The organism is Microcoleus sp. PH2017_28_MFU_U_A, assembly GCF_020738035.1.
Lineage (GTDB): Bacteria > Cyanobacteriota > Cyanobacteriia > Cyanobacteriales > Microcoleaceae > Microcoleus.
On sequence record NZ_JAEQCX010000058.1, the window covers coordinates 1 to 57,671 of the forward strand.

General features: G+C 44.9%; 48 protein-coding genes (1 of these 48 running past the window's edge). 17 read left to right on the forward strand and 31 right to left on the reverse strand.

Going from position 1 to position 57,671, the window contains the following annotated elements:
- Positions 1-424 precede the first annotated feature (424 nt).
- The 10 genes from cas2 to cas3 form a co-directional block, all read right to left on the reverse strand.
- The gene (gene cas2 / locus JGK14_RS14505) at positions 425-700 is read right to left on the reverse strand and encodes a CRISPR-associated endonuclease Cas2 (protein ID WP_293197652.1); all 276 of its coding nucleotides are present in this window, start codon (positions 698-700) and stop codon (positions 425-427) included.
- Between the two features lie 2 nt (positions 701-702).
- Complete coding sequence (cas1d, locus tag JGK14_RS14510) at positions 703-1,704, reverse strand: type I-D CRISPR-associated endonuclease Cas1d (RefSeq protein WP_325315203.1); 1,002 nt, start codon at positions 1,702-1,704, stop codon at positions 703-705.
- A gap of 22 nt (positions 1,705-1,726) precedes the next feature.
- Positions 1,727-2,320 (reverse strand): CRISPR-associated protein Cas4, encoded by a 594-nt coding sequence (cas4, locus tag JGK14_RS14515; RefSeq protein ID WP_293323775.1) that lies wholly within the window; start codon positions 2,318-2,320, stop codon positions 1,727-1,729.
- Positions 2,321-2,662: 342 nt separating this feature from the next.
- On the reverse strand, positions 2,663-3,496 hold the full coding sequence (gene cas6 / locus JGK14_RS14520; protein ID WP_293224907.1) for a CRISPR-associated endoribonuclease Cas6: 834 nt from the start codon (positions 3,494-3,496) through the stop codon (positions 2,663-2,665).
- A gap of 88 nt (positions 3,497-3,584) precedes the next feature.
- Positions 3,585-4,322 (reverse strand): type I-D CRISPR-associated protein Cas5/Csc1, encoded by a 738-nt coding sequence (gene cas5d / locus JGK14_RS14525; protein WP_293224905.1) that lies wholly within the window; start codon positions 4,320-4,322, stop codon positions 3,585-3,587.
- Positions 4,323-4,327: 5 nt separating this feature from the next.
- Entirely contained in the window at positions 4,328-5,383 is a 1,056-nt protein-coding gene (gene cas7d, locus JGK14_RS14530; RefSeq protein WP_293182291.1) for a type I-D CRISPR-associated protein Cas7/Csc2, read from the reverse strand.
- Between the two features lie 53 nt (positions 5,384-5,436).
- Positions 5,437-8,823: a type I-D CRISPR-associated protein Cas10d/Csc3 gene (gene cas10d / locus JGK14_RS14535; RefSeq protein WP_293224903.1), complete on the reverse strand. Its 3,387-nt coding sequence runs from the start codon at positions 8,821-8,823 to the stop codon at positions 5,437-5,439.
- Positions 8,824-8,863: 40 nt separating this feature from the next.
- Positions 8,864-9,136 (reverse strand): hypothetical protein, encoded by a 273-nt coding sequence (locus JGK14_RS14540; RefSeq protein ID WP_293224901.1) that lies wholly within the window; start codon positions 9,134-9,136, stop codon positions 8,864-8,866.
- A 74-nt stretch (positions 9,137-9,210) separates the two neighbouring features.
- A complete protein-coding gene (locus tag JGK14_RS14545) occupies positions 9,211-9,447 on the reverse strand; it encodes a hypothetical protein (protein WP_293224899.1) in 237 nt (78 codons plus the stop codon).
- Complete coding sequence (cas3, locus tag JGK14_RS14550) at positions 9,435-11,615, reverse strand: type I-D CRISPR-associated helicase Cas3' (protein WP_325315204.1); 2,181 nt, start codon at positions 11,613-11,615, stop codon at positions 9,435-9,437. The genes JGK14_RS14545 and cas3 overlap by 13 nt, the downstream gene beginning before the upstream one ends.
- A 97-nt stretch (positions 11,616-11,712) precedes the next feature.
- Here cas3 and JGK14_RS14555 point away from each other — a divergent pair, with 97 nt between their 5' ends.
- Positions 11,713-12,579, forward strand: a complete 867-nt coding sequence (locus tag JGK14_RS14555) for a WYL domain-containing protein (protein ID WP_325315205.1) — start codon at positions 11,713-11,715, stop codon at positions 12,577-12,579.
- Positions 12,580-12,904: 325 nt separating this feature from the next.
- Here the strand turns inward: JGK14_RS14555 and JGK14_RS14560 are convergent, their stop codons facing one another.
- Entirely contained in the window at positions 12,905-13,114 is a 210-nt protein-coding gene (locus tag JGK14_RS14560; RefSeq protein ID WP_293182340.1) for a hypothetical protein, read from the reverse strand.
- 260 nt (positions 13,115-13,374) lie between these two features.
- On the opposite strand from JGK14_RS14560, the gene grxC reads away from it, so the two are divergent.
- Positions 13,375-13,689, forward strand: a complete 315-nt coding sequence (gene grxC / locus JGK14_RS14565) for a glutaredoxin 3 (protein WP_293182299.1) — start codon at positions 13,375-13,377, stop codon at positions 13,687-13,689.
- A gap of 148 nt (positions 13,690-13,837) precedes the next feature.
- Here the strand turns inward: grxC and menD are convergent, their stop codons facing one another.
- On the reverse strand, positions 13,838-15,907 hold the full coding sequence (gene menD / locus JGK14_RS14570; protein WP_325315206.1) for a 2-succinyl-5-enolpyruvyl-6-hydroxy-3-cyclohexene-1-carboxylic-acid synthase: 2,070 nt from the start codon (positions 15,905-15,907) through the stop codon (positions 13,838-13,840).
- A 279-nt stretch (positions 15,908-16,186) separates the two neighbouring features.
- Positions 16,187-17,617 (reverse strand): isochorismate synthase, encoded by a 1,431-nt coding sequence (locus JGK14_RS14575; RefSeq protein WP_293182303.1) that lies wholly within the window; start codon positions 17,615-17,617, stop codon positions 16,187-16,189.
- Positions 17,618-17,805: 188 nt separating this feature from the next.
- Between JGK14_RS14575 and JGK14_RS14580 the strand changes: the two genes are divergently transcribed.
- The 6 genes from JGK14_RS14580 (at position 17,806) to JGK14_RS14605 (ending at position 22,843) form a co-directional block, all read left to right on the forward strand.
- The gene (locus JGK14_RS14580) at positions 17,806-17,952 is read left to right on the forward strand and encodes a hypothetical protein (protein ID WP_293182305.1); all 147 of its coding nucleotides are present in this window, start codon (positions 17,806-17,808) and stop codon (positions 17,950-17,952) included.
- Positions 17,953-17,998: 46 nt separating this feature from the next.
- Positions 17,999-18,895, forward strand: a complete 897-nt coding sequence (gene menA, locus JGK14_RS14585; protein WP_293197660.1) for a 2-carboxy-1,4-naphthoquinone phytyltransferase — start codon at positions 17,999-18,001, stop codon at positions 18,893-18,895.
- Between the two features lie 147 nt (positions 18,896-19,042).
- Positions 19,043-19,288, forward strand: coding sequence for a hypothetical protein (locus JGK14_RS14590; RefSeq protein WP_293205470.1), 246 nt, complete (start codon positions 19,043-19,045; stop codon positions 19,286-19,288).
- Positions 19,289-19,313: 25 nt separating this feature from the next.
- Positions 19,314-20,114: a 2-succinyl-6-hydroxy-2,4-cyclohexadiene-1-carboxylate synthase gene (menH, locus tag JGK14_RS14595; RefSeq protein WP_293231746.1), complete on the forward strand. Its 801-nt coding sequence runs from the start codon at positions 19,314-19,316 to the stop codon at positions 20,112-20,114.
- Between the two features lie 201 nt (positions 20,115-20,315).
- Positions 20,316-21,326, forward strand: a complete 1,011-nt coding sequence (locus tag JGK14_RS14600; protein ID WP_325315207.1) for an o-succinylbenzoate synthase — start codon at positions 20,316-20,318, stop codon at positions 21,324-21,326.
- Positions 21,305-22,843, forward strand: a complete 1,539-nt coding sequence (locus tag JGK14_RS14605; RefSeq protein ID WP_325315208.1) for a 2-succinylbenzoate--CoA ligase — start codon at positions 21,305-21,307, stop codon at positions 22,841-22,843. The genes JGK14_RS14600 and JGK14_RS14605 overlap by 22 nt, the downstream gene beginning before the upstream one ends.
- A 148-nt stretch (positions 22,844-22,991) precedes the next feature.
- Here the strand turns inward: JGK14_RS14605 and JGK14_RS14610 are convergent, their stop codons facing one another.
- Positions 22,992-23,963, reverse strand: a complete 972-nt coding sequence (locus tag JGK14_RS14610; RefSeq protein ID WP_293182315.1) for a putative 2-dehydropantoate 2-reductase — start codon at positions 23,961-23,963, stop codon at positions 22,992-22,994.
- Between JGK14_RS14610 and JGK14_RS14615 the strand changes: the two genes are divergently transcribed.
- Complete coding sequence (locus JGK14_RS14615) at positions 23,950-24,147, forward strand: hypothetical protein (RefSeq protein ID WP_325315209.1); 198 nt, start codon at positions 23,950-23,952, stop codon at positions 24,145-24,147. The two genes, JGK14_RS14610 and JGK14_RS14615, sit on opposite strands and share 14 nt — an antisense overlap.
- 127 nt (positions 24,148-24,274) lie before the next feature.
- Here JGK14_RS14615 and JGK14_RS14620 read toward each other — a convergent pair whose 3' ends face one another.
- From JGK14_RS14620 to JGK14_RS14630, 3 genes are all read right to left on the reverse strand, one after another.
- Positions 24,275-24,688 (reverse strand): acyl-CoA thioesterase, encoded by a 414-nt coding sequence (locus tag JGK14_RS14620; protein ID WP_293193227.1) that lies wholly within the window; start codon positions 24,686-24,688, stop codon positions 24,275-24,277.
- A gap of 297 nt (positions 24,689-24,985) precedes the next feature.
- A complete protein-coding gene (locus JGK14_RS14625; protein ID WP_293182342.1) occupies positions 24,986-25,432 on the reverse strand; it encodes a tellurite resistance TerB family protein in 447 nt (148 codons plus the stop codon).
- A gap of 287 nt (positions 25,433-25,719) precedes the next feature.
- A complete protein-coding gene (locus JGK14_RS14630) occupies positions 25,720-27,024 on the reverse strand; it encodes an ATP-binding protein (RefSeq protein WP_325315210.1) in 1,305 nt (434 codons plus the stop codon).
- A 126-nt stretch (positions 27,025-27,150) separates the two neighbouring features.
- Here JGK14_RS14630 and JGK14_RS14635 point away from each other — a divergent pair, with 126 nt between their 5' ends.
- Positions 27,151-27,483 (forward strand): TMEM14 family protein, encoded by a 333-nt coding sequence (locus tag JGK14_RS14635; protein WP_293182321.1) that lies wholly within the window; start codon positions 27,151-27,153, stop codon positions 27,481-27,483.
- 155 nt (positions 27,484-27,638) lie between these two features.
- On the opposite strand, the gene JGK14_RS14640 is transcribed toward JGK14_RS14635, so the two are convergent.
- A complete protein-coding gene (locus tag JGK14_RS14640; RefSeq protein ID WP_325315211.1) occupies positions 27,639-27,803 on the reverse strand; it encodes a hypothetical protein in 165 nt (54 codons plus the stop codon).
- A 319-nt stretch (positions 27,804-28,122) separates the two neighbouring features.
- The gene (locus tag JGK14_RS14645) at positions 28,123-29,148 is read right to left on the reverse strand and encodes a hypothetical protein (RefSeq protein WP_293281796.1); all 1,026 of its coding nucleotides are present in this window, start codon (positions 29,146-29,148) and stop codon (positions 28,123-28,125) included.
- 190 nt (positions 29,149-29,338) lie between these two features.
- Here JGK14_RS14645 and JGK14_RS14650 point away from each other — a divergent pair, with 190 nt between their 5' ends.
- Positions 29,339-30,754 carry a hypothetical protein gene (locus JGK14_RS14650; protein ID WP_325315212.1) on the forward strand — a complete coding sequence of 472 codons (1,416 nt, stop codon included), beginning with the start codon at positions 29,339-29,341 and terminating at the stop codon, positions 30,752-30,754.
- 289 nt (positions 30,755-31,043) lie between these two features.
- Here JGK14_RS14650 and JGK14_RS14655 read toward each other — a convergent pair whose 3' ends face one another.
- Positions 31,044-33,563 carry a serine/threonine-protein kinase gene (locus tag JGK14_RS14655; protein WP_293182329.1) on the reverse strand — a complete coding sequence of 840 codons (2,520 nt, stop codon included), beginning with the start codon at positions 33,561-33,563 and terminating at the stop codon, positions 31,044-31,046.
- A gap of 194 nt (positions 33,564-33,757) precedes the next feature.
- Here JGK14_RS14655 and JGK14_RS14660 point away from each other — a divergent pair, with 194 nt between their 5' ends.
- Together JGK14_RS14660 and JGK14_RS14665 are read left to right on the forward strand one after the other, a co-directional pair.
- Positions 33,758-33,907 carry a hypothetical protein gene (locus JGK14_RS14660; protein ID WP_293317581.1) on the forward strand — a complete coding sequence of 50 codons (150 nt, stop codon included), beginning with the start codon at positions 33,758-33,760 and terminating at the stop codon, positions 33,905-33,907.
- 424 nt (positions 33,908-34,331) lie between these two features.
- Entirely contained in the window at positions 34,332-35,573 is a 1,242-nt protein-coding gene (locus tag JGK14_RS14665) for a glycosyltransferase (RefSeq protein ID WP_293217442.1), read from the forward strand.
- Between the two features lie 429 nt (positions 35,574-36,002).
- On the opposite strand, the gene JGK14_RS14670 is transcribed toward JGK14_RS14665, so the two are convergent.
- The 6 genes from JGK14_RS14670 to JGK14_RS14695 all read right to left on the reverse strand — a co-directional run bounded on the left by JGK14_RS14670 (position 36,003) and on the right by JGK14_RS14695 (position 50,025).
- On the reverse strand, positions 36,003-38,276 hold the full coding sequence (locus JGK14_RS14670; RefSeq protein WP_325315213.1) for an FdhF/YdeP family oxidoreductase: 2,274 nt from the start codon (positions 38,274-38,276) through the stop codon (positions 36,003-36,005).
- A 553-nt stretch (positions 38,277-38,829) separates the two neighbouring features.
- Complete coding sequence (locus tag JGK14_RS14675; protein ID WP_325315214.1) at positions 38,830-44,028, reverse strand: nSTAND1 domain-containing NTPase; 5,199 nt, start codon at positions 44,026-44,028, stop codon at positions 38,830-38,832.
- Between the two features lie 636 nt (positions 44,029-44,664).
- On the reverse strand, positions 44,665-45,042 hold the full coding sequence (locus JGK14_RS14680; protein ID WP_293175861.1) for a hypothetical protein: 378 nt from the start codon (positions 45,040-45,042) through the stop codon (positions 44,665-44,667).
- 509 nt (positions 45,043-45,551) lie between these two features.
- Positions 45,552-46,244 carry a response regulator transcription factor gene (locus JGK14_RS14685; protein ID WP_293155027.1) on the reverse strand — a complete coding sequence of 231 codons (693 nt, stop codon included), beginning with the start codon at positions 46,242-46,244 and terminating at the stop codon, positions 45,552-45,554.
- A 437-nt stretch (positions 46,245-46,681) separates the two neighbouring features.
- A complete protein-coding gene (gene map / locus JGK14_RS14690; RefSeq protein WP_293175863.1) occupies positions 46,682-47,509 on the reverse strand; it encodes a type I methionyl aminopeptidase in 828 nt (275 codons plus the stop codon).
- Between the two features lie 413 nt (positions 47,510-47,922).
- Positions 47,923-50,025: an FAD-dependent oxidoreductase gene (locus tag JGK14_RS14695; RefSeq protein WP_293229077.1), complete on the reverse strand. Its 2,103-nt coding sequence runs from the start codon at positions 50,023-50,025 to the stop codon at positions 47,923-47,925.
- Between the two features lie 133 nt (positions 50,026-50,158).
- Here JGK14_RS14695 and JGK14_RS14700 point away from each other — a divergent pair, with 133 nt between their 5' ends.
- Positions 50,159-50,671, forward strand: coding sequence for a hypothetical protein (locus tag JGK14_RS14700; protein ID WP_293175867.1), 513 nt, complete (start codon positions 50,159-50,161; stop codon positions 50,669-50,671).
- 334 nt (positions 50,672-51,005) lie between these two features.
- Complete coding sequence (locus tag JGK14_RS14705) at positions 51,006-51,767, forward strand: HpcH/HpaI aldolase family protein (protein WP_293175869.1); 762 nt, start codon at positions 51,006-51,008, stop codon at positions 51,765-51,767.
- On the opposite strand, the gene JGK14_RS14710 is transcribed toward JGK14_RS14705, so the two are convergent.
- Positions 51,764-51,910 carry a hypothetical protein gene (locus JGK14_RS14710; RefSeq protein ID WP_293202728.1) on the reverse strand — a complete coding sequence of 49 codons (147 nt, stop codon included), beginning with the start codon at positions 51,908-51,910 and terminating at the stop codon, positions 51,764-51,766. The genes JGK14_RS14705 and JGK14_RS14710 overlap by 4 nt on opposite strands.
- A 110-nt stretch (positions 51,911-52,020) precedes the next feature.
- On the opposite strand from JGK14_RS14710, the gene JGK14_RS14715 reads away from it, so the two are divergent.
- Positions 52,021-52,689 (forward strand): 2OG-Fe dioxygenase family protein, encoded by a 669-nt coding sequence (locus tag JGK14_RS14715; RefSeq protein WP_293195945.1) that lies wholly within the window; start codon positions 52,021-52,023, stop codon positions 52,687-52,689.
- Between the two features lie 397 nt (positions 52,690-53,086).
- On the opposite strand, the gene JGK14_RS14720 is transcribed toward JGK14_RS14715, so the two are convergent.
- The 4 genes from JGK14_RS14720 to JGK14_RS14735 all read right to left on the reverse strand — a co-directional run bounded on the left by JGK14_RS14720 (position 53,087) and on the right by JGK14_RS14735 (position 57,319).
- The gene (locus JGK14_RS14720) at positions 53,087-53,500 is read right to left on the reverse strand and encodes a nuclear transport factor 2 family protein (RefSeq protein WP_293175875.1); all 414 of its coding nucleotides are present in this window, start codon (positions 53,498-53,500) and stop codon (positions 53,087-53,089) included.
- A 122-nt stretch (positions 53,501-53,622) separates the two neighbouring features.
- Entirely contained in the window at positions 53,623-55,116 is a 1,494-nt protein-coding gene (locus JGK14_RS14725) for a hypothetical protein (protein WP_325315215.1), read from the reverse strand.
- Between the two features lie 146 nt (positions 55,117-55,262).
- Positions 55,263-56,102, reverse strand: a complete 840-nt coding sequence (locus JGK14_RS14730) for a Uma2 family endonuclease (protein WP_325315216.1) — start codon at positions 56,100-56,102, stop codon at positions 55,263-55,265.
- 221 nt (positions 56,103-56,323) lie between these two features.
- Complete coding sequence (locus tag JGK14_RS14735; protein ID WP_293175880.1) at positions 56,324-57,319, reverse strand: AEC family transporter; 996 nt, start codon at positions 57,317-57,319, stop codon at positions 56,324-56,326.
- Between the two features lie 98 nt (positions 57,320-57,417).
- On the opposite strand from JGK14_RS14735, the gene JGK14_RS14740 reads away from it, so the two are divergent.
- Positions 57,418-57,671, forward strand: the 5' portion of a protein-coding gene (locus tag JGK14_RS14740) for a hypothetical protein (protein WP_293175882.1). 61 nt of this gene lie beyond the right edge of the window; only the first 254 of its 315 coding nucleotides appear in the window; its start codon is at positions 57,418-57,420; its stop codon lies off the right edge, out of view.

Here is a 57,671-nt window from a genome sequence, read left to right on the forward strand (position 1 = left end):
GATAGGGTTTTAGGTATTTTCCGGCAAAGCGCTGCAAGAATCTTTAGAAGCTTTGAGGAGTGGTTTCAATCCCTGATAGGGTTTTAGGTATTTTCCGGCTTGCTTTTCTTCCAAAGTATCGAGCCAAATATCTTTGTTTCAATCCCTGATAGGGTTTTAGGTATTTTCCGGCCGCCCGCTCCAGAAGCCTTGGTGTATTTGGTTTTCAAGGTGCAGTTCCGTGAATCTAAAACAAAAGTACCATTTCAGCCCTAGGCTTGTCAATCCCCAATTTTTCATACTCACTCCAAAAACGTTATCCTGTAAAGCTTTCAGATTTTCCGTGAATCGTTTTTTGAGACTAGGGGCATCAAACTCTTGCTGCACATCAGTTTCAGCCGAGAAATTTGATACCCCTATTTTAACACCTACCCGTTCACGGAAACTAGGCAAAAAATATTGTTCGATCGGCAGGAACGACCCCACCAATACGTTCAATCTTACCTTGACAGCAGGCGCACAGCGGAAAAAACAAAATACTGTCTTCGTTTGGTTTGATGACTTTGTTCAGGCGCGATCGTAATTTAGCGTATTGCGTCTCAGTCAGATCGGCACACTCAAACACACTATACTGCATCCACTGTCCGTAGGATTTCAGCATTTTGTGAATCTTTGTCCGGCGCTTGTCTTCCGAAATATCGTAAGAAATCAGAATGTGCATATCTAGTACAAAACTAAAGGTGGATATTTGTCAATCTCGCCCATCAAATACTTCGCCAACAGCCGCCCCTGAATCTCAAAAGCCTCTCGATAAGTGCACTTACGTTTCAAAACTGGATGCTTAAACTCAGACTGCTTCTTCTTTTCATACAACCTCAAAAACTCTTTCCGTCCCGTTTCCGACAGTCGCATCACATTACTCAGCGGTTCCACCGTAAAATCATTCGGTGTCAGAATCCGGCGGTTAATCGCGTTCAGAATTACACTATCCGCCACCAACGGGCGGAACTCTTCCATCAAATCAAACGCTAAACCGACGCGGCCGTAGCGCTGCGTATGAAGGTATCCTAAATAAGGGTCAAATCCCACAATATTAATCGCGCTTTGGACATCGTGACGTAGCAGCGTATAAGCAAAATTCATCAAAGAATTCACCGCATCAGTAGCAGGGCGGTGTCGCGGTTTAAACACAAAGCCTTCCGCCCGAATTAATTGGTTGAAAACTCCAAAATACGCCGCACTCCCAGCACCTTCATGGCCGCGCAAAGAATTAATGTTGTCAGTTTTGTCAAGTTTGGCGATCGCATTTGAAATCTGCATAATTGCCGAACTTAAATTTAGTTCCGAATGTTCCCGCTGAGTTTGAGATAAACTGGTGCGATAGTTCTTCAATTTTCCCCGAATAAAACCCTGGACAACATGAATAGCTTGCGGAGTTTCCCCCGCCGCTTTCCACTGAGCATTCCGAACGAAAATGTTTTTACTTAATTCCGGTTCCAGCTTACCCAAATAGTGACCAGTATCGGTGATAAAAGTCAGAGGAATTTTCCGCTGAAGCAATTCTGCAACCGCAGCCGGGGAAATAGTCGCCCGTCCCACAATCACCACTCCATCTAAATGAATCAAAGGCACATCCTGTAATATTTGATTCTTTGCCTTGACATTCAGCCGTTCATCTGTTTTGCCGATAAACACATCATCTTGATTGATATAAAGTGTTCCCATGATAGACTCCCAAAAATGAGGTTTAATTAGCTTCTTGATAGCGCAGGACTTTTTCAGCAGCTTGCGGCAAACATTGCTGATAAAGGCTGCAACCCTGACAGCGTTTGCTATAATGCGCTGGAGGAATTTTGCCAGTTTGCAGTAAAATTTGGATAGCGTTGATAGTGGCGATCGTCTCCCGTCTCAATCCCTCAGAAATCTCCACTAACTGCCGCTGATGCGACTGCGCGTAATAGACATATCCAGTCGCAATACTTTTCCCCGTCATCTCCTCCAAACAAAGGGCTTGGGCGCAAACTTGCAACTCATCGTTATCCCATTCGCCCTTGCGCCCCCGCTTGTACTCAACGGGATACAACTCACCATCGGTTGATTCAATCAAGTCGGATTTCCCAATCAGCATATACCTTTCAGACTTCAGCCAAATCGCCCGCACCTGCCAAGTCTCATCGCGGTTGATTTGACTGAGAGTGTGAACGCGATCGTGCAAACTCGTCCCTTCGATGGTATACTGGTTATCCGTGAATTCCCCCGCGCAAGACATTCGCCAGCAGCGGTGGGGACAGTAAGAGTATTGGTTCAAAAGTGCGATCGAAATGTAATCAAAATCGTTCATAATTTTGATAGTTTGTAGGAGATTAGTAATTGAAATTAGCAACAGGCAAGATGCCTGTTCCACAAGAGTTTAGTGTTATTGTGGGGTGGGCATCTTGCCCGCCCTCAAAATTGGGAATTAGCAACAGGCAAGATGCCTGTTCCACAAGAGTTTAGTGTTATTGTGGGGTGGGCATCTTGCCCGCCCTGGACATCCATAATTAGCAACAGGCAAGATGCCTGTTCCACAAGAGTTTAGTATTATTGTGGGGTGGGCACTGTTCCACAAGAGTTTAGTATTATTGTGGGGTGGGCATCTTGCCCGCCCTGGACATCCGGCATCTTGCCCGCCCTCAAAATCGGTTCAACTCTTATTAACAACAATCCGTCGAGTCATCCCCATCCCCATCGGAGTTTTCCTCCCAACCCCGCAGTAAAGAGCAAAATCCGCCAAAGCATTAATTTGCTTAATCACCAAAGGCTCCACATCACCCAAAATCCGATAACTAACCTCCCCAACCATGCCCACAAAATTGCTTTCATAGTTAGTCAATCTTTCAGTTTTGATATTGACAAAAGTTGAAAAAAGTGCATCCAATGGCAAATTAGGAATCTCAATCCCGCTGTACTTATTCCAGCGACTCAGTAGACTATTAAAAACGCAATCTCTAGTAGGAATCACCGAATCGAACTTCCCCTGTCGAAAGGTAGTAGGCGTCGCAAAACTGAAGGCAATTAAGCGATTAGTTTCCGAAGCTTGTTCGTAAAGTTGAGAGTAAGTACAAGCATTCGCCCAAGGTTGATCTACTTGAGGTGTTCCGAGAATCTTCGTAATCATCAAATCCGCCGGGCCAAGATGCCACGGACGGGATGGATTGAGATTCAGCCAAAGGTGAGTTAATTTGCCAAATAAAGTGTCATCCAGCAGACTAATTCGCCACCAACAGAGAGAGTGTTCTGGAATTGGTTCTGTGTGTTCCCATTGGAGGGAATGGTGTTTTTTGAAAGGGCATTTTTTAGTTTGCAAAGGGCTGAGGGTGAAGGATTTGTCGGCTGTGGCATCGTGAAGGCGATCGCCGAGTTGTTTGTCAACGGAGCTCACGAGGGTGAGAAACAGGGCGTGCAGGTGTCTTCCCGTGAGGTATCCGGGGGGAATTGGGGCGATGGGGAGTATGTTGAGGATGAGACTGTGCGGCATATTTGGATAGTAAAATTAATGTGTGATAGGTTCGTAGTGAGGACTTCAGTCCTCAGCAGGACTAAAGTCCTTACTACGAACCTAAGAGTTAGTTAGCCCGAAAGCGGTATTCCATACAAGCTGGAATTTGGATATTTTCAAGCTTGTAATATTTCTCGCCTATTTTGATTTCTTCAAGCTTGTAATATTGCCCACGAATTTTGATATTTTGAATCAAACTTACTGGGGGCATATTCACCACATCGTAGCTCATCACTTGATGCGAAAACATCACATCTAAGGGATTAAGCAAATAGGGAAAAATGAAGTCACCATTTTTGCGCTCGAATTTTGTAATTTCATCAGTCTTTAATTCAGCTTTACTCATCCATTTTCCCAAACGAATCCATTTAGCTAGTTTCAGAGGCTTCTCTGAAATGATGAAAAACTCAAATTTGCTTTCCGGCGCAATCTCTTTGGTTCTGCCAAAACTGGGAATATTTTTCTGGGTTTTCTCCATCTCAACGTGATAGTTGTTGTTGGCGTATTTCCAAGTGTTGAGAGTAGAGGAGTGAAAGATCGATCGCGCCGGAGTAACATAAATTCCCTGCTGGTTGAGCGCCGTTAAATGCGGCTCGTATTTAGGAACTTGTTCGGGACAGAAATATCGATAGGAATCTTCTTCAGAAACGGTGGTGGCATAGACTTCGCTATCCACCAAACCGAGGGCGTAACAAAGCGCGTAATTGTGAATTACAGGCTCTGTTTCGTAAAGTCTCCCTATCTCGCGAGTTGCAAAATAAAGGCTATCATGCAACTCGATTTGACAGCGGTAAATTAAAGTCATGGTTTTTACTCCGCTGCTGTTGTAGCTCCTGCTTTACCCTTGATATGCTTCTTCGCGTAAGCTTTAGCCTCATCATCAGCTTTCTTTAAAATTGCTTTAAGCGTTGTCTCATTACTCGTCAAAGCCTTAACTTCTTTAAGAATAGGATCAAATTTTTCACCGATAAAAGCAGTTTTTACAATGGGTTCGTCATCCAAAAGAGATTGAATTGCTGTCTCAGCGTTATCCATCACATCATCTTCATCTAACGGGTCAAGAGATTGCAGCACTTCATCAGGAAACAGGTCATAAATTGCCTGAGTCCAACGGAGGTTACTGGTGATTTCGCCATCAGCAAAAACAACACCAATTAATTCATTACGCATCGTGCCTGTACGAGTGGTTTGTGCACCGTAACGACTGGTACGCAGGATGTTATTCAAAACATATAGAAAGCCTGCCTCAGTTGCATCTTTGAGAGTGATAATGCTAGGAAAGAAAACCTGTGGTCGAATATGATCTTGTTGATTAATTCGGGCTGTAGTTGTACCAATTTCTCCATCTAACTTACCCTTATCTTTGCCTTTTGGTAATTCTTTCATCTCTCCCTTCGCTGCCATTGTGCCATTTTCATAAGGAGCATTCAGCGTAAATGTTTCATGAGAATCATCAAAGGGTGTGATTGAGTATGCAGTATCAACCACCACCTTAGATTTTTCCGATCCAGAATCACCAATAGCAAAGCCATAGATAATGCAGTCGGGGTTATCCATTGCGAATCGGACGTTATACTCGCATTCTTGTGCGGTCATAAATCCATAATTACGAAGCAATTCCCGACCAACTAAGCGTTCAGGTGTAGATTGTTTGCGTTTGAACATCGTCAGACGGCTGATCGGAGCGCTATTTTCGCGTTTTCTTCCTGCTCTCACTCTCGCCTTATTAAGTTCTTGGTCTGTTTGAAATAAGGGATAGGATTCAGTGACACGAATAGTCAAAAAATGGATATATTTTCCCATTGGCTTGTAGGGAATTTCATTTTGGAAGCATTTGGTTTGGTCAAGATTCTTTAGAAAAGTCATTGTTTGTCTCCAGTTAGGTTTTGTAAATTAAGTTTGGTCAATTGAAAAGCTAGTTAGTCATCATTGTCAGAATCAGAATCTTCAAGATCATTCTCACTCGCTTGCTCTTTCCTTGCGCGATATTTCTTATCGCCTTCAAGGCGATAAAGGAACTCGCAAGTATCTCGAATGAGGTTGAGTTGACGACCAGCTAAACGAGCGCGATCGCCTGCAAAAGACTTTTCAAATACTTCAACAACAAAGTAATTGGCAAAGTCCATAATTGCCTCGCGTTCCTCATCCCGTTTAGCAATCACCCAACGTCCCTCAGCGGTAGAGTTATGCACTCGCTCCATCAGTTTAAAGATTTTAGCAGCTACAGTTTGGACTAGATTAAATCCTTCCTCCTTATATGCTTTGAGAATTACATCTGCTGCTTCATCAATTGGCTTGAGAATTGCATTTGATTTGGTCGGTTTTCCGGGAGTCGATTTAGCCCGGTAGAACTTGCGATAAAGTTCTGTAAGTTTTTTGGGATGATTCAAGGGTGATTCTGCTTCCACAATTAAGTCCTCCGATTCAGGTTTATAGGTAACGTAGGGGTCAAAACAAGGGTAAAATGAGTGAGCATAAAGTTTGATTTTACTCAAACTCGGTGCATCTAATTTTTGCTTACGAACCCAATTCTTTAAGTAAGCAAAAACATAAAGCAGGCTAGTTTCAAAATCCTTGGCGAGTTCGCTCAGTTTACCCCAGTTGGCATCATAGCCAGATTTTCCCTGCTTAGCATTCACATCTAAATGAATTGCATAAGCAGCAGTTAAAGCATTTAAAGGTGCAGGGTATTTTTTACCGTTTTCCTCCCATCCTTCTAAGATATAGTCGAGACGGAAGCGATCGCGCTTCGTCAACACCCTAAAAGCTTGGGGTACACTGTCAAGAAATACGCTTTCTTCAAATTCTGCACCGTCATTAAATGGTGGAATTGGCGACTCGGAAACTACGGTTTTGACATCCAGAATCATGGGAAATGCAAAAGCTAACCAAGTTGGCATTACCCAGGATTCGGTATCAGTTGCATCTCGGCCGGGCGGAAGCGCCATGAAGTAAAATGTTAGGGGTTGGTCTTCGGGATAGGAAAGTTTGAAGGTGCGGTCTTTTCCTGGTTCGATGTTTTCATCTATGAGGAAAGCATCAATGCTTTGGTAGCGATCGCGTCCAAAATCGGCTTGCAAATCCTTGCTGATAAAATGATTGCGAATGCTGGTATCAAAGCGGGTTTGGGCAATGCTAGTGTAGGCTTTTTGCAGAAACTTATTTGTCTCTGGGGTGAAGTAATATGTGGGATAAAAATAGAGATAGCGATATTTGCCATCTTCAAATTTTTTGCCCACAGCTTGAGTTTGATTCATTAAAATTTGCCTCAGCATCATTTCCAAACCTGCAATACTAGAAATATTGCGTTTGGCGTTAGAACCTCCCAACATTTGTTTGTTAGTGTAAACTTGAGGGGTGAACAAAACGGCTGATTCCATTTGTTCTGTTACCGTGTAAGCTGAATGGGAAATCGAACAGATTAACTGTCTTCCTCTACCCTGTTTTTTAGCGAGTTGATAGCGTTCCAACTCATCTAAAAATACGTTACTGGATGCTGTGTCCAATGGTGTATTTCCGGGTAACATGACAACCCGCGTTACCCACAAACGCAAATCGTCCCAACCGTCGGGCAATTTGTACTGTGAAAGAATGGGTTTAATCATTTGGGAAATGTGGGCGATCGCCTGTTCGTAAACTTCCCGCACATCCTCAATTCCTGGGTGATGTTCTAGGTACTTTGCTGCTAAATAGTACCATTCGTAAGGAACGCCGCCTGTATTGCCTTTTAGTTTAAGTTCTTTCAGGCGTTCATTAATCCGTTGAATTTCTCTCAGGGCTGGCAGATATTCAGATAGGTTCCAAAACTTAGCAATTTCATCGACAATATCTAGATGAGTTAGGGCGGGTAGTTTTTTGTCTTTCTTGCGTGCCGCTTCGATGGTATTAACCTGTTCTCCCCAAATCTTGCGACTCACTAAGTCCCCAAGTTCAGCAATCTGATCGATCCGAATATCGTCGTCAAACTTGAAGTTATAATCAGCAGACAAAACATCCTGACGCTGAAATTTTATCAGATTATCGCTGCGACTTTTGGCAACAGAGTTTTTTCCTATTTTGAGAATGCGTAAAGTAGCATCAACAGCAACTAGCATCAACTCTGACGCATCAAAAAATAGGTTATAGTAATCGGCATATTTCATGCCTTTACCATCTCTGCCAAAACCAGTTTGTCGCCGTTGCAATTGTCCGGCGCAGAGTTGTTTGATCTTGCTAACTACCCGTTCGGGCAAGTCTGCAATTGAAATAGCAGGAGCATCCGATCGCGCTAGATAAATTACACCTGTTGGTAGGTACAGCAATGGTTCGTAGTAGGTGCAATCGTCGGTATTTAGTGCCGTATGCACTTCCATTAAAGCGTTATTGACGACGTTGGTAAGTACGCCTCTGTTTTCAGCGATACTGTGATAAGTGAATTTTAATTGCCCGTCGCTGAGGCTGTGGATTAACTCGTTGAGCCTGGTATTTTCTGCATCTTGGGGATGTTTGATAATAGATGCTAGGGAATCTGCTAAACAAGTCAAGTCTGAGAGACTACGGAGTGTGCGATCGCGCAACACTGGATTTAACCCAAATTCGGAAAAGTTCCAGTTAGTATCCCAACGCCGCTGAGCGTTGTAAGCAAGGCAGAGCAAATCGTCAATGTATTCTCGATAAGCATCTGGATCGTCGGGATTGATGAAGCGATCTAGTCCTAACTGTCGAACTTTTTCATCAATAATTTGACGGTGCTTTTCTAGCGGTAACTTGCGACAATCGTTGGGGACATCGGGGAATTTTTCAAAGTCGTGGAGAATAAATCCAGCAATTACTAACCGCCGTTCTTTTTCTCCTACAGATCGCCGCACGGTGGTATCGAGTTTTTCTAACCGCTGTTCAATTAAATTAGCAGGAAATAATCCATTTAGCAGGTGAGTATTTAGGGACTGATCGCCTGCGTTATCGCGCCTGACGTTCTCTTTTCCTTGTTTGCGATCGAGTTCGTCAAAAAATTTGCCGCCTTTGGCTGTGACGCCGATCGCAACTCGCAGCAGATTTGGCAAGACATATTCTGCGAAATCTCCCATGACGCGATCGCCTGGATTTTGACTCTGAATGGCTTCTCGCAAGAGTTTGAGGGTTAGTAAGTCGCGAGTTTGAGGTTCGATCGTGCGATCGGACGTTTCAAAGTTTGCCCCTAATTCTTCATCTTGCAGCCAGTCATCATCTGCATCATCCGATCGCTCTGAGTTCAAATTGACTGGGATATCAAAATTTAATGAGAGTTGTTGGTACTCTTGATCTGGTTTTTGACGTTTTTTAGCCATTTTATGCCTCTAGGGAGTCTATGTTGATACCGAAAACAGATTATTCATTGCAAATAGCATCTCCATCTTGAGAAAAAGGATTTACTAGACACTCCAATTCAAAAATTTTGTCTGCTCGATCGCGATTAATTCTTCTGAGAGCACTATTTTCAGCCTCAAGTGACTGAATTTTAGTTTGTTGATTATAGACAATAGTTACAAGTTGTTGACATTTCTGCAAAATTGAGGTATTGAGCCGGAATTGGTTCAGGTCTTCTGTTAAAGCACAAAGCAAATGGCGTAGTTGGTCAGCGTCAAGATTTTGCTGGGGCATGGGCGGTTGTCCTCGTGGATCACAACACTGTCAGTGTAACACTGCTTAAAGAGTAAGCGAGAACCATTTCTTTTTTACCACCTCCTACCAACCTCAACTTTAAATGTGGCAAGAAAGTAATTTTTGACATTTTCACCTTTATCTGCTATGGTTGCCTCCTGGGAAACTAAAACTGCTTGCAAATGTTTAAGCAAATCCAAGCCCCTATTAGGGATTGAAACCTCGCCTACTCCTTTGTTTGATGCTTTCCCAGCATTGACTTCTGTACAATGTAAACTCCCTATCAGGGCTTGATATTCTACGCAATCCATATTTCATCCCCCTTGCTCTTGAGCCAGTGGGCCAGCGTGTCCACCAACAGCGCCGACTGCCCAAAAGCTATAGAATAAGGTGCAGTCGTATCGTGGATACTGTATCGATCGCAAATCGGATAAATCTGAAAGTGCACCGGCAGTCGCAGGCGCGATCGCACTTCAGCCACCGGATAACGCAGGACATAACAAACCAATGCTTGCTTCTTCAAACGCTTGTTGATTTCCCCGATCCAATAATTCTCAGGTTGCAAAACCTCAATCCCCGTTAAAACCTGAACCTTCCAAGCAGCAGCATTTTCCTCCAATTTTCCCGAATAAGTAAATTTCCAATTCAGTCTTTCCTCCCGATAACTACGCAACTTCAAAAAAGCCAGACAATGTTTAAATCGACCTTTGGCAATTGGTTGCCCAATGCGTTCAGATGTCTCCTTCAACATTTGCATAAATGCAAATTCCGTCATCGGTTCGATTTCCAAGTTGCTCAAAATTCCTGGTAAATCGTAAGTTTTAAATTTGTCTGCCTCATGGGAATCAGTTAAATCGCAGATGGCGCATTGCAGAGGACTAGAACCTCGAAAACTGCTAGCATCTTCAACAATCGGATTTCCTGTCTTGTTTCCCGATCGCTCTTGCCACTCTTTACCCCACTGTTTAATATTACCGGCCACTTTCCCCAAGCTAGTTTTAAATACTTTTTGAGCAGCTTCCTGAAAAGCTTTCTGACTTGATGCGTACTGCTGTTTAATTGTTCTGTGCCCTAATTCCCAACAAATTTGAACAGACTGCACCGCACCCCACCGCGAATAATATCCCTCAAAATTATTGATTTGGCGGTAGTTTTCGCGAATTTGTTGATAGAAAAAAGGACGATCGTAAATTCCGCTTGACTCTAAAGTGGCAGTATCACCTGCAAACAAGCGTTCGACTAAAAAATTAGGGATGAGTGCTATGGCTGTAAAATTTTTAAACTGAATAAACTCTCCATTGCGATCGCACCCATCGTGTCGCCCCAACCTTCCTAATCTTTGGATGAAGTTGCCCGCATCGGCGGATTCAAAAATCAGCAAATTGATTTTGAAGTCTACCCCGACATCAATTGTGCTAGTACCGAGAACTAAGTCTGACGAGAGCGATCGCTCTTTTTCCATCTTTCCCGACAACCCGGTATTTTCGCCAACAACTAAACCGTGAGGCGCGAACAATTCCCGAAAAAATGGTGTCAGCCGCTTGACGGCAGCAATTGAATTCAGGATAATCGCTCCTTTACTCCCCGGATTGTGTTTAAAGTGAGTCAGGATGAGATTTGCACTGTCTTTCAGCCAATTTTCAGAAGCTTTTGAAGTTGGTTCTAGGGAAATAAAAGTCAGCGTACTTTCCCTTAATATCTGCCGCCAGGAGTCTGTTTTCAACTGTTCTATTTCGGCGGGGCGATCGGGAAACCGATATTTGCCTTCTTTTAAAGGATCGATAGTTTGACAGCGAAAACCTGCTGTTTCTAGTCTGCTAATTAATTGCTCGTCTGGAGTTGCTGACAGAAATACAAACTTTTTCCGGCGGTTTGTATGACGAATTAATAACAAGGTATTGATGACGCTGGCAATCTGAGGAGCCGCAAAAACATGAAATTCATCAAAAATGAATAGGTCAAAATCTTTGTCGATTCGACCCCACAGTTTATCGGGGCTATCTTCAGAGCTTAAATACGCTCCTCGGTGCAGATGGTGCAAGATATCAGGGTTAGTTAATAAAATCTCTGATTGACTTGTGCGAGATGCGATCGCGGCTGCTTTTCTCAATCCTTCATTTTCTGCATAGATTTCTAATTCCGAGCCGCTGAGTCGGACAACGCGGGGTTGATGATCGGGCTGAAATTGTTCGATATAGCGCTTAATTTGAGTCTCCTGATCTCGCGCCAGTTCATTCGTAGGATATAGCGCCACTGCACAACAATCTGTCTGCAATGTTTCTAAAAAAGCGGCTAAACTTTTGCCATCGCTAGTGATAGCTGAGTTGAAAATGACATCAATATTGCGATCGCGAATTGCCTTTAAAGTTTCGAGTTGATGCCAAGAAAGTGTCCAATTTTTCGGTAATTTGACTCCCTTGGGAATTTCCGCAGCGGGACAGGAGTAAACGCATTTGAGGGTAATCTGGTAATCGGACATATGCTGAATCTGTGTCCGTAGAAAGTGGATATTTCCCATATTGACACCGACAATAGAGATTATCAAGCCCGTACAATGAAGAAGTGTCCGTATACTTATGAGTCGCAAAGGTCAATCGATCACCCTGTCTGTTTCTGAACGAGATAAAACTGAGTTGGAAGCCTTGGCCCAAGAATTTGGGAAGACGTGGGGCGATCGCCCGAACATATCCAAACTGATAGAAGCGATCGCCCGCCGCCAACTGACGATCGCCCCGAACCACGACTGGCCCCAAACCCGCATCCAAGCCCTAGACATCGCCCGACAGCAATTGCTTGACTTGGGCAAAATCGATGAAGCGCTGGCAATTGCCGAATTGTTGAGCTCACGCAGCGAACTAACTCTCCCCTTCCGGGCTGAAATCGAGGCGTTTTTGAGTAACCCCTTACCCGCTTGGCGGCAAAAAATCGATAACTTCATCCACAGACAGCAACCATTTCGCCTTTCCTATCGAGATGCAGCCGATCGCCTTTGGCATTACACAGTCTTGCACGCTAGGATTGTCCCTATTGAAAAGCGACAGTATTTAATGTGTCGCTGCGAGGAATCTGAGGGAAATCAAGACGTACCGGGACTCGAACATAATTGGACGCTACTACTCGATCGCATTGAAGATGCTGCGGTGATTTCGGTCGATCGACCTTGGCTGCCAGATTTAGCCAGGATTCCCGTAGAATTTCATTTATCCGGCAGACTTGCCTTTAACTACAGGCGGAAGCAAGGCGATGTGGAAGTCAGCGAATTAGAAAGCGATCCGCCAATTAGACGAGTGATTCGGAATATCTCCAATACCTTCTGGTTTTTTCGCGAAATTACCCCCTATTGGGAAGATTGCGCGATTGTCTCGCCCCAGAAAGTGCGCGATCGATTCCAACAAAAACTGATCGCCCTTTGCCGTCAGTACAATCTGGAAATCCGCGATTAGAACACGAGATTAGACTCTCACCCAAGAAACCGGGTTTTTTAGCGAATCTGTCGGTCACAGTCAAGTATTCTCGTGAAAAACCCGGTTTCTGACCACCCGTGCGATCGCGAAATAACAGATTAGCCGTCCAACAAAAAGCAGCCCGTAACAGGCTGCACATCGAAAAAACCGTTGTTTTGTTGGAGGAGAAAACTTTTAAATCGAATTCAAATTGCCGTTATATCAAGTCTCTGGGACTCCGGCGGGCGATCGGCTGCCAACCAATTTCGCCATCTTTATCTACCGCTGACTCACCTTACCATCAGAACAAAACTGCAAATCCTCGTTACGCTGAAAGTTCGTTGACCATTCTCACCCGGCCTTTGAGCACTGCCCGCAGCAGGCGGTTGACACAGCATCTATCTTCGTCATTCAGCGACTCGTCTAAGGTGGCGGCCATCAAACCGTAGCGATCGGCTAATGTCAAAACGCCTGTGTCGGTTACAGAAGCGAGGATTTCAGAGATAGCGCCGGGGAGGAGTTGTAAAGCTTTCATGGCAGTGCGGTTGAATTCGATATATTCATAATCGCTTGGTTTCCTCAAAAGATCGGTGATATTAAGTAGGTTCCGCAGGTGATTATTTTGGATGAAAGCAAGTGATCGGAGTAGAGTAAATGTGTGACACGAATCACAGCACTACAGGTGCGGCAGGTAATTGCATCCCAGCCTAACCTTTGGTAGAACGCGGGATTGATGGCGTTTCGCTAAAATGATTTAATCTCTCAACCAGTTGAAATTTTACCCCTGTACCGAAAATGCTTGATTTTCTGAATCCCATTTTGGGCCGCAAGCCCGATCGCATCAAAGCCAATGTTGAAATTTATACTTGGCAAACCTGTCCGTACTGTATCCGCGCCAAAACTTTGCTGTGGTGGAAAGGCGTCAATTACACGGAATACAAAATTGACGGCGACGAAGCTGCTAGAAATGCCATGGCCGATCGCGCTAACGGAAAGCGCAGCGTGCCCCAAATATTTATTAACAGTCAACACGTCGGCGGCTGCGATGACATTCACAAACTTGATGGAGATGGAGAGTTAGATGCACTGCTAGCTCAAGCAGCCGTTTAAATATTGTTCATAAAAGGTTCGTAGTAAGGACTTTAGTCCTTGAATTCTTAAAGAAAGGACTAAAGTCCTGACTACGAACCTTTGGCATATGAGGTTCGTAGTCAGGACTTTAGTCCTTAAATTTCCCAAGAAAGGACTGAAGTCCTTACTACGAACCTTTGGCAAATTTACTTAGGTTATCTTGCCGCCATTTAGCATCTGTACGCCTGTTTGTTGGCAATTCTAAGACCCGAATCCCGTTATTTGGTAGAAAACTTAATTTTTGTTGGAACTGCTCCCAATGCTCAATTATCTCGTGTTCCACGCCGTAAGTTGCACACAATTGAGCAAAATTGATATCCTGCGGTGTGGCAAAAAACTCTTCAAAGGGCGGGTCAAATTTAGCAACTGGCAACATTTCAAAAATCCCGCCACCGTTGTTATTAATTAAAACAATTGTCAGATGACCGACAAATTTATTTGTAATTAAAAAGCCGTTGGTGTCGTGCAAAAGTGTTAAATCACCTGTTAACAAAATGCTGCTTTGATTGCGGTGGGCGACTCCTAAAGCTGTTGACAATGTGCCGTCTATGCCGTTGGCGCCGCGATTGACAAAAGGTTTTATTTCTAAGTTGTTCGGCTTCCAGAAAAACTCGACATCTCGGACTGGCATACTGTTGGAAATAAATATGGGTGTGGCTGGTGGCAATATTTGGGAAAGCAGCCAAGAAATTTTTGGTTCGATGATGTTGTTAATTGCTGATAGTTTTTGGTCTATTGTTTGTCTGACTTGGGTTTCGGTGTTTCGCCAAAGTTGGAGGTATTCGTTTGATGGAGAGGTGAGGGGTAGGCACGGGGGCACTACCCCTACAAAATTCTGGTTTTTTGTTTCATTGTTTGTAGGGGCAATCCCCCCGTGGTTGCCCTCGTTGGTGGGGAGGGGTAGGCACGGGGGCACTACCCCTACAAAATTCTGTTTTTTTGTTTCATTGTTTGTAGGGGCAATCCCCCCGTGGTTGCCCCGATCTTGAACCCCCCCTAACCCCCCCTTGGTAAGGGGGGGGACTTGAGTTAATAGAGTTGCGAGGTTTTCTACAGAGGTTCGTAGGTGAATTGTTGGGCCGTGTAGGGGATCGAAGTTGTGGTGGCCCGGATCGATTATGTAGCGTTTTGCTTGGGTTTTGTCTAACCAGTTTCGCAATTCTTTGCTTGTGGGTAAGTCTCCGATTTGAATGGCGATTTCTGGGGTTAATTTATCTGCTAGTTCGCGGTTTCGCAGGATTAAATCGTAGGTGGAAATTAGATGGGGGTTGAGTTGGGCGCGGTTTCTTAAGGGCGATAGTCCTTCTGCTAATACTGGCCAGTTTAATAGTTGGGAAATTTTGCCGATCGCACTACAATACTTTTCTGCATCTTCAGGCTGGGCTACACCTGCAATAATAATCCCTTTACTGCATTCGGGCCATTGTTCTATTGCACTTCTTACTCCCCCCCTTGGCAAGGGGGGGCTGGGGGGGCTGGGGGGGGTAGAAGTTTCTGCTGCACAAATCGGTTCTATTGCACTTCTTACTCCCCCCTTTAACAAGGGGGGGCTGGGGGGGGTAGAAGTTTCTGCTGCAAAAATCGGTTCTAATCCTGCAAAGAAATATTCGATATCGAATTGTGTTTCTAAAGCTTCGACAGCAATGTCTGAAACTGGTACAAGCGGATCCCGAAGGGGGATGTTGAGGTGCACGGGGCCGGGTGTCGGAAAGGTCGATCGCTCGATCGCGTACACGATCGTCTGTCGCACATAGTCTAGCATTCCTATGGACGCTGAAGGGATGGCTAATTCCGCTTGCCAGTTGGGATAATTGCCGTATAGTTTAACTTGGTCGATCGCTTGTCCGGCGTGACAGTCGCGCAATTCGGGGGGTCTATCTGCTGTGAGAATTAGCAGCGGAATTCGACTTTCACGGGCTTCGATAATCGCCGGATAAAAGTTGGCTGCGGCGGTTCCTGAGGTACAAATTAGGGCGGTTGGTACACCGGATTTTTTGGCGATTCCTAAGGCGAAGAAACTCGCAGATCTCTCGTCGAGGATGGGGATAGTTTCTATTAACTTATTCTGGGCGAAGGCTATGGTTAGCGGGGCCGATCGCGAACCGGGACAAATTACGGCTGTGGTTAGTCCCAGTCGCTGCAATGTCTCGGCTATTATGGAAGCCCAAAGAGTGTTTGTGTTCCGAAAGTCAAGCATTTTGTTGTTTTGGCGATCGCTAATATTTTATGACATATAACGGTTCTCAATCAAAGCTCAATAAACCGGGTTTTTTCGAGATTGAGGGTTTTTGGCTAGTATTGGCTGAAAAACCCGGTTTCTGGCTACCCATATCTAAGTCTTAAGTTACCAAATTTGTCGCTACATAGTTATGAGATATAGCAGTTATCGCAAAAGTAAGGTATGCCCTATGCCCTATGCCCTATGCCCTATGCCCTATGTCTTATCTCATTTTTCGCTCGAAAGGCTATATTATTCTTAAACTAAAGCATTTAAAAGTGCTTGCAGTTTCAGTTGAATTTCTGCTAGTTCTTTATCAGGTTCGGAACCTGCCACAATTCCAACACCAGCATGAAGTATAGCCCGAGATCCATCGATTAAAGCCGATCGAATGCCGACAGCAAATTCGCCGTTACCAGTGCGATCGATCCAGCCCAGGGGTGCTGCATACAAAGAGCGATCGCAGCTTTCGCAGCCCCGAATTTGCTGTAGTGCAATATCCCTCGGTACCCCCGCTACCGCTGGCGTTGGATGCAGTTGGGCTAAAATTTTCAACAAGTGAATATCTGGGGGAATTCTAGCCCTGATGGGTGTCCACAAATGCTGAATGTTGGATAGTTGCAGCAGTCTCGGTAGCGGGGAAAAGTCGGGATGGATGCCGAGACTCGAAAGGCGATCGATTATAAAGTCAATCACAGCTTGATGTTCTCGAATATCCTTTTCGCTGTTCAGTAAATCTTTGCCTAAATTACCATCTTCTGCTTCAGTTTTTCCCCTCGGTGCAGAACCGGCTAAAGCATCTGCGATCAACTGATTGTTGTGAATGCTAATTAAGCGTTCTGGACTGGCACCTATAAATTGCTGACCTTTGCCGTTACTGGTAGAAAACACGTAGCAACCTGGATAGGTGAGGCGCAAGTTATTTAAGGAATCTATTACGCTAAAAGGTGTTTGGCAAATGACATTTATAGCTTGGGACAACACAATTTTACTGAAATATTTAGACTCGATTAATTCTAAAGCGGACTTGACAGATTTTTTAAATTGAGCGGCATCATTGACAGGAATTTGTTTTAATGGAAGTGAGTTTTGGCTGTTAATTAATTTGATGTATTTTTGAGAGGCAATTTTATCAAATTGTTTGCTAATGGTTTCAGTAATAATTTTAACATTTATATCTCTATCTATTTTGGCATTGGCGACAATTGTACAGCTATCGTTGAGGCGAGTAATCTGCCATTTGGGTAAAAATATGGTACCGGGGGGAAAGTAAGAATTGGTGGCGACATTCTCATCAAAAAAAGCAAAGCTACAAAAAAAGTGCGGCCCGCTAAAGGGCAAACGTTCCGTACCGATGGTAATTGTCCGGGAAAGACTTGATTGAATAAAATTTTGAGCGAGGGCAAATCGATCGCTTCCTGCTACTGTGAGATGGATTGCCGAATCTAGGGCGGCGATCGCAAAACTGTTGCCGACAATGGGGTCTCTTTTTTCAAAATAAAAGTGTCTGTCATCGGGTGTGGCAATTTCTTGCAGTACCGCTAGCGGATCGACGGGGGAAATTTCCTGAGAAATACTAACTATTTTTGTTTGATCTTTTTCGGTTAAAGACTGCTGGCAATCTAACAGCAACTGATGCAGTTGATTGCGGTCTTGCAAAAGATTGGCGCGGTGCGGTATTACTGTCATGAAATCGAGAATAGCAGATTTGTCAGAAAGAGTGCGGTTTTGTCCCGCTATAATCCCTATTTCGATCTAACCACGCTCGGGCGATCGCCAAACATGACCTTTCGAGTTTCCCGACTGTTTGGGCACGCTGGAGGGAGAAAACAGACGATTGCGCGATCCATCGAAACATTTAGACATAAAACTTAAGATTGAGAGGGCGACTCTCGGTAAAAGGCGATCGACCCCGCAGAGGTTTGCAGGTGGGCATTACCGGGCGTGCGATCGCCCGCAAAGACTATCAACGGATGCCGGAGGCGCACTCAAGCGGAGACTTAGCAGACATTCTTCACCAATAAAATTGTAAAATTACTGAGCTGCTATCAATTGCATCAAGTTTGTGTAATGACAACAAAGATAATTGAGCGTTCAAATAGTAAATTGTGGCTGGCGGCAATCAAGCCGCCCATGTACAGCGTTGCTGTTATTCCTATTTCAGTAGGAACTGCAATTGCTTTTGCCGAAACTCAAACGATTAATGCGTCAATTTTTTCGACATTTTTAATTTCAGCCATTTTAATTATAGCATGGCTGAATCTCACCAATGATGTATTTGACTCGGAAACAGGGATAGACAAAAATAAAGCACATTCCTTGGTAAACTTAACCGGAAATAAAGCTTTAATTTTCTGGCTTGCCAATCTATTTTTAGCAATCGGAGTGTCGGGAATCTGCGGTATTTCCTGGTGGCAAAAAGACCCAACAGTAATTTTGCTAGTAGTTTTGTGCTGCGCCCTCGGCTACACTTATCAAGGGCCGCCGTTTCGTTTGGGCTATCAGGGTTTAGGCGAAATTATTTGCTTTTTTACCTTCGGGCCGCTAGCTTTAGCTGCTGCTTATTACAGTCAAAATCAAACTTGGTCTGCTACTAATTTCGCAGGTTCGGCAATAGTGGGAATTACTACGAGTATCATCTTATTTTGTTCTCACTTCCATCAAGTTGAGGACGATTTGGCGGCGGGTAAAAAATCGCCGATTGTCCGAATTGGTACGAAAAAAGGTGTGCAGTTGTTGCAGTGGTTGTGCGGCAGCGTTTATGCTTTGACTGTGCTGTTTGTGGCGCTGCGAATGTTCCCAATTTGGACGCTGTTGATTTTTGGAAGTTTGTTTTTTGCGATCGACCTTTGCCGCCATGTCGCAAACTATCACGACCAACCCGCAAAGGTCAGCAACTCTAAGTTTATCGCAGTGGCGCTGCATTTTACGAGCGGTTTGCTGCTAGCGCTGGGGTTTGTGCTGTAGTTTGGGCGATTATCGAGAATTTCGGTAAAATAGAACTATGGTTCGTAGTCAGGACTTTAGTCCTATCTGCAAGATTTTAGTCAATAAGGACTAAAGTCCTTACTACAAACAGTTTGATATTGAATCGAAAACAACGAGAAGAAAATCATGAGTACGCCAGTAGAAACTAGCCCAATCCTCACCCTAGAAGAAATCTTTAGTCTGTATCCTGATGAGTGGGTACTCATCGTCAATCCTGAATTAGATGAAGAATTAAGCGTGATTCGAGGTGAAGTTTTAGCCCATGCAATAGAACGCGATGAAATTTATAGTAAGCTTTCATTAAGGAATGGAAAATCGGTGGCAATAGAATATACTGGATTGATACCTGACAACCTAGTAATGATATTGTAATAAAAATAGGAGCTTAATGGTGTAGATGAACAAATCTAAAAAATATCAATTTCACTATTCTTTAACTGGGAACAAAAATCAGCCACTAATTTTATTACTCCACGGATTCACGGGCGACAGTCAAGACTTTAACAGCGTCATTTTCTTACTATCTCAAAGTTATTGTTGTCTAGCAGTTGACCTTCCCGGTCACGGACAAACCAGAGTCATCGGCGACGAAAGTTGCTACAATATGTCAAATACAGCCCAAGCATTGATCCACTTATTAGATGATTTACAAATAGACAAATGTTTGTTGTTGGGCTACTCAATGGGCGGGCGATTGGCGCTGTACATGACATTACATTTTCCTGAAAGATTCGAGAAAGTCGTATTAGAGTCAGCTTCTCCGGGATTGAAGAGTGAAAAAGATCGATCGCACAGACGGCAAGCCGATTCACAAACAGCACAAAACCTCGAAAATAGCAACATCAAAGATTTTATCTTAAACTGGTACGATCGCCCTTTATTCAAATCATTAAAAAAATCCCCCAAATTCGAGAAACTCATAGAAAGCCGTTTAGCAAACAATCCCTTAGAATTAGCAAAATCCCTCCGCAACATGGGAACTGGCCACCAGCCCTCTCTGTGGGAAAAACTCGCCCAAAATCAAATCCCCATTCTCTTGCTAGCGGGAGAAGATGATGATAAATTTCAACGTATCAATGCAGAAATTGCCAGCTTGTGTCCGGCTGCTACTCTCAAGATTATACCAAACGCTGGTCACAATATCCATTTTGAAAATATTGATGACTTTGCATCAGTTGTGAGACAATTTTATGATTAACGGGTAGTCAGAAACCGGGTTTTTTGCGAAAATCATTCGTTGTTACCGACAAATTAGGTAAAAAACCCGGTTTCTTTGGCCTTAGTGATGATTAACGGGTAGTCAGAAACCGGGTTTTTTACGAAAATTATTCGTTGTTACCGACAAATTAGGTAAAAAACCCGGTTTCTTTGGCCTTGGTGACAATCGACTAAAAAACAAATGCTATATAAATTTGAGTTTCGCACCTATCAGCGAAAATTTAAGCGCCCGCTACAAACAAGTCACGGCATCTGGGATATGCGAGAAGGAATCATCCTGCGGCTTATTGACGAAAATGGTCGCATTTGCTGGGGAGAAATTGCCCCGCTGAGTTGGTTTGGTTCGGAAACTTTTGACCAAGCATTAGATTTTTGTCAACAGTTACCTGCTAATATTTCAGAGGAAATAATCTTCAGTATTTCCGCTGAATTACCAGCCTGTCAATTTGGCTTTGAGTCAGCTTGGGAAAATCTGGGCCAAGCAATCGAAAATACGCCTCGTCAAGACAAAATTCCGAAAAATCAGTGTAGCGGTTTATTACCCGCAGGTGAAACAGCTTTGCAGGTTTTACCAATGCTTTGGTTGGAGGGATATCGCACGTTTAAATGGAAAATTGGCGTTGCTGTAATTGAGGAAGAATTAACGATTTTTCAGCAGCTAATCGCAGCAATGGATGATTTAGCCGATCGCCAAACAGCACTTTTGCGCTTAGATGCTAATGGGGGACTCACCTACTCCCAGGCTGAAAAATGGCTGGAAGCTTGCGATAGCGTGACAGCAACACCCGACTTGGCCGCCCAGATTGAATTTTTGGAACAGCCGCTGGCGATCGCACAGTTCCCAGAAATGGTACGATTGAATGCTACTTATACAACGGCGATCGCCCTAGACGAATCCGCAGCCAATCTCGATCGCATCCAAGAATGCTACAACCAAGGCTGGCGGGGAATCTTCGTCATCAAACCTGCGATTGGCGGTTCCCCATCCCAACTCCGCAAATTTTGTCAAACTCACAATATAGACGCAGTTTTCTCATCAGTATTTGAAACCAAAATTGGCAGACAAGCCGCCTTAAACTTAGCAACAAACTTATCTGTAAATAATAGAGCCCTAGGCTTCGGTACCGATAGCTGGTTCGACGACAATCAAGACACCTGGTTACAGCATCTATGGCAGAAAATCTCACAGTAAATACTCTGAATCTTCCCTGTGACTTCCCCGACAATTGGCTAATCGGTGGTGACAGCGGCGAATTTGCTCAAATTGTCGATCGGCAATTGCAACAAATCACCCAAAATCAAACAGGAGAAACACCCCTAAAAATTTGCCTAGCCGAACCAGAACCCCTGCAATTTCTTGCCAGTTTCATCGCCGCCCGCACCGCCAAATGCCAAATTTTTCTCTGCAATCCCAACTGGGTAAAAGAAGAATGGGAACAAGTCTTTGATTTAGTCCAACCCGAACTAATTTGGGGACAAAATACTAATCTTAAAAACACATTTCCCCCTCTCCCAGTCCGCGGAGGCGGACTTCGTTTGTATAGCCGCGAATTCCATTCGCCGGGATTCCATCATTCACCCGAATTCAATCATTCGCCGGGATTCCATCATTCGCCGGGACTCAATCATTCGCCGGAATTCCATCATTCACGAGAATTACCTTCACCCGAAATAGACGAATTAGCTACAATAATGATTCCCACGGGAGGTTCCTCGGGAAAAATCCGTTTTGCCATCCACACTTGGGAAACCCTCACAGCCTCAGTCCAAGGTTTTCAACAATATTTTAACCTTGACAAAATTAACTCATTCTGCGTATTACCATTATACCACGTCAGCGGTCTCATGCAATTTATGCGATCGTTCACAACCGGGGGAAAACTGGCAATTGCATCATTCAAAACACTAGAAGCAGGCGAAAAATCCGATGTCGAACCCGAAGAATTTTTCATTTCTTTAGTACCAACTCAACTGCAACGGCTGCTGCAAAACCCAGATACAACTAATTGGCTATCCCAGTTTCGTGCCGTACTTTTAGGCGGTGCTCCCGCTTGGCCCGAACTTTTAGCCACAGCTAGAAAGAATCAAATCAAATTAGCGCCGACTTACGGCATGACAGAAACTGCATCGCAAATCGCTACACTCAAACCCGAAGATTTTCTCGCGGGGAATAACACTTCTGGTCAAGCTTTACCTCACGCGAACATAACTATTCGCAGTGCAAGCGGCGAGATTTTGTGCTACAATCAAATTGGGAATATTAGCGTTGATGCTAAATCTTTAGCCTTGGGCTATTATCCTGAACGATTTGGCGATCGCCCATATTTCCAACTAGATGACTTAGGATTTTTTGATAAAAATAACTGCTTAAATATCATCGGACGTAGCAGCGACAAGATTATCACGGGCGGAGAAAACGTATTTCCTGCCCAAGTCGAAGCCACCATTAAGAATACTAATTTAGTGGCAGATGTTGCTATAATTGGCTTACCAGACAAAGATTGGGGGCAAGTCGTTACGGCTGTTTGCGTTCCCGCTAATTCCGAAGTTACTGTCAAAAACTTACAAGCAGCAATAGAAGATAAGTTGAGCAAATTTAAGCGACCAAAAAATTGGGTTTTCGTCGCACAATTGCCTCGAAATGCTCAAGGCAAACTCAATCGAGAACAATTACAAGAAATTGCGGTATCATCTCTGGCGAATCAATAGTATTAACCGAATTTGACAATAATTTCCCTAGGGCGGGTTCATCAATATCTACAACACAAGTGAGAAATCTCAAAAACCCGCCCAATGCCCAATGCCCAATTCCCAATTCCCAATGCCCAATGCCCAATTCCCAATTCCCAATTCCCAATTAATCCACACCTAACAGCCTTCTCGTCTTCTCAGCTTCTTGCCTTTGAACATCCACAAACTTCAACATTTGGTAAAGTACCTCTATTTGTGGCAACTTAATACCTGCTTTTTGGGCTACCCGCATGGGATTGCCAAAAATTGCCTCAACCTCCAGAGGACGCGATTCATCGTAATCGATTTTCATGCTGGTGCGGTAAGGCTTCATTTTATGAGTGTATTCCAGCATATGCGGGATAAAATCATCGGGAATAATGCGATCGCAACTTTTGGCCCCTGCTACCACTTCCCTCATGATTTGCTCAACTAAAATCAGAGTATTCGGATTCGCCATCAGTTCGTCGGTTCTCGCATTCAAAACCACAGAGAGCCCGTTATAAGGAATATTCCAAACCAGCTTTTTCCACCTAGACAATAGCAAATCTTCGCTCATTTTAATCGGAATGTGAGCGCGTTTAAAATCCCTAGCAATATGGTGCAATCTATCAGTAATACCGATGGCTTTGTAGTCTTTGGCATATTCGCCTAGCGTGATCGTACCGTAATCTAGGTGGCAGATATGACCGGGGCTGACTTTATAAGAACAGAGAAAGCACAGCCCGCCCACCACTCGTTCTGCACCGACAATTTTAGCTACTTCCGGTTCGGTATTCAGTCCGTTTTGCAATACTAAAACCGCGCCGTTATCCTTTAATAGAGGAGGCAAAAGTTTTGGCAACAAGTGATTTTGAGTTGTTTTCAACGCGACAATTACTACGTCGCACTTAGGCATTTTGTGCGCGTCGCGGTAGGCGCGGACTTGCGGGAGGGTGAAGTCGCCTTCGGGAGACTCGACAATCAAACCATGTTTTTTGACGCGCTCGTAATCGCTCCGCAGCAAAAAATTGACTTCTAAACCAGCTTTTTGCAGTCTAGCACCGTAGAATCCGCCTAAAGCTCCCGTGCCGACTATGGCATAATTGCGATTTGTCATAAGAAGAAGGAAGAAGGAAGAAGGAAGAAGGAAGAAGGAAGAAGGAAGAAGGAAGAAGGAAGAAGGAAGAAGGAAGAAGGAAGAAGGAAGAAGGTCAGTAGCGCGAGCGTCCCCGCTCGCGAACGTTATCAGGAAGAGGGAAGTCGGAAGAAGGAAGAATGCTTCTTATAGAGCTGGTTTTTAAGTCATCTGTATTTACGTTTAATTAAGTGGAACTACTTAATATAAATAAGTCAGAAGAAATTTTAAACTAAACAGAAATTTGACTGTCATTCCCTGCTATTATTTAAATATTGAAGTTATCTAAAATCTCAACTCTCAAATTGCCTCATCCACTGCATTAAGTCTTCAGATAGCTGTTTTTTGGTTCTGCTAACTGCATCGATGCAGACGTGCTTAGTCAGAGCTTTAGCCCAGCTTCTGCCTGCAACTTCCCCTGAAAATACTTGATAGGCAATTTCAAATTCATCGCCTGCAACTTGTGTGGGCGTCAATTGAATCGTCAGCCGATCGCCCGCAAATAGTGGACGATAAAAATCTACACTAGCATGAATTATCGGAAATGCAACCTCTCGATCGCCAAAAAATGCTCTGAGATTGACTCCTGATGCTGCTAGAGATGCCTCGTAAGCTTCGTGGCACATCGCCAAAACGTTTGCAAAGTAAACGACTCCAGCAGCATCGGTATCTTGAAAGCGCACAGTGCGGGTGTAAGTAAAAGGCATTTGAGGTAGTCGCGGGCGATCGCAAATTAAAGCTGAATTTTACCAGAAAGAATTGGTTGAAAGCCAGAACCCTTTGAGGGAGAAGTTAAGATCGGGCTATTCATTACTCCAATACTCAGGCTTCTAGATAGAGGTCGCTCTCCAACTGTCAACTGTCAACTGTCAACTGTCAACTGTTGAACAACCATCATATCGGTAAACCAGCACTTTTGCAGCAGCGATCGCCTAACTAAGCAGGCGCTAATTTTTGATCTTCTCAAACTCACCCTCCTCACTCCTGCCCCTGCCCCTGCTTTCTTAACCTTTGTTTTTAATCAACATCACGTCTATAATCTTGAGGGCAATTTCTTCGGAAAGATCCAATGCACAGTAAAGATCGTTCAAAAGTTGTTCTTCTTCTTCTGAAACCTCGCCATCTGCTAAAGCAATATCAGTTGTCACAGCAAAAACTGTTTCTTTAAGTTCGTCGGGAAGTGTTGCCAAAGCCGCATTAAACAGTACCTGAACTCCTTGCCGTTGCAGAATGTTCAGCAGCCGATCGAGCATTTTTCGCATCACATCATCTGGATAGCTGCGGAAAAGTTGCATCCGAGATAGTGTCATGCTAATCGCTTTACTTTCGCTGTCATTGATGTAACCGTCGGCTGCTACGGCAATTAGCGCGATCGCCGCAAATGCTTCGGCAGGCCCTAACGTGACATCAGTTTGTTGGCGAGTCTGCGATACTTTGTCAAATAAACCCATAATACTTTCCTCATTCTTTAGTAGTGGATTCACGGAGTCCCTATGGGCTCTGGCTTTGGAAGCTTCCTTGGCTGGGGATTTCAACAATTATATCAAATCTGCTGAGTTATTTATTATTACTAAAATTATGAAAAAATTAAGATTTTTAATTTTTGCCTTCGGCGCTGTAAGGGCGGGTGACAGTTGACAGTTGACAGTTGACAGTTGACAGCACTTGATCTGGAAGGAAGAGGAGAGGCTTTCGACCAATTATTTTTGGTAAAACTCGCTCTCCCAGCGCAGACAATCTACTTCTCAAACAAAGCTAAATCAGCTTTCAGAAAATCAACAAACTGCCGCGCAGTCCTTCCAGAGCGCCCGTTGCGGCGAGTTGCCCATTCCTTAGCGCGGTGTTCCAAATCCTCAACAGCGAGCTTGATGCCAGCTCGTTCGGCGAGATGTCGGACAATTGTTAAATAAGTGTTTTGATCCGCAGGTTCAAAAGTTAAAGTCAAGCCAAAGCGATCGCTAAATGAGAGTTTTTCCTGCACGGTATCCCAAGCGTGAACTTCATCACCGTCACGGGGGCGAGGCCTGTCATCAAAAAACTCTCGAATTAAATGCCTGCGATTAGATGTGGCGTAAACAACTACATTTTGAGGCCGGGCGGTGACATTTCCTTCTAAAACAACTTTCAAGGATTTAAAAGCATCATCATCTTCCTCAAATGAAAGGTCGTCTACAAAAACAATAAACTTTTGAGGAACTCCCCGCAACTTCTCCACAATTAGCGCTAAATCTTGCAAATCCGATTTAGATACTTCAATCAATCGCAAATTGCGAGATCCAAATTCATTTAACAGCGACTTCACCAACGAAGACTTACCCGAGCCGCGACTTCCGTACAGCAAGACGTGCAAAGCCGGATAACCAGCCAGCAAAAACTCTGTATTTTTCACCAGAGCATCCCGCTGCCAATCGCAGCAAACCAACTCTTTCAAATTTATGTGATCGGGATGCGGAATACTCGCTAACTGCCCGGACTTCCACCCAAAAGCACGATACTCTGCAAACAAACCCGTGCCAAACTGTCGGTAATATTCTGCCAAAGATTCCGCAGCGCTAGACCATTTTTCTAGTTTTCCGTGCAGTGGCTTTTCGGCGTTTTCTAGTACATTTTCGCAATACCAAATGGGAGGAACTGAGTCAAGTTGACCCGCTACTCGCACCCACTTACTCAACTGCTCGCTGGTGCAGTCATAAATATTTTGCAGCACTTGTAAATCATGTCTGGCTGCTTCGACTAAAGCGGGCGACAAACTCGCAAAATCTGTTTGCTGAGCTTGGCGAGAAAATGGATTTTCGTCTTTGAGAATTTGCAAAATCAGGGAATCTTTCCAGCTCAAATTTTGAGCAGCTTGAATTTTGAACCAGTTACCGTAAGCTACCTGACACTCTACACCGCTGAGTTCGCTGTGGTGGAGAGCTTGCAGCAAGTCGAGAAAAGCTTGACCTGCGCGGGTTTGGAGAACTGATTGATATAGCAACAGGGATGCTGCTTGGCGTTGGAGGTAACGGATTTGGGCGATCGCACTAGAAGTTAGGGCTGACATAATGCCAATTGTATAACAGTTAGATATCTGGACTGGGTTTAATAAATTTTCTAACAATTTGTGACCGGAATTGCAGGTCTCGCTGTATAAATTGAGATGCAAAGAGTGAAAATTGGGGAATTAAAAATGAATTTAGGTACAGCAGCGGCGATCGGCTACGGCGTTTTGACACTAATTGGCGGCATCATGGGTTACATCAAAGCCAAAAGCCAAGCCTCGCTCATTTCCGGCCTCGTTAGCGGTTCGCTGCTAATTTTTGCCGGCACCGCACAACTCATGGGACAAACTTGGGGTTTAACATTAGCAGCAGCAATTTCCGCTGTTTTAGTAGTAGTTTTTATTGTACGGCTGGTCAAAACTCGCAAGTTTATGCCCGCTGGGATGCTGATTTTGGCTAGTTTGGCGTCTTTGGGTGCGATCGTTTACGAACTCAGCGGTCAATCGATGTTAGGTTTTTGATTTGAGATGTTAGATTTTAGAGTTTAGATCTGAGATTTTAGATTAACTCCACAGCATTTACTGGGAGATTGAACTCAAGTCTAAACTTTTTTAGGTCTATGACTTAATTGGGTGGCTTGTATCTATCTTTGCGTGGATTCAGCAGACATTAGTCATTAGTTACATCCTTCCGTTTGCATCGGAATAATAATTGTCCGAGAGCAGTGCGAGCGTCCCCGCTCGCCTCCTCCATAGCGGGGAAGCTCGCCTCCTCCATAGCGATCGCGAAGCTCGACACCGTACTCTCCTAGCGATCGGGAAACTCGCACTATAGAACCCATTTGACATCTTTAAGTTTTTCGGTTGGGTGACGAGAAATATAGAGAGAAACCCGTTGCTGAGATTTACGCTCATGTCGAGAAACCGGGTTTCTACGAGTTTTTGGGTTGGATGACGAGAAATATAGAGAGAAACCCGGTTTCTCAGATTTACGCAAAATAGATCAGATCTCAAATGGGTTCTATAGTTAAAACACCAATTACCAATTACCAATTACCAATTACCAATTACCAATGCCCAATGCCCAATGCCCAATGCCCAATGCCCAATTCCCAATGCCCCATGCCCCATGCCCCATGCCCCATGCCCCATGCCCCATGACTAATGACTAATGACTGATTCAATATACTGCTCGACTTCCCTGAGTTGCTGCCGCTGGTATTCAATCCAATCCTTTTCCGCCGCGCGCTGTTGGGCTGTCTCTAGTTGGTACCGCGCCTGCTTCTCTAAAAAATTATTGTAGAACATAATCGCTTTTTCAACTGTTTTAATTCCCAGTTTCATGCGCTCCTCAAAAATTGCTAAAATTAAATCATCCAGGATTGAGCTAATCACTTTACAAGACTCTTCAAAATCGCTCAAGCTGATTCCCATTTTACTTTTATGAACCAGAGTTTCTACAGGATCTCTCAGCGTTTCTTTAAAAGTCTTCATATAAGACTCCGGCAAATATCTCAGAGGTTCCGTAAACTTCGATACAATCTCGCCGCCTATTGATTGCAGTCGCTCTCTAAATTTCGATTGACTCTTGAAATCGAAGCATTCTATACAATATTCAACTTTTTCTATATCAATAGATTGTAATTCTTTAAAGATAGAATTGAGTTCATTCTCCACAATTAAAATTACTCGTTCGCCTTGGTAGTCTACTTCATTTCGCAATTCTTTGTACAAATTATCTTTGTCATAAAAACCGATAGAATCTTTTTTAAACACTTGCTGGTTTTGATCCCACAAAAACCACTTATTTTTTAACTTTGTAGCTTTGTCGCTCCACGATTTGCGAACTTTAACAATAGCATCATATTTGCCTTGTTTTCCCAAACTGCGAATTCTCACGTCGCATCCGCTTAGTTCGCCAATTTGCTCCCAGACATCAACAGCAGATGCTTTAGCAATTCTCGGCTTGCTATTCCAGACATCCTCAGCCTGAGATACATCTTTGAAACATACGTGAGCTAACGCCTTGAGTCTGAGGGCTGATTGCTTGATTTCCTGAATACAAGGTTCCACGTCTAGACTGAGGTGGGTAGCTGACTGTTTAATCTCCACGGATTGATATTCATCTGCGAGCAATCGATCGCTAAACTGGGTAATAGCCTGGAATACCTTGAGATACTCATTCATTTCGTTTCATCCCTCCTTTCCCTAAATAGCATACAATACAGAACATCTCCCTTTTTGAATGCAAACTGAGTCAGACCATTTTAGATTTTAGATTTTAGATTTTAGAATTGGGAATGGGAATGACTGATAACTATCAGGGTTTGGAGCGCGGGCCTACAGTTGCATTCTTGTTTTAAACTGGTGTCACAACATGGATTATGTATTCACCCCTACAACTCAGGCTAGGCTCAATACTGGCAACCTCGTACAGCCTGCCACCAAAACTGGAAAATTGCTCCCCGCAGCTAGAGATCCGGTGACAGGGGAGTTTGTGGAGATTGCCAAAATATTTTATCAATCAACAACGACAACTCTATGCGATCGCGGAGTTCTAGGATTGCTCTCACACTTAGGCGGAGGCGGGCCCGTACAGCCGCTGATAGCTCCCGTGTACGTGACAGTCGCGCCCTTGCAGCTTGCTCAAAGTCACCAGGGGTTTCAGAAAATATACAGAATGCTTAACTGTCTCAAAATTAATTTGGCAGTGATGCAAGCGACTGCTGCCGTCATTGGTATTGGGGCTGTATCGAGTACAGTTTTGTCAGCAGTAAACCTCGAACAAGTATTAAAAATCAGAGATGAGGCAAAACACCAGAAGCTCAAAATTAAAGACGGGTTTATCGATCTCAGGCATATCCTCAAAGATAAGGGAGTAGAGGTAATTCAGCAGATTTTTAAGGTGGCTCATGACTCTAATTTTCAAAGGCACCGCCAGCAACTGGTTAACGGTTACGATATTTTTTCTAAAGCTATTAAACGCTGCCAGTCAGCCCTGACAGTGCCGGATCTCAAGCTGCGGAATTCGGAGATTAATAACGGGCGAGATATGCTGTTTGAGGCTTTAAAAATTTACGATCGTCCCGGTTTGTTGGAGGGGCTGTGTTCTGCCGGAAAGCTCCGGCAAATGGAATGTGTTTGGGCGATCGAGCTGGCGCTGGGCATCACGTTTCAGTTGCAGCGGGCTTACGATCTAGTGAGCGATCGCCTGCTCAAACTTCAATCAAAAATTCGTCACGATCTTCTCACTGTTGTGAAAGGATGTCAATCGGAATCTGAACTAGATTTTTTATTTCCAGAAGTTACCAGGATTCTCGGTCACGATCTAAGTGTAATAGAATTTTGGCAAAACGAGGTAGATTGGATGCAAACTTTGTCTCCCAAAGAGCAGCACCAGTTAGCTAGTTTAGATAAACTCAGCGGCGACCATCATATAAAAAGCAGCATCCACACGACATTCGCGGTATTAACTGCGGAACCTTCACTTTATCAAAGTTTAAAGCAAAAGTCTCACTTTCTATCCTTGCGCGACCAGCTAGCCTTCGCCCTGAAGCCGGAACTGCGCGGGGGATACGAGTTTTATGTGTGCCAGCAGGCGATCGCAACTGGCTATCCAGCTTTAGCGGTCTCGAACTGGCAAGAAATATCCGATTTAACTGTGGCTAACCTCTACTACTTTTTCCAAAGTCGAGAGGATTTAAGTGAAATTTATCCCACTGAGGACACAATAGAAACTCCTGCTTGGCACTTTGCCAAATCCTTAGAAAAAGAGTTAAACTACTGCAATTAATTGAAAGCGCTGGCCAAGGTACGTAGTTGCGCTTGGGCGCTCTTTATAATATTAGCAAAGATCGCCCAAGCGCAACTACGTACCTAATTTGTCTGACGACAATAAAACCGCTCTGCTTAGTCGATATTGTAGGGTGCGTCAGCGAGTAGCCTAATTTTCAGGTGAGGAACCAGAATTGGCTGACGCACCCTACTACAAATCAGACTATAAACCGCAGATGTCAAACAGATAAACACAGATAAACGCAGATAATTTCAGGGTGTTTTCCGATTTTTGCAATTCAAGTCTATTATCTCAGCCACAACTTAATAGTATTGTCTTTAGAGCCGCTAGCAATAGTTTTGCCATCGGGACTAAAAGTCACTACATAAACCTCATCGGTATGTCCCGTCAAAGTATTCAGCAATTCTCCGGTATCAAAGTCCCAAATTTTAATGGTTTTATCCTTGCTGCCGCTGGCGATAAATTTCCCGTCCGGGCTGATAGCAACCGAAACAATATCGTCAGAATGTCCCTTGATCGAGCGAATTAAATCTCCACTTTCGAGATTCCAGATTTTAATGCTTTCATCGTAGGAGCCGCTAACAATTGTCTTTCCGTCCGGGCTAACTGCCACAGACCTCACCGCGTCGCCGTGTCCTTCAATAGTTTTGAGCAACCTCCCTGTTGCTACATCGACAATTGTGATTTTTTTATCCTTAGAAGCGCTAACTAAATTTTTGCCATCGGGAGTGAAAGCAACAGAATAAACAAAATCTGTGTGATCTGGTAAATTCTGGAGCAAATTGCCCGTTGTGGCATCGGAAATTTTGGTGGTTTTGTCTCCGCTGGCGCTAGCAACGAGCTGTCCGTCGGGGCTGATAGCGACTGACCAAACAGAGGCACTATGATCGAGACTGCGAGTAGCTTGACCTGTTTTTAAATCCCACAACATGACTCTCCAAAAACCTGTTCCTGTGGCTAGTTTCGTACCTTTTGCATCGAAAGCAACCGACCAAACGGTGGATGAATCTCCTGGGAAAGTGCGGATCGATTTGCCTGTGGCTAAATCCCAAATTTGGATGGTTTTGTCTTTGGAACCGCTGGCTAACATTAAGCCGTCTGGACTAAAAGCAACAGATCCAACTGCATCTGAATGCTGGGCGAAGTTTTTGACTTTGGCGTTTTTCCATTGGAGACCTGCTTGGCACTTTTGTTGTAAGTTTTGGGCGGAGGTATAGGTGCTGGAAGTTTTGGCAATTGTTGGGATTTGGCTGATGCAGCCTTCATAATTGCTTTCTTGATAAAAAGCTTCGATTTGATTGAATTGTTGGGTTTCTTGCTGCACTTGCTGCTGTCTTTCTTGCCATTTGAGGTATCCGTAAATTCCGCCGATCGCAGTTAAGAGGGCTGCAATCGTTGCTCCGGCGATATAAGGATTGATTTTGCGAGGTTCTTTGGGGACAATTGCTGAGGCGCTGGTGCTGTCTGGGGCGATGGATAAACTCCCTTTTCCGTTCAAATTTACCTCTGGGGATGCCGCCGGAATTGCCTGCACTCCCAGTGGAAGAGTGCTGCTGGCTGGGGGCACAATGGCGTTGGGGTTGCGGTGTCCTTCCAACACGATCGCGATCGCCTTGTACAATTTACCGAATAAAGATTTAGGAACGACTAATTCTTCGATTCTGGCCGCATCTTCGTCGGTAAGCCCTAAAACTTGCTGCAACCGTTTTAATTCCTCGCGAGTGTTTGCAGAAAAAGGATATTCTTGCTGCATGGTTTCTTGCAGCGATTGTTCGTAGCGTTCGCCTTTTTCCCTGTATTTGCGGTAAGGGTTCAATACCTCATCTTCGATCGCCTCTGCTTCTTCTGGTTGCAATTCCAAACTGACGCGCAATTCTTCTAATATTCTGCGACCGACGACTGTAATGTCACCGCGACTGCTGCTGCGCCGATCGACTTCTTCGCGATAGATTGTGAGTTTGGGTACCCGCGTGCGCGATCGATCGCCAATTTTCCGCAAATCGGCCAAAGCCTCCGCCGCCGACTGGTAGCGCTCCCGAAAATCGTAGCGCACCATATTGTCCAAAACATCGGCTAGGGCTTGGGAGCAGGAGGTTAAATGGCGCCAAACAATTTCGCCTCGATTAGAATTTTTCAAATCCCGCAGTTTCGGCAAATCGTAAGCCGGCAAACCCGTCATAGCTTGGATGCCAATCATTCCCAAGGCGTAGATATCGCTGTTAAGCTGCGGGTTGTATTGAAATTGCTCGATCGGCATATATTCCAGCGTCCCAATCCGCACAGTTACCGGTGCTTGTCTTTGAGCGATGTGAATTTCTTTCACCGAGCCAAAGTCAATCAAAACTAACTTGTTGTCTGCATAGCGACGGATTAAATTTGCTGGTTTAATATCTCGGTGAATTACTCCCTGTCCGTGTACAAACACTAAAATTTCTAATAGTTCCTTCAACAAAGGAATAATTTTTTCTTCGGGAACCGGCTTTCCCGGTACAATCTCTGTGGATAGCGAGTGACCGGCAATAAAGGATTCTACTAAGAAAAATTCTTCATTTTCTTCAAAATAAGCGAATAGCTGAGGGATTTGGTCGTGTTGACCGAGCTTTTCTAGAACTTCTGCTTCTTTTTGGAAAAGACGGCGCGTAGTATTAATTAATTTGGGCTCGCTGGTACCGGGACGCAGGTGCTTGACAAAGCACTGCGGTTCACCGGGGCGACGAGTATCTTTGGCCAGATAGGTTTGCCCAAATTCTCCTGTTTCTATGACTTCAATGACTTGATAGCGTCCATCTAAAAGTTGGCTCACCATGATAATAACGCAGCCTTTTTTTGGTTGATTTTCGCAAGAAACAGTTTCACAGCAGGCAGTTTTTAGTTGTAATTAGGTCAGTCGATTTGAGATTTAAATTGCTATTTTGTGGCGGGTTCGATGCCCACCAGAGAAGCATTTAACTGTATTTCTCTACAACGATTTGCCGAATTCTCAATTGACTGATATAGCGATTGTCAATCAAGGGAGGTACTCGCCAGCCAATCACTCATTACCCATCACCCATCACTCACGATCGATCGCATATTACCCATTACCAATCCGTACCTCACTCACCTGACGATTGGTGCATCTGTGCGATCGCATTTGTAGTGGGATCTTAAGAACTCGCGTACTATACATAGCACGCGAGAGGGGACAGCACTGTATAAAAATGCTTTTTGCAAAAATGAGATGTTCCCTCTGACAATTGCCATACTTTATTTTTTCAACATCTGCAAAGCTTGATATCCCAAAAAGAAAAAACCCAAAGCACCGAGTATCGCTATGGTATTCGCAAACACATCCACTGAAACAAATTCGCCCATTGCAAGATCCTCTGACAACTGATATCTATCCTCGGCTTTTCGGTCTCAGACTGGGTGAGGGGTCTTGCCCCTTGCTGCGGTAGAGCCGAAAGATGCTCACAAATTATAGCAAAGGAGATGCTGAAAATAACTTTTTGGGCGATCGACTAGCTTTTTGTTTTAATATTTTTTAATATTTAAGGACACAAATTGTGCACGTAAATTTTGAGGTCAGTTCGCTTTGATATTGTTAACCCTGGTAATTTTTTCTCTCATAGTCAGTAGAGCTTACACCAAGAATTTGCGCCAATCGGTCAAAAATGCGCCTCGCACCAACGGCAGTGTGGCTCAGCAGTTATTTCCGTCGGCGGGTGACTTCCCCAAAATTTCGGTAATCGTACCAGCATACAACGAAGCCGAGAATATTCGGGATTGCGCGATCGCCATTTTGGAGAGTACAGCCCTGTCTGCTGACAAGCTAGAGGTTTTGATTGTAGACGATCGATCGACAGACGACACGAAGGCGATCGCCCAAACTCTGCAACAACAGCCGGGCGACCCCCGCCTCAAAATATTAGCAGGTGAGGCGCGACCGGAAAACCAATATTGGGCGGGCAAAAACTGGGCCTGCGCCCAAGCTGTTCGGGAAGCAACCGGAGAATTCCTATTATTTATCGATGCCGACGTGCGGCTGAAACCGGGGGCGATTGAAACCGCTATCGCCACAGCCGAAACCGAGAAAATAGACCTGCTAACCTGTATGCCAGCGCTGGTTTGTGGGTGTTTTTCCGAGTGGTTGGTGCAGCCTTTAATGTTCAATAACCTAGCTGTTTGCTTCGATTTTACAGCCGTTAATGATGCTACAAAAACAGACAGTGCCTTTGCAGGTGGCCCATTTATGCTGTTTAGGCGATCGGCTTACGAAAAAATCGGCGGACACGAAGCAGTTGCAGGCGAAATTGTCGAAGATGTGGAATTAGCTAGACGCATCAAGCGTGCGAGTTTAAAGCTCGGACTTTATTCCGGGTCAAATTTGGCATCCGTGCGGATGTATCGGTCTTGGAGCGCATTGTGGGAAGGCTGGACAAAGAATCTGTATCTCGGCGCTAACCGCAGTTGGGGTTCGATGTTTTATATGGCAGCAATTATGTTCTTTCTTTATCCGATGCCGTGGTTGGCATTAGCTATTTTGCTGGCTAACGGCGAAATTGCCAACATAATTAACAATCACCAATTAGAAATTAGCAATTACCATTTGCCGATTACGTTGTTAACTATCTGTTTATCTGCGATCGTAATTGGGTACCATTACACTTTGCGCCGTTTGGGTGCCGAAATTTCTGAGTGTCCGACGAAATACTGGTGGTTGGGAGGTTTGGGAGGGACGTTAATTGCGGCAATTGCGATCGGATCTGCGATCAAAACCGAAACAGGTTGGGGATGGACTTGGCGCGGGAGAGCTTTGCAAATTAACAATAATTAATCCAGATTTTGCATTCACAAAAATTAGTGGTAGGGTGCGTCAGCTTTCAATACGGTTGACTTTTCGTCAGACAAATTAGGTACGTTGTTGCGCTTCAGCGCTCTTTATGATATTCGGAAAGAGGGCTGAAGCCCAACAACGTACCTTTATTAATTATGACAGTTAGTAGTAGGGTGCGTCAGGTTGGACATTTTCAATCAGCACAAAAAGTCTGATACTGACGCACCATTTATTCGAGGAGTGCGTCAGTATGAGATTGTTGGTTTGTTGCGAAAATAATGATAGCTGACGCACCATACATATAGTCGTCAGTCATATAAATTAGGTACGTAGTTGCGCTTCAGCGCTCTTTATGATATTCGGAAAGAGGGCTGAAGCCCAACAACGTACCTTGACGCACTCTACATATAGATGTTTTCACAACGTACCTTATGCTTCTGCGTACACAAAAGCAGGTACTCGCTTGTAAGCAGGCGTGCCCGATCGCTTTTCAATCTCCGGGTGAAAAATCACATTAACTTCAGGATAAAACATCAAAGCAGCACCCTCACGAACCGCCCCGTAAATCACCTCAACATTTTCCATTTTCCCCACATTTCCCTGCACAGTAACCCGCTGATGTTCTTGCATACCAGCGCTTTCTGCATCGGCGCGATTCATCAAAATGCAGTTGCGGTGCGGCATTCCCCGGTACTTGTCATCATTTTTGTAAACCACAGTATTGTGCTGAGAATAACTGCGTCCCGTCATCAATGCCACAACTAAACCCCGCACCGATTTCGATGCACCAAAATCCTTTATTTCGGGTAATTTTAGCACTGGTAAAGGCGTGACAAACATCTTGGCTTTGCCAGAATTTGTGGGAAATTTTGGTTCGGCAAAAATCCGCCCGCTGATGGTAAATTCCTCTTTAGTTTCATCAATTGTTGCGATTTTTTCATAGCCGGGAATGGTTTGAGCAATCAATTGCCGCACGTACTTGGTATCTTGAAGCTGGCGCCAGTCTACCGGATAAGTGCCGTGAATTCTGGCAGCCAATTCTGTCAAGAAATGCACTTCAGAAATCAAATCAGCATCTTTGAGATGAGTTTCACCTTCATCATTGAAGCGCACAAAATTATTACCCGATTCTACCGTTGTCTTGTGGGGATTTTCAAAGCGATTCAGCACCGGCAGAACAATTGTATTGTGCTTTGCTAATCCGCTAAAATGTCCTAAGTTTGGTTTGGTGGCGAGGTAAATAATGGTTTCAATCTTGCCTAAAGCGCGTTTGGCTTCAGTTAAATCTGGGTTGGCGCCGTACAAGTTGCCGCCCAAACAGATTAGCGTATCGACTTTGCCTGCATCTGCTGCTTCAATGAGCGATCGAGTTTCATAACCCTTAACACGGCTCAGGGGACGCCCCAACAGCTTTTCGAGAGCGGCTTGAACTTCTTTTTTCAGCTTCACAGTCACGCCCATAGAGCCGAATCCTTGGACGTTTGAGTGTCCTCTCACCGGCAATAATCCCGCCCCGACTTTGCCGACATTTCCCGTCATCAAAGCTGTATTGGCGATGCTGAAAATATTATCTACGGCATTCTGTTGTTGAGTAATTCCCATCGCCCAACCGAAGACAACTCGTTGAGAAGTGCCGATTATTTTGGCTGCTGCCTCAATTTCTGGTTGAGAAACTCCGCAGGTTTGAGTAATAGTTTTCCAGTCGGTTTCACGGGCGTGTTGCACTACTGCTTCCCAGTTTTCTGTATAAGATTGCAAATATTCTTCATCGAGCAATCCTTGTTCAATTACAGCTTTTTGAATCCCGACAAATAGGGCTGTATCACTGCCGGGAATTGGCTGCAAGTAGAGCGACGAAATCTCGGAACCTGGGACGAGAGATTTGAGGGGAAATGCTGGAGAAGCAAACTTGACTAAACCGATTTCCATCACTGGATTGATGACAATTATTTTACCGCCTTGTTCGCGGATTTTAATTAATTCGTTCATCAATCGGGGATGGTTGTAGGAAGAATTGCTACCCGCGAGTACGACGCAATCTGCTTGCTTTAAGTTTTCTAAACTGACTATGGAGGTGCCGGTGCTAAACATTTCCTTTAACCCGGTGGTCGAGGGAGCGTGGCACAAATCTGAACAATCTGCTAAGTTGTTAGAGCCGATCGCCCTCATCAACAATTGCAGCAGAAAAGCCGCCTCGTTGGAAGAGCGACCCGAACTATAAGAAGCTACTCGTTGCGGGCTTTTACGAAATCCAGCCTCGGCAATTTCATAGACTTCTTGCCATGAAATGCGATCGTAATGAGATGCACCAGCCCGCAAAATCATCGGAAAACTCAACCTTCCCAGCCTATCTGCTTCCCTGGAAGTTAATTGTTGGAGTTCTGCAATACTGTGCTGTTGAAAATAGTTAGTCGAGATAGCAGGTTTAATTTCAGCCGAAATTGCTTCAACACTTTTCATACACCGCTGAAGTTTTTCGCCATCTTCATTCGTAAAGCCTCCTTTCTGCCCGCCAGTGCCCCAAGCACAGGACAAACAAGCACTTTTGTGCAGCAAAGTTTGCCAAAGTTTCGGGCCTTCCGGCGACAAAGTATGCTTTGCCCAATATTCAATTATGGGCAAACCGCCGCCGATGTCTGGCGTTTCGTCATTTTTGTCGCTAAATGGCGGAACGGGTTGGATATTTTGGGAGTTGGTGTCCATACGGTTTATTTTTTGTTTGAATTGCGAATTGATGTACAGTTAAGTTTATTACTATAATTTACCGCAAATTTACAGCCCATAAATTAGTCAATAGATAGATTTCTTAAAGGTACGTTGTTGCGCTTGAGCGCTCTTTGCTATAAATAGTAGTTCCGAATTAATTGTACGGGATTTTGCTAGATAGATTTCTTAAAGGTACGTTGTTGCGCTTGAGCGCTCTTTGCTATAAATAGTAGTTCCGAATTAATTGTACGAGATTTTGCTAGATAGATTTCTTAAAGGTACGTTGTTGCGCTTGAGCGCTCTTTGCTATAAATAGTAGTTCCGAATTAATTGTACGGGATTTTGCTTGAAATGCTTACAAGCGTAAAGAGTATTTCTGAATTTTGCCTGGTTACTTATGAAAGAGCGCTGAAGCGCAACTACGTACCTTAAGAGCGCTGAAGCGCAACTACGTACCTTAAGAGCGCTGAAGCGCAACTACGTACCAAAGAGCGCTGAAGCGCAACTACGTACCTTAAGAGCGCTGAAGCGCAACTACGTACCTGTAGCTTTACTTCTTCTTATTTAACGCCTGCTTGCCAAACCCAAGACAAAGCAATCGATCGCCCTCAGCGACATTTGGGTCATTCTGTAAATAATCCCCCAACCACTCGCAACTCCGAGCAATAATATTATTTAGCTCCAAATTCTCCACAGGTAACAGAATTACAGTCCGATCCCTGCTAGCAAAACCCAGAGTTTTGCTGTCAGAACTAAAAGTAACGCTCAACACCCGATCGCTCGATTCCAAAGTCTTCGATAGCAGCGCCTTCTTGCCGTCAAAATTCCACAGCTTAACAGTATTTCCCGCACTCGCTGCCGCAATCAATTTGCCGTCTGCGCTGAAACTCACGCTTTCCACAGTATCGCTGTGGTTGAGTTTTTCAGTTAAATTAGCTGTCTTACCATCAAAAGCCCACAAGTAAACTTTTTTGTCAGCACAACCAGCAGCAATAGTCTTACCATCTGGACTGAAACTGACATTTCTTACACTGTCTGCGTGATCGAGAGATTTCAGCATCTTCGCCGATGTACCGTTAAATTGCCAGAGGTAAACTCTCTTTTCTCCAGCCATTTCAGCATCATTTTGTGTTTCACTTGCTTTATTCTCAGCAGCGGTAGCAGTAGCAATTGTTTTGCCGTCAGGGCTGAAACTAACGCTAATTACTGGATTGCTGTGATCGAGTTTTGCAAGCATTGTTGCTTTAGTACCGTTCCAGCGCCAGAGATACAATTTGCGATCGGCACTGGCGGCGGCAATTATCTTGCCATCTGGACTAAAACTCACGCTTCTCACAAGGCCACTATGACGCAGGGTATCTAACAGTTTCCCGTTTAAACTCCAGACTTTCACGGTTTTGTCATCGCTGGCAGAAGCCACAGTTTTATTGTCTGGCGAAAAGCTCGTCCAGGTAACAGAATCCTTGTGGTCTGTTAAGGTTTTGATTAAACTCCCATCAGGGCGCCAAAGTCTTACCGTATTATCGCCACTAGCAGATGCAATTGTTTTGCCGTCCCCACTAAAACTGACTTTATAAACCCAATCTCCATGCCCGGATAAAATCTTATTCAACGGAGTGCTGTTTGGTTGCCAAAGTTTCACCATCTTGTCCTTGCTGGCGGAAGCAATCGTGCCGTCGCTGCTGAAAGTTACGGCCCTCACGTCGTCTTGATGTCCTCGAAAAGTGTTGAGCAAATTGCCGCTGCGACTCCAAATTTTTACGGTATCGTCGGCGCTGCCTGTAACTATTTTTTCGCCGTCGCGACTGAAACTCGCGCTGACAACTCCGTCGTTGTGTCCTTTGAGAGTTTTGATTTCCTCACCCTTTCGATTCCAAATTTTGGCTGTGGTGTCGGCACTGGCTGAGACGATTTGTTGGCTGTCGGGACTGAACTTCACGCTGTAAACAATGTCAGAATGTTTGGTTAATGTTTTGGGATTAATTTGAAATTTCTGGGTTTTACCTTTGCGATTCCAAAGTTTGATAGTTTTGTCAACACTTGCGGTCGCAATTGTTTTGCCGTCGGGGCTGAAACTGACGCCGAGCACCCAGTCTTTGTGTTTGGTTAAGGTTTGCAGCAATTTTTTTGTTTCCAGGTTCCAGATTTTGACGGTGTTGTCGTGACTCCCGGAAGCTAGGGTTTTGCCGTCGGGGCTGAAACTGACGCTGGTAACAATTTTGGTGTGGCCGGATAAAGTTACGATCGCACTTTTGTCGTTATCCACTTGCCAAATTTTAATTGTGCGATCGGCGCCACCAGTTGCGATCGTTTTCCCATCCGGGCTAAAACTAACACTCGTCACGCTATCGCCGTGCTTGAAAGTCTTTAATAACTTACCTTCTTTGCTCCACAATTTAACCGTTTTGTCAGCACTTGCCGAAGCAACTGAATTGCCATCTGGACTCACACTCACATCCAAAACAAACTTGCTGTGCTGCTCAAAACGGTTGCGTTCTTGCACCCCCGAAACTGCTTGTCTGAGCCTCTCAGCAATCTTATTTTTAGTATCCACAGGCAGCGCCGTACTTTTCAGAGAATCGCGACCGATTTTGATACTATTTTCCAACACTCCTAATTGATTTTTTTCATTAGAAAGCACCAAAGCCTCCGATGCGGAATTTAGGGCATCAGTCCGACTTGTTTCTGCTTCTTGCCGCGCGCTTTCTGCTAATTTTGCTTGCTCGAATCCTATCCAAGAAACACCTCCGAGTACCAGCACTCCTAGAATCGCCGCCCGCAATTGCCATCTCCGAGTTTGATAAAGTTGAGCTTCCGCTTGGTGCTGTTTGTCTCTAGCTAAGCGCTGGTTGTCTCTAGCTTCCGACAGCAAAGCATCTCGCTCTCTGTCTTTACGAATTTGTTCAATTTCATCTCGGTTAATTTGGTTTTGCTTGCGTAGTTCCTCAAATTCTGCTTTTTTATCTAATTCCTGCTGCTGGCGGATGAAGCTAACTAGATAGTCGTGAACGAGCTGATAAAGCTCTGCCGGCAGTTCAGTCCACCGAAAAACTAAACCGGATTTGACTAACAGTTCTAAGACTAAATCTAATTTATCAGTGGCTGCAAATATCGCTAGATCGGAGGCTAATTCGGCGCGGGTTTTCAGGGGGCGAATCTCATCTTCATCTGTGAGAAAATACAATATTCGGCGAGCAGCCCCTTCATTTTCTGGCCCGCAATCTTTGATGACTTCTTCGAGAAATCTTTCGACTAATTTTTGTTGGGGACTGTTGCCCAGTTCTTGATATTGAGTTAAAGTTCTAATGTCCTCTTGTTGGAGTTGAGCGCCCACAAGTTGCAGTTCGATCGGGCGGACTTCTCCCAATTCTCCAGCTAAATCTTTGACTAATTCTTCGATCAGCTCCGGTTCTAAGTAAAACTGCGATCGTTCAGTTAAAGTGCGAATTACCGCTCGCGCATCGCCCTGGGAAAAATTACCCAAATAAAACAGAATATCTTTGCTGAGAACGTCCGCCAAAATATCATTGTTGATAAATTTTGTTGGGTTTTTGGGTCGGGAAAATTCCAGCAAATAGTGCAGGTAATCTTCCCGCAAAGACAGGACGACTTTTAAATACTTGATTGTCAAGCATTCCCGCAAAAAATCAAAGAATATCTGTCTTTCCGCAGGCTCTTTCCACACGAAAAAGAATTCTTCAAATTGGTCAAATATCAGAACAGTTACTAGATGTTCTGAGTTTGTTTGCAACTCTTTGATGATTTTCTCATATTCGATCGCCTGTTTTTCGACAATTACTTCTACAGGCTGTGACTGCTCAATCCGATCCTGATTTACTCCAACCGAGCCGCCGTTAAATTCCTGCCGCAGATTGCCGTTGGCTGCGCCTGCTGCGCTCAAATCTCCCGAAGCCGATCCCGGTACTGCATCGAAAATTTCGCGATCGAATATTTCAGCTTTCCCGGCAGATAACTGTCTGGTCAATTCCCGCGGCCAGTTGTTGTAAACTTGCAGCACTACAGGCAAAACAGTCCGCATTTCGATCTTTTTTTGCTTGAGAGCCGGCACTAATCCCCCGGTGACAATTGAACTTTTGCCAACTCCAGACTGACCGTAAATTACTGTCAGTTTGTCCGGGGTATTGTTCATCCTATATATCAAGCGATTGAGGTCTGCTTCTCTACCGGAAGCGGTAATTTCGTCAGCAATAGTAGGAGCGGCGGCAACTGTTTCGGCGGGATTAATCGCTTCTCTGTGTGGCTGCAATTTTCCGGCTCCAATAAAAGCTCGGAAGCGATACGTATGTTCTACCGCTCGATAATCTTGCTTAAGCTGAAATGCTTTGAGATATTCTCCCCGCTGAAAATAGAATCCTCGCAGCATTTCTAAAACCCGCAAATACAGTTGCGGGTTGTAGCAAGGTTCGGTTTGCGATCGAGCTAGCTCTAAATGTGCGATCGCCTCCTCAATCTCGCCCAACTCGCTCTGAGCCTCTGCTAAAATTAACAGATATAAGCCTAGATGCTGCGATGTTAGAGGCGTTGCGTGTCCCGTCGCTTCAAATTTTGAGTTGAGAGCTTGTAGGGCGACTAAAGCCCATTCTTTCGCCCCTTGCCAATTCTTTTGCTCTAAGGCTACTCTAGCCAAAAAGCCGTAATCTTGAGCCAAATTAACTGTTGAGTTTTCCATATTTTCATGTAACCTCCGAGCTTTGATAGCTAAATTCCAGAGTGCATCCCAATCTTCTAAATGCTGCAATACTTCGCCGAGTTGATTGATGAATATACCGACGGCATCCGGCTGTCCCGCACGTTCTATAACATCAATACATTGCTGAAAATAATTTTTAGCTTCCGTCCAGTAAGGACGGTTGCCACTGCGGTGTTTTTCTGCTTGAAAACGGTAGCAAAGACCGATGTGAAATACTAGAATTCCCTCTAATACTGGTGCAGGGTGAACGGTAAATAATAAATCGCTAAATTCTGTTTTTGGGCCGATAAATGCTACTTGATACTTCCAAAAACTGAGACTTTTTTGATACAATTCAAGAGCTGCATGGATGCGATGACCAGCATATTCGTCTCGGGCGCGAATAAATTGCAAGCTTGCTTCAATAGCTGGTTCTAACCTGATGTTGCAAGTTTGCAAGTCTTGTCTCGCCGACTCTAATTCAGCTAAAGAATTGGCTCCGAGAATGGCAGAGTTACTTAAACGCCATTTGCCGCTTTCTAAAATCTTAGCAAAAATGCGATCGCAACTTTTGCCCAAAAAATCCACCAACTCGTCTGGGCCCAGCACAAATTCAACACTTGTCGTCCAAGTCTCGATATCTGTGACTAACCGAATCAGTTTTTTTAAGATTTTGTCTGTCACCCACAGCACCACTGGGAAGGGAAAATTATTGCGAAATTCTTCCCTGACGTAGTTGGTAGATGTCAGTACGCGATCGATCGCACTTACCGATTCCAATCCAAACACCATTAAAGCTTGAGGCTGGCTGCCTTCAAGTTCGGTTTCTATCGTCGTGTACAGAGTTTTAACAGATTTCGGGAGGACAATTTCTCGAATCTCGACACCAGACTGCTGCCGCAATTGCCGTACAGTTTGTTCTCGCATCGCACTGTAATTGCACCGCACCAAAATCAGCGAAAATTGCCCCTGAGACATTGAAAGAGTCCGGGAGAGAGTTTGCAGCGCACTTTTATTTTGCTCTGCTGCGGTGTCTTGGTGGCAGTGCGAATTAACCATAATATTTGAAAATCCTGATAGATATAGATGCTTTCAGTTGACAGTTGATAGTTGACAGTTGACAGTTGACAGTTGACAGTTGACTGTTGATACCAATTTAATGTGAAGTTGCATATATCTCGATCCCCCTAAATCCCCCTTAAGAAGGGGGACTTTGAGGATATTTCTTGTCCCCCCCCCCTTATTAAGGGGGGTTAGGGGGGATCGGATTCGGGAGTAGCCTCTAACATCACAATTATTCAGAGTTCTATTCTCTCTCTGTGTCCTCTGTGTTCTCTGCGGTTAAATCATTCCTATGCAACGGTCAACGATATAATAAATATAGCCTTTCTCAAAAAGATGAGGTATGCCTGACAGCTTATATAACCAATTAAACTCTTAGGGCTAAAGCCCAACAACGTACCTTGTTTTTAGCTGCCCGTACCTCAGCTCTGAAACTGTCCGATTATATTAGCCGATCGCCCTTAAAACATACCCGAAGAAATACATACTCTGTTATTATCATAATCTCAGGAAAATCAACCGGATTTTACTGATTTTTTTTACCCTCGGTGGCTCACATTCTCCCGAGCAAAAAAGTCGTGAAGCGTAGCTATCCCGTAGGGAATCGCCAAAAATCCCACAAATCTGATGCAGTTATTCGCAAACGGCTGAAATCTTGCATTCCCTGCTTTGCTGGCCCCTCGCCGCACTGAGATAAACTACGGGCGGCGGTTCCTCAATGACAACTTGCACATTTTCGATCGCATTTTCGATCAGAATTTTATCAATCTCCATATCTAAATTAGTAGCTGAAAAATCAGGTCGATCCCAATCTTCGCTTTCTTCAATGAGGATTGTTGTGGTTGGTGCCGCCATCTCTAAATCAAGCTCATCACCTAAATTAGAAACTTGCTTGTTTGGCTCGATTTTCTGACCGGTATCAGTAGCTAAAACTTGAGTGTTATTGGCAATTAGTACGATCGGCAGTGCTACCATTGCACTTATCGTTTGTCGCGCCGTGCTTTTCCTCATAATCTCCTCCTAGTATCAACTAAATTTTGGTGCTGCTATAAATTTAAACATCGGCCGCTACTTGACTGCGCTGCTATTATTTAATCGTCGCTTATTTTCGAGAAAATATACCCGATATGTGACACTTCGGGGCAAGTTTGCCTGACGGAGGGTATCCGGCTAACTCTTCCCGTTTCTATTGATTACTTGAAAACTCTTAAACAATCAGGTTTTCCTGTAAGTAATTTTGGAAAGGAGGGTAAATAGGTACGTAGTTGGGCTTTAGCCCTCTTGGGACATATAGCCTTTCTCTAAAAGGTTCGCGGAGCAATTTTGTGAGAAAAAGCTTGACATCGTAAGGGTTGCAGCATACATCGGCATACCTCATCTTTCGCTCGAAAGGCTATATATCTAAAGAGGGCTGAAGCCCAACTACGTACCTTGATTGATTGGACAGAATTCTCGTTACCAGGAAGAGTCTGGTAATGCAGAGTGGCGAGGAAGAGCCACCAGCAAAATCGAGACGGTTGCTACTTTGTCAAACCGTGTTCGAGAGCGTAGCGAACCAACTCAGTACGGCTGTTAGTACCAGTTTTGCTAAACAAACGGCTGACGTACTTTTCCACATTCCGCACGCTAGTTTCCAAGCGGCGGGCAATTTCCTTATTCATCAAACCTTGAGCAACCAAATCCAAAACACTTTGCTCTCGCGGAGTCAAATCAATTTTAACCGACGAACTACTTTGGACGATCGCACTCCGCCCGCTTAGCAAAGACTCAATTCTCGCCATTTGGCTGGCCAAAGCAGCAATATCAGGACTTTCAGCATTGCCGCCCGTCTCCTTAGCCGCCGCGCGGCGGGCGAGCAAATTCGTGACAATTGCCACTAACTCGTCGGGATCGAAGGGTTTAGAAAGATAAGCATCGCAGCCTGCTTGATAGCCTTGAATGCGATCGCCAGTCATCCCCTTAGCCGTCAAAAACACCACCGGCAAAGCCTTATAGCGAGGATCTTCCCGCACTTGCTTGAGAAACTGATAGCCGTCCACCTGCGGCATCATAATATCTGAAATCACCAAATCCGGATTCATCTGCTGCAAGAGTTCCCAGCCATCCCGAGCATTACTGGCAACCTCAACCGAAAAATCGCTATCTTCCAAATAAGCTTGTACTGCTTCCCGCAAGCCCGGTTCATCATCTACCAATAATAGTCTTGCTGACATATCCCTTACCCTTACGTTTTACCACTATTATCTTTTAATTTAGCCGAATTCAACTATTTTTTCACTCCATCTATAGAAGCAACTCCAAAAATTGCGATTAAACTCAAAAGTTTTGAGTTGGGTTTCGATCCAACAGACAAGATTACAAAAATAGTTAGGACTGGCTTTCCGGCCCATCCCACAACAATCATTTTTTCTGGGGCGATTCTCCAGATCGTCGTCCCACAAAAATGATTGTTGTGGGACGATGCTCAGATCGTCGCCCGAAAAATTGATCAAAAAGACTTTTACCAGAAAGAATTGGTTGAAAGCCCGATCGGGAGAAATTAAAATCAGACTATTGATTATTCCAATCCTCGGACTTAAAGGTAGAGGTCGTTCTTCAACTGTCAACTGTCAACTGTTGAAAATCTTGTCTATTCTTAAAGCCTTCCCAATTAAACTTTTGAACGATCGGTCAAAATTTCATAACCGGTATCCGTCACCAACACAGTATGCTCGAACTGAGCAGACATAGCATTGTCAACCGTTACAGCAGTCCACTTGTCAGCAAGCGTCCGAGTGTACTTAGAACCTGCATTCAAAATCGGTTCGATCGCCAATGTCATACCCGATCGCAATTTCACGTTAGGCATTTCGCGGGTGCGGAAATTGAAAACCGACGGTTCCTCGTGCAAATTGCGCCCGACACCGTGGCCTGTAAACTCCTCAACAATGCTAAAACCGTTGCTTTTGACATGATCTTCGATCGCACCAGCGAGATCGAGCAAATAAGCACCAGCCTTGACTTGTTCGATACCTTTATAGAGAGCTTCTTCTGCAACTCTAATTAATTTTGCCGATTCCGGTGTCACTTCCACAACTGCGATCGTGATGCAAGAATCGCCGTGAAAACCTTGATAATATGCTCCCGTATCTACTTTGAGAACATCTCCGGATCGAATTACTTTTTTAGGGCTGGGGATGCCGTGAACAACTTCGTTATTAATGCTAGAACAAATTGAACCAGTAAAACCGTGATAACCTTTAAAACTTGGAGTTGCACCCATTTCACGGATGCGTCTTTCGGCATAAACATCCAAATCAGCAGTAGTCATTCCCGGTTTTACAAGTTGAGAAATTTCTTTCAGAACCGTGGCGACAATTTTCGCTGCTTGCCGCATTATTTCGATTTCGCGTTCAGACTTAATTTCAATGCCTCGACGCTGTTTTGTGACTTGGGGTTCTTTAGTTGGGCCAGAAAGCAGACTGCTAAAAATATTCATGTATTGAATGTCAGGTAATTTTGTGATTTGAGGGCGGGTATAGCAGTGGACAGTTGACAGTGGACAGTTGACAGTTGCACAGTCAGGAAATCAAACCGTTGATGCTATGGGTTAGGAGGCTCTATTCATGAGGTTATTTATGTCCTCATCGCTGGGGCGATTGCTATAAAAGCAAAAAACGGCAAATATTGGGTTTTTTGGGGAAAAACGGGTTTGTTGTTCCGAGCTGTCGATCGCTTGTCCTTTAGCTAGCTTAATATTTTTCTTGGTAATCTGCACGGGAGAGGGAGAGGGGGAGAGGGGGAGAGGGGGAGAGGGGGGACAGGGGGGACAGGGGGAGAATGGGAACAATCCTCTTTTTTCCTTCTTCCCTCTTCCTTCTGACTAATGACAACTGACTAATGACTTCTTATTTATTTCCAGTTTTGCCACGAACTATTGAAGATAGAAGTACCCGGAAATGCGATCGGATTCTTATTTTGCTGCAACCGCAACTGCAACGCCTCCAAATTTGGCTCGCGGGAGGGCAATTCGTCCACCAATTCATAGGGTAAAATCCCCTTTTCTAGGGAAAAAGCAGCGGTAACTCCCGCAGCAGCCCCAGCAGACCATTCAAAGGAATGCACTCGATAAGCAGCCGCTGCCGTGTGGCTGACAGCAATACTTTTACCCGCCACTAACATATTGTCAATCTTCTGAGGAATCATTGCCCGCAGGGGAATTTGGAACGGATAAGCCGATCCTTGACCTTTGCGAGTGCCTTCGCGTTCGGTGTTTCCCGGTGCTTCTGGCGGGCTGTTGGTCATGCAGGGGTGAAAGTCGATCGCATAATGACCGATACCTACACTATCAGGATAAATCGTGGCGCGCGATCGCGATTTTGTCTCCTCAACAGACTGAATTCCCACAGCCAAAGCCGGCGCATTCAAGCCTCCCAAAGCCAGCCACAAATTGCGATACTCTTGTTCCGACAAATTCTGGCGGTAAAAATCCGTCTTAAAATCATTGCGAGACATATCAACTTCCCACACCGTAAAACCTTGAGGTTGAGTAAAAGTCGGCCGCCCAATAATCCGCCGCCCCTCCCGCATATAAGGATACTTAGAAAGTCCGTGAACCGTCCCCATGGGCGAATCCAAGCCGCTCAAAAAGCGATTGTTAGGATAAGGCTTTTTCACTCCATTACCTAATTGCGAGTCAGTGGTTCCTGCTACCAGCCAGTAGAAATATCCTTTCGCATTCTCTTCACCGCGGCGCAAAGTTTCCGCGCGCAAACCGCCCATCCAGCCGCCCGGTTGCAGTTGACCGTTTGCTGCCAATTGCGATCGAGAATAAATTAAATTATCCTCGGCAGAACCGGGACGGTAATCATTCCCCCACGTCCAGTTTTGCATGGAAATATCCCCAGGATAAATCGGGAATTGCTTCGGGTCGGCAGGGCGCGGCTCATCCGGTCTCATGCTCCTAATTTGGCGGTAGCTAAAAACTAGCGGAAAACTAGCTAATCTCGCTAATTCATAACTGTAGTAAGGAGCGTATTGTTGATAGAAAGACGGCTGTTGGTGCTGCTGCGGTTCCTTCGTTGCCTCCATGGCAAAAGTGTAGGTAAAACCTTGGGTGCAGTAAGTGTCGCCGTTGGGGCTGGCGGAGGAAGGTTCCAGAGGAGAACGCGGGTCAATTCCCAGGCGGTAGGGAACATCGGCAAGTCCGATTAATTCGCCTGTTTCAGTCGCATCTACCACGAACCAATCTGCACCTCTCGGTTGGGATTTTGACTGGTTTGGTGGTTTGGAAGTAAACCGAATAATAGTTTTGTTAAATCGCGCCGAGTTTTCGTAGCGATAGGCATCTTCGATGGTTTGAGACAGAGTTTCGGTGTTGATTGGCCCGGTATTGGGGGCTGGTTTGTGTTGAATGCCGATCGCACTTTTAATCTGTTGGCCCCCAACCGCATTCCCCGCCGAGGCCGGAGTAACTGCTAGTTCTTTAATCACCGTATTGGGAAACCATTTCAGCTTCCCTTTGCCTTTTTCTGCGGCATCTTGCAAAATGTCAGATAGAATTTTGTGGCCGTTGTAGGGCATAAAACAGGAATAGCTAACCCAACAGCCGCCGGGATTTAGTCTCCCGTAATGTTCCTTGATGCGCTGCCGCAGTTCTAGGTAGCCGCGCGGGTAAAATAAGAGCGATCGCTGAGTGTCTCTTTCATCTAGTGCGGAGGTTCCCTGGGAGGAAATTTGACCGCCCAGCCAGTCAGTAATTTCGGTGATGCAAACGGTGCGCCCCGCCAGCAAACCTTCGTAGGCGGTAGCAGCACCTGCTAGCCCGCCACCGGCTACGAGAATGTCGCAAGTTTCCTCTTTGTCGGGATTGCGAGGAAGCGCAGCCAAGGCTGGGGTAATAGCCGAGAGGGAGGTAATCAGGCTGAGGGTGAAGGTGACGAGCGATCGACCTTTGAGCGAAGAAAATAGATACCGTCGCAGTTTAATCGGAGATTGTGGAATCAATTTAGACATAAGTGAACAACACTCATCGCATCCAAATGTTTATTTTGCAGTATACTGGTATTTCGCCGTGTTGTCAGGGCAAACTTTTTTATACAAGAGGCATAAATACCATCAACAACTATATAAAAGCAGGATAAACCTTATGCTTAAAATCGTCAAATTTTTTAGATCTTTGATTCCTTTTGAGAGTTTAACAATTACGACAAGTTTAACTTTTTCGGAAGTTTTGCACAGGTTGGACGAAGTTGTCACTCCTCCCAAACTTTTTAGAGTAACTCTACCCTTCGGCCCGCCACCTGCAAAACCTTACGAAGGAACAATTTCTGGCAATACCTTCAAAATCAGTCGCATCATCACGGGCCGCAATTCATTTTTGCCAATTATCGAAGGAGATATCCATTCTCAACCGTTTGGTTGTTCCATCAAAATTAGGCTGACTTTACATAAAATAGTCCTAGCATTTATGATTCTTTGGCTGTGGACAACGGGCAGTATTGGAATGTTTGCTTTATTTGCTTGGTTAGTAGAACCCTCTGTGGGCCCAATATTTTTACCGATATTAGGAATGTTTATTTTTGCATGGCTTTTGTGTTTGATTCCTTTTAAAATAGAAGCAAAATCAGCTATAAAATTTATGTCAATTCTCTTAACATAAAGTAACTTGTTGCGGGATTTTGTGAGCTATAAGGCAATACCGTTTACTGATATAGCGCCCTGGGGGTAAAATCCGATGAGAAATAGATACGGAGATTGCTTCGTTCCTCTCTTCGGACTATCTTAAGTAAACCGTATTGAGCTATAAGGCGTGCATCTGGTTGTTGAAGCCTGAAGAAGCATGACCGCATATAAGTTATTAGTTATAATTTTATATTTACTGCGGTCATGCTTCGCCCCTACGGATATATTTGCTAAAACCAGATGCACCCGTTATAAGATTTAAAATAATCCGCGTCAATCGCCGTTCATCTGCGGTTAAAAATTCCAAACTTATGCGTCAAAACGAACTCAAACAAAAAATCAAACAAGGCGAAACAGTCCTCGGCTTATTTATGAACTGCGCCTATCCCGCATTCATGGAAATCTGCGGTCATGCTGGATTTGATTTCGCCGTCATCGACATGGAACACGGCCCCCTGCACCCGCTAGCGGCTGAAGATTTGTGCCGCGCCGCCGACTGCGTCGGAATTGCACCCATCGTCCGCGTCCGCAAAAACGACGGCCCACAAATTCAACGAGCTCTCGACATCGGCAGCGCAGGGGTTCAAATACCTCAAATTGAAAGCAAAATCGATGCCGAAATCGCTGTCAAAAGCGCTAAATACAGTCCTCTGGGCGCGCGCGGCCTTTCTTTCGCTACGCGGGCCGGACGTTATACTGCTGCGGGCGTTGATATCACGGACAAACTCAATGAAGAATCCTTGGTGGTGATTCACATCGAAGGTAAAGGTGGCATCGAGAACCTGGCAGAAATTGTGACAGTCCCTCATATTGATGTGATTTTTTTGGGGCCTTACGATCTGTCACAGTCGATCGGCATTCCGGGCCAAGTTCGCGATCGGCGAGTCATCGACATGATGCAGGAAGCAGTGCAAACCATCCGCAAAGCAGGTAAAGCAGCAGGTACTTTTGCCGACAACCCGGAAATCGCCAAGCAGTGGATTGATGCTGGCGTTCAGTACGTTGCAGTTGGGGTCGATGTTGCCGTCTTCCTGCGGGCTTGTCAGTCGCTAGTCAAAGCAGTGCGGAATTAAGTTGCTAAGTAAATCCACTTAATTAAATGTGAAATAGCGATCGCTAAAAAGCTTGCTGTGTATGTCTTTTTACCTCTTCCCTCTTCCTTCTTCCCTCTTCCCTCTTCCCTCTTCCTTCTTCCTTCTTTACGATATCTTTGCAAATTTTGTAGTATTTTTTACGACTCATTCAAAAAACCTGAGCTAGAGTAGAAGTATAAACCTTCTTAAGGCAAAACTTAGGAGGGGAGCAAGGCTTAAAGGAGAATAATCCATGAAAACCATATTAGAATCCATTCATTTGGACTATGCTTTCATGTTTACTTTTAAGAAGGTAAACTCGATTAAGCTAGAAGGTTTCAAGCCATTTTTTAACGATATGCCTGTAGATCCTTATATTAAAGGCAAGTATCGTTCGAGAAGATTGTCGCGGTTTGTCGTGAACGGGAATGAGTTAGTTAAGTTACCTCACGGCTATTTGTTTCAAAGCAAAGAGTACAATCCGGTGGTGGGCGACATCCGGCGGGAATTTGCTGAATTGGACGATCGGCTAATTGCGCTCGATAACTTCAAACAACTGATTTTTGCTTTCTTCGATTCATGCAAAATTCACCCGGAAGCTGAAATCGGAGTGCATCAAATCAGGACGAGTTGTTCGCCGAAAAATTTCGGCAACCCCGCACCGGAAGGCATTCACCAAGACGGTACTGATTTTATCGCGATTTTCTCGGTCGATCGCACTAATATTGTGGGCGGGGAAACGCATTTGTATTTGGCGAAGAAAGAGAAGCCTGTTTTTAATAAAATTCTGCATCCGGGAGAATTGCTGTTAGTCAACGATCACGAGTTTTTTCACTTTACTACGCCGATTAAACCGGAAGTGGAAGGAGTCGGAACTAGGGATGTCTTTGTGATCACTTCTCCTAGTTTGCTTACTGATTGAGGATGAGGTATGTTGTTGCGCTTTAGCGCTAAAGCGCAACTATAGCGGTTCTCAGAAAGGTGAGGTACGTTGTTGGGCTTCAGCCCTCTTAGCGGGACTGGTTACATAACGTATCAGTCATACCTCACTTTTTGAAAAAGGCTATACCTTTGGAGCGCTGAAGCGCAACTACGTACCTTTGGAGCGCTGAAGCGCAACTACGTACCTTTGGAGCGCTGAAGCGCAACTACGTACCTTTAGAGCGCTGAAGCGCAACTACGTACCTTTGGAGCGCTGAAGCGCAACTACGTACCTAAGAGCGCTGAAGCGCAACTACGTACCTTTGGAGCGCTGAAGCGCAACTACGTACCTTTGGAGCGCTGAAGCGCAACTACGTACCTTTGGATAGGTTTAGGAGTTATCGAAATTTGCGTTCAGACTCTAGAATTGGAACATCATTAATGCTGGCTTCACGTCTTCGCATTAACCCATTTTCGGCAAATTCCCACTGTTCGTTTCCATAGGCGCGATACCAGTAGCCTGAATCATCGTGCCATTCATACTCGAAGCGGACAGAAATCCGATTATCTGTAAAACTCCACAGTTCTTTCTTTAAACGGTAATCTAATTCTTTTGCCCATTTTCGTGTTAAAAAAGCTTTGATTTGTTCCCGTCCGCTGAAGAATTCCGCGCGGTTTCTCCACTCAGAATCTTCTGTATAAGCTAGGGCTACTCGTTCGGGATCGCGGGTATTCCAGGCATCTTCGGCAGCTTGAACTTTGGCTTTTGCTGTTTCTAGCGTAAAGGGCGGTAGAGGTGGTTTGGTTTCCATAAGCTTTGTGGTTTGTGACTGGAAGGAAGTCCGCTAGACTTACGATTTGTGCGAAATAATTGGGATTGCCCTAGTATAGAACTCGAATTGCGATCGTTCCCAATCCCAAATCTAAAATCGTACTAAGTTCCTACTTTTAATTTCTGCATAGTTTTCTGAAATCTCCTCAGCAGAAATGCTAGAAACAGCCATTGAGCAAGAATTCCCAATCCCACAAAAGGTATTGCTGTTGGTTTGTAGAACTGCCAAAACCCATAGCCGAATAGCGTCCAAAGTGCGGCGGTTGCAGGAATGCGATCGGGGATGAGTTCCCAATATAGGAGCATTCCGGGAGCAAGGAGCAACCAAATGCTGAATCCACAGCTCGCCCATCCCATTGGATTGCGAATTTTCGTCGCACAAACTTGTTGCACGAAGGTGGCGGATATTAAGATCGTATTTGTCGTACACAGAACTAAAAGACCTGTTTCTACAAGTTTTTTAGTGCCGATACCTATCCAAAATAGCCAAGGTACTAACAGCGCACTTGCTACGATTAGATGGATAATAACAGCCACTAACAGAGGGCTTCGATCCGACCAAATTAAGCTTTGCCAGCCGGGAGAATCATAGCGTACCCACTCTAATAAAGCTTGGCGTTGAGGGCAGATAGTAAGCATTAAAACCAGCAGCAGCATAACGGTCAAAACGTACATCGAGATAGCTGCCAAGGTGGCGTTCTGCTCATCCACCACGCTTGTGGGTAGGAAAAAGCCTAGAGCGAGAACTTCTACACCAGCTAAAATGGCATAACTTTGCCGTTTGCCGATCGCAGTCGATCGAGGTTTGTTGAAATTCCGCAACAATATTCGCCACAGCAAAAACGCAGTAGTGCCTAACACCACTAAACTAAAAGTGTGAGACACCACACCTATGTTGTTAATCGGGAGCAAAAACCACGAAACAACAGGATGTGGGTATCCGAATATTTCTGAATTCGCCAACAGCGGCCGCCATGTGATGGCGGTGTTCCAGCTCATGTACAATGGGGCGATCGCGCAACAGGCGATCGCCCCAACTCCAAAGGCTGTTGCCTGTGGTGGGTTCCCTGTTCTCTGTGTTTCACTTACCAGCCCGCAGAGCATCACTACGCTGTAGCATATAGCGCATCCCAGCGGGAGCATCAGATAGACGCTGGCAATCAGGGGCAGCGAAACCCCCGCTTGCAAGCCCGCCAAGCAGTGCAGGGGAACCATCAGCCCCAGGAAAATATACAGCAGTACGGGAACGCCCAGCATTTTACCCAGCAGAATCTGCCACGCCGGACACGGACTCAGGCGAATAAAATTCAGAGTTCCCCGTTTCTGTTCCTGTCCGATGTCGTTGACTATCCAATAACTTCCGAGGGTAAATGTTACATAGGGGAGCATCCAAGTGATGATTTGCCACAAGTCCAGCCAGCAGCTTTCTGGGACGGGGCGGGAATTTGGCGAGGCAATCAGCAGTAAAATAATTTGGAAGATGACCGAAAATGAGACCGCTGCAATGACTGTGTGGGGTTTGAGTCTACCGCGAAGTTCCCGCAGCAGTTGCGGGTTCCAGTTACCTAAACGATCGATCAAAACTGAGTTTGTCATCGGGGAATAGATAGATAGGATTGTTGGCTGTTTCTGTTCGCTTTGCTGTCTGTTCCTCAGTCCCGGTAAAACCAATTCAAATTTTTTCGGTACTGGAAGCGGGCGATCGCACGCTCAGTATAACTCCGAGGCCATCAGATTCGATCTCAATCCTCAGCATCCGGATCGATGCCCATTGCTCGCAGTCGATCGGCTAACTGGGCGGCTTTTCGCTCCGCTTGTTCGGCTTTTCGCTCTGCTTGCTCGGCTTTTCGCTCTGCTTGTTCGGCTCTTTGCCGTTCTTGCTCGACTCTAGCCCGCTCAATTTCAACTTGTTCGGAGCCAATTAACAGCAAATTCCCCTGGGAATCCCACCACCGCAGCCAAAGCATTTCTTGATTTTGATAACTTCCCTGCCAAAGTCCCAATTCTACATCTAATACAGGAATGGGATAGTGACCGCGTTCGTTTGGCTCGATCCTGCGATAGACAAAATCTATCAGGTGATAGACTTCTAAATTGCCCGTTTTAATTTCATAAATGCCGTAGTAAGGAATGCGGATAATTCTTTCGTAAACCCAAAACTTACCCGGTTTAGTTGTAGTACCGTCAGCGGCTACAGCTAGCGGAGTGCGATCGCGCTCTTCATCTCCATTCCCGCTAGCAAACTCTAAAGCAATGAACGGAGCCATGTGTTCCCGCCAAAGTACATAAGAACGGCGATAACCGTCGATTGTTGGCGGTACGTTGGGCACATAAAACCAATCCGGTGCTTCTGCGCCTCGCTCTGGCGGGTCAGTTTCTCGCCAGTAAATTCCGCAATCTTGCCCGATCGCATATTGTCCGTCTGGATGCAGCCGCTCTACCACCGACGCGATCGAATCTGTCAGAATGATACTCTGCGGATGCTCCTGAAAATTCTTCACAAATGTACCGTCTTCCTCTGGCAGTTGGGTATGATCGGGGAATGCAGGAGGCAAACCTGTAGCAGTTATTGTCTCGTTCATCGTCGTTTCCCGTGCATTTATTGTCAATTGTAATCCGAAATTTTAGAGTCATCTAATTTGACAATTCAGCTAATATTAGCAACCGCCAGCTATTGTCATGGTAAAATTGCACGCTGCACACCCTACAGACAGATTATGTGCATCAAGGACTATTTTTCCTTCTTCCCTCTTCCTTCGAGCAACAGTCAACAGTCAACAGTCAACAGCCAACTCAGTTAATATCAAATAAAGCAAGCCAACCACAGCGGAAGCATCAACAGCAAACCGACAGAAGTGAGGGCGATACTGCTAGCTAACAAATCGCGATCGAGTTCATATATTTCTGCTAAAATCAGCACCGAAAGAGCCGTGGGCGTTCCCGACATCAACACCAAAACCAACCTCGGATCGCCGCTCAATCCGAAAAAACTAGCACCCAATCCGATCAGCACCGGCACAATTACCACTTTTAACAGCGACGGGATTAACGCTAGTTCAAAACTTTGCCATGTTTTAATAGCTCTCAGCCGGATACCAACCAACACCAAAGCACTAGCAATTACCCCTAAAACTGCCGTCTGCAATCCCGATTCTACAGTCTCAGGCAGGGGGACACTTCTGGTAAAAAAACCAATGATAAATGCCCACAGGGCTGGAACTGTTAGCACGTCCCGAAGCTGAATCCACCAGTGATTTTTTCCATCGGAATGCCCGAAATAGCTAGCAAGAAATACACCAAATCCGTAGCTTCCCATCACGTTGTTGGTGACGCTGTACAAGACGGCCCAGTTGTTGTTATCGCTGCTGATGATCGCGGGGGTGATTGCTAATCCGACAAAGCCGGTATTCCCTAACATCGCAGCTAGGATAAAACTGCCTTGGCTCGATCGCGTCAGGGAATTTATATTTAATAGAAATAAATTAACTACAGAATGTTTGCCGTCAAAATATGGCTTTTTGACGTGGCGGGTGCTCAGCCGCCGTAATAATACCCAAGTCAACCAAGCTAAACTCGTACTGACAAATAATACGAATATGGCGATCGCCGGTGTGAATCCGACAGCACCGGAAAAATCGCTCTGACGGGCTAAAACTGCAATTTGCAGGGGTATCCCAATCCAGAACAGAAAGCGGCTCAGCAGCTTAGGAAAATCAACTGGGATGTACCGAAATACCAGCAGTCCCAACCCAGTCCAGATCACTAGAGGCGTATAAGCGTGAAATAATGTCTCAATCATAAAAACTTAACTTGACAATTTGAAATGCCTCTATTGACTAATAGTAAGGCTAAAACCAGTTTGAAAAATGCGATTTGTCGTTAGCGGAACTTGCAGCTATGGGATCGCAGGATGCAGGCTGTTTCACCCTCCCGCCGGGGAACTGCGCCCCCGCAATTTCCCGCCCAAATTCCCGCAGCCAGGAGGACACAATTTTGAGAGTATCAGACATCAACGATTGCAGCATTGTACTTTCAGATACACTTTCACCAGATTTGTTTGAATTTTACAAAAGTGCGATCGTCTTAGAAGGCTCTGCTAACGAGTTATCTGGCATTTTCCGAAATTATATGCTGTGTTTTCCGGCAGTTGC

Coding starts and splice junctions, on each gene's coding strand:
- cas5d (WP_293224905.1), bottom strand. CDS start 4,322: ATGACTTTAATTTACCGCTGTCAAATCGAGTTGCATGATAGCCTTTAT.
- JGK14_RS14640 (WP_325315211.1), bottom strand. CDS start 27,803: ATGGGTTCTATAGTGCGAGTTTCCCGATCGCTAGGAGAGTACGGTGTC.
- JGK14_RS14610 (WP_293182315.1), bottom strand. CDS start 23,963: ATGACAAATCGCAATTATGCCATAGTCGGCACGGGAGCTTTAGGCGGA.
- cas10d (WP_293224903.1), bottom strand. CDS start 8,823: ATGGCTAAAAAACGTCAAAAACCAGATCAAGAGTACCAACAACTCTCA.
- JGK14_RS14730 (WP_325315216.1), bottom strand. CDS start 56,102: ATGAACGAGACAATAACTGCTACAGGTTTGCCTCCTGCATTCCCCGAT.
- JGK14_RS14685 (WP_293155027.1), bottom strand. CDS start 46,244: ATGTCAGCAAGACTATTATTGGTAGATGATGAACCGGGCTTGCGGGAA.
- JGK14_RS14540 (WP_293224901.1), bottom strand. CDS start 9,136: ATGCCCCAGCAAAATCTTGACGCTGACCAACTACGCCATTTGCTTTGT.
- JGK14_RS14600 (WP_325315207.1), top strand. CDS start 20,316: ATGCTATATAAATTTGAGTTTCGCACCTATCAGCGAAAATTTAAGCGC.
- menH (WP_293231746.1), top strand. CDS start 19,314: ATGAACAAATCTAAAAAATATCAATTTCACTATTCTTTAACTGGGAAC.
- map (WP_293175863.1), bottom strand. CDS start 47,509: ATGAATATTTTTAGCAGTCTGCTTTCTGGCCCAACTAAAGAACCCCAA.
- JGK14_RS14675 (WP_325315214.1), bottom strand. CDS start 44,028: ATGGTTAATTCGCACTGCCACCAAGACACCGCAGCAGAGCAAAATAAA.
- cas2 (WP_293197652.1), bottom strand. CDS start 700: ATGCACATTCTGATTTCTTACGATATTTCGGAAGACAAGCGCCGGACA.
- JGK14_RS14560 (WP_293182340.1), bottom strand. CDS start 13,114: ATGAAAGCTTTACAACTCCTCCCCGGCGCTATCTCTGAAATCCTCGCT.
- JGK14_RS14680 (WP_293175861.1), bottom strand. CDS start 45,042: ATGAGGAAAAGCACGGCGCGACAAACGATAAGTGCAATGGTAGCACTG.
- grxC (WP_293182299.1), top strand. CDS start 13,375: ATGCTTGATTTTCTGAATCCCATTTTGGGCCGCAAGCCCGATCGCATC.
- JGK14_RS14655 (WP_293182329.1), bottom strand. CDS start 33,563: ATGGTGAGCCAACTTTTAGATGGACGCTATCAAGTCATTGAAGTCATA.
- cas7d (WP_293182291.1), bottom strand. CDS start 5,383: ATGACTTTTCTAAAGAATCTTGACCAAACCAAATGCTTCCAAAATGAA.
- menD (WP_325315206.1), bottom strand. CDS start 15,907: ATGCTTGACTTTCGGAACACAAACACTCTTTGGGCTTCCATAATAGCC.
- JGK14_RS14625 (WP_293182342.1), bottom strand. CDS start 25,432: ATGGGTTTATTTGACAAAGTATCGCAGACTCGCCAACAAACTGATGTC.
- JGK14_RS14545 (WP_293224899.1), bottom strand. CDS start 9,447: ATGGATTGCGTAGAATATCAAGCCCTGATAGGGAGTTTACATTGTACA.
- JGK14_RS14695 (WP_293229077.1), bottom strand. CDS start 50,025: ATGTCTAAATTGATTCCACAATCTCCGATTAAACTGCGACGGTATCTA.
- cas4 (WP_293323775.1), bottom strand. CDS start 2,320: ATGAACGATTTTGATTACATTTCGATCGCACTTTTGAACCAATACTCT.
- JGK14_RS14720 (WP_293175875.1), bottom strand. CDS start 53,500: ATGGAAACCAAACCACCTCTACCGCCCTTTACGCTAGAAACAGCAAAA.
- JGK14_RS14620 (WP_293193227.1), bottom strand. CDS start 24,688: ATGCCTTTTACTTACACCCGCACTGTGCGCTTTCAAGATACCGATGCT.
- cas3 (WP_325315204.1), bottom strand. CDS start 11,615: ATGTCCGATTACCAGATTACCCTCAAATGCGTTTACTCCTGTCCCGCT.
- JGK14_RS14700 (WP_293175867.1), top strand. CDS start 50,159: ATGCTTAAAATCGTCAAATTTTTTAGATCTTTGATTCCTTTTGAGAGT.
- JGK14_RS14630 (WP_325315210.1), bottom strand. CDS start 27,024: ATGTCAGCCCTAACTTCTAGTGCGATCGCCCAAATCCGTTACCTCCAA.
- JGK14_RS14705 (WP_293175869.1), top strand. CDS start 51,006: ATGCGTCAAAACGAACTCAAACAAAAAATCAAACAAGGCGAAACAGTC.
- menA (WP_293197660.1), top strand. CDS start 17,999: ATGACAACAAAGATAATTGAGCGTTCAAATAGTAAATTGTGGCTGGCG.
- JGK14_RS14635 (WP_293182321.1), top strand. CDS start 27,151: ATGAATTTAGGTACAGCAGCGGCGATCGGCTACGGCGTTTTGACACTA.
- JGK14_RS14725 (WP_325315215.1), bottom strand. CDS start 55,116: ATGACAAACTCAGTTTTGATCGATCGTTTAGGTAACTGGAACCCGCAA.
- JGK14_RS14715 (WP_293195945.1), top strand. CDS start 52,021: ATGAAAACCATATTAGAATCCATTCATTTGGACTATGCTTTCATGTTT.
- JGK14_RS14575 (WP_293182303.1), bottom strand. CDS start 17,617: ATGACAGTAATACCGCACCGCGCCAATCTTTTGCAAGACCGCAATCAA.
- JGK14_RS14605 (WP_325315208.1), top strand. CDS start 21,305: ATGGCAGAAAATCTCACAGTAAATACTCTGAATCTTCCCTGTGACTTC.
- JGK14_RS14735 (WP_293175880.1), bottom strand. CDS start 57,319: ATGATTGAGACATTATTTCACGCTTATACGCCTCTAGTGATCTGGACT.
- JGK14_RS14555 (WP_325315205.1), top strand. CDS start 11,713: ATGAGTCGCAAAGGTCAATCGATCACCCTGTCTGTTTCTGAACGAGAT.
- JGK14_RS14590 (WP_293205470.1), top strand. CDS start 19,043: ATGAGTACGCCAGTAGAAACTAGCCCAATCCTCACCCTAGAAGAAATC.
- JGK14_RS14645 (WP_293281796.1), bottom strand. CDS start 29,148: ATGAATGAGTATCTCAAGGTATTCCAGGCTATTACCCAGTTTAGCGAT.
- cas6 (WP_293224907.1), bottom strand. CDS start 3,496: ATGCCGCACAGTCTCATCCTCAACATACTCCCCATCGCCCCAATTCCC.
- JGK14_RS14650 (WP_325315212.1), top strand. CDS start 29,339: ATGGATTATGTATTCACCCCTACAACTCAGGCTAGGCTCAATACTGGC.
- JGK14_RS14670 (WP_325315213.1), bottom strand. CDS start 38,276: ATGGACACCAACTCCCAAAATATCCAACCCGTTCCGCCATTTAGCGAC.
- cas1d (WP_325315203.1), bottom strand. CDS start 1,704: ATGGGAACACTTTATATCAATCAAGATGATGTGTTTATCGGCAAAACA.